This window comes from Duffyella sp. Ts4, assembly GCF_051851875.1.
GTDB lineage: Bacteria > Pseudomonadota > Gammaproteobacteria > Enterobacterales > Enterobacteriaceae > Duffyella > Duffyella gerundensis.
This window is the reverse complement of the sequence record NZ_JBLYPN010000024.1, coordinates 1-41,414: the sequence shown is the minus strand read 5'-3', so window position 1 is coordinate 41,414 and position 41,414 is coordinate 1. Positions and strand designations below refer to the sequence as shown.

Here is a 41,414-nt window from a genome sequence, read left to right as displayed (position 1 = left end):
AATACCTGCCTGTCACGCAGGGGGTCGCGGGTTCGAGCCCCGTCCGTTCCGCCACTAAATAGAGAGGCCCTGACAATGATGTCAGGGCTTTTTTTTTATTTGTTTTTTTGAAGAGATCACACTGCTCCGCCTCATTTTTAACCAGCCTCATCAAACAGCGTTTTACTATAAAATCTGCTGACCCGCCAATTTAAGCTGTTTCTCAGCGATAAAATCCTGTAATCGTCAACAAAAGCAGCGAGCAGAAACATTTACTTGCGCGATTGCTCTGCTAATTGAACCTCATAGATTGAAAGTAAAGATTAAAGCCCCTATAACTGATCATCAGTAAGTTAATTTAAGGTTCAGTGGGTCACGTGCGAAAGAAAACCTATGCCATGCGCTATGTAGCAGGACAGCCAGTCGAGAGAATTTTTCCTCCTGGTGCGATGCTACACGTCGGGCAAGCACTGCCGCCAGGTGAGCCTCTTCCTGCTGAAGACACGCTAAAAGTACTGGTCTGGAATATTTTTAAGCAGCAACGCGCTGAATGGCTGTCGGTTCTGCAAAATTTTGGCAAAGATGCTCACCTGGTTTTACTTCAGGAGGCGCAAACTACGCCAGAACTAATAGATTTTGCGACTTCCAACTATTTGGCCGCCGATCAGGTGCCTGCTTTTGTATTGCCGCAGCATCCCTCTGGTGTGATGACGCTTGCTTCCGCGCATCCTGTTTACTGCTGCCCTTTACGTGAACGTGAGCCCCTGCTGCGTCTGGCCAAATCAGCTCTGGTTACTGCGTATCCGTTGCCGACCAAACAAATGTTAATGGTGGTCAATATCCACGCGGTCAACTTTAGTCTTGGCATCGACGTTTACAGTAAGCAGCTAGGACCGATAGGCGAGCAGATAATCCATCACACAGGGCCGGTGATTATGGCTGGCGATTTCAATGCCTGGAGCCGCCAGCGCATTAATGCGTTGTATCAGTTTGCCCGGGAGATGGGGCTGGATGAAGTCATGTTCACCGACGATCACCGCCGTAAAGCGTTTGGCAGGCCGCTGGATTTCATTTTTTATCGGGGTATGGAGGTGAAAGCAGCATCCGTTCTGGTCACTCGTGCCTCCGATCACAATCCCTTGCTGGTTGAGTTCCATCCCAACCGCACTGCTATCTTGTAAACCGCCGTTATTCCACTAAGGCGATCGCTCTGACCGGGGATGCCGATCCGCCAGCGATCCTCAAGGGCAGGGCGATAAAGGTAAAGATCGGCGGTAGTCGAGCAAGATTAGCAAGATTCTCTATAATCAGACTATCCGAACCCAGCAAGGCCTGATGTACCGGATAGTGATGATTCGACCATGCATCTATCGACATCGCATCGGTCCCTACTACTTTCACCTTTTTCTCTCCCAGCCAGCGCGCGCCAGCTGCCGATAAGCCAGGCCAGTCCGCAAGGAACGGAGCATGGTCGGGCCTGAGCCGCCATTTGTTATGATAGCCGGTGCGAAAAATCACAATGTCGCCTGCCGCAACTTCACCATGGCTCTGCTCCCATGCCTGCATCTCACTGATACCAAATTCAGCTGCTGCTGGCGTAGAAGACACATCAATGCAAATACCGCGCCCCAGCAACTGGCGCACGTCGATCTCCTCAATGGTTTTACCATCAGGAATAAAATGCGCAGGGGAATCAACATGGGTACCACAATGGTCGCCCATAAGGAGTTGGTTGTTGTAGTTGCCGTCTCCCGCCGCATAGCTTTCAGCGGTGGCACGAATGAATTTTGGATGTGACGGCCAGACCGGCATATTCTCTTCGTAGAGATGGCTCAATTCAACGATCTGACTGTTGCGCAGAAGTAATGGCAGATTCATTTTACCTCCTCTTTAAGGTGAACGGTTTCTCTGATAAAGCAAAGTGGGATGCAGGAGAGCAGCAGTACGCCGACAACTACCGCATAATGGACGTTAAAGCCCCAGCTGTGAATTATCCATCCGCTAACTGGCGCAACCAGAATGCCTGCGATGCCAACGGCAAGGCCAATCATTAAACCCATACTTGATGCAGCCGCCTGAGGCGCAGAATCGATCAGTAGCGCATAGGCTACCGGATAAGGCGAGTTGCGGAACAGGCCCCAAAAGATCAGAATGATCCAGCCCAGCATTGCCGTATGGATAAAGGCGCACAAAGCACTGGCCACTATCCAGCCTGCGATAATAATGCCGAGCGATGATTTACGCCCCCTGACATCAGAAAAGCCACCCCAGACAATCTGTCCTATCCAGCCTGTCAGCCCAGAAGCACCTGAAATGATCGCCGCGGTAGAGAGATCTAAATGCACTTCGCGAGTCAGTTGCAGGGTCAGAAAATTAGCGATGCCCATTTCTGCCCAGGTAAAGCCAAAAACCAGCGCAATCGCTAACAGGCAATTACGGTTTTTAAGGCAGCTAAAAGATGACGCGATGCTCATCTTCTTTGGCTGAGCGGCAATCGGGCGCGTCAGGTTATTTTCATCTATCCAGCTGAAAACCTTTTGATGGTTCTTTTTGGTGCCAACAATTAATTGCAGAACCACAATAATCAGGCCAATAAGTGGAATAAACAGGAAAGCCTGGCGCCAGCTGCCAAAGCTAAGAATGGCAGCGATGAGCAGTGGACCCACGAACTGGCCAAGCGGAAAGCCGGTATGGTGAACGCCAATGGCGAATCCCCGGTTCTCTTTTTGCCACCATTCGCCCAGTAGCGCGACATTAATCGGCTCAGAGCCACCTGTGCCCATTCCCATCAACACACGCAGCGCCTGAAAGGCGATCAGCGTCTTGCAGAAGGCCGTCGCGACGCCGGATACAATCTCTACGAGAACCGCCAGGCACCAGCTGTAGCAACGCCTGTAACCGGTGCCGATATAGTCGGAGAGGAAACCAAAAAGCACTGCACCGGCAAGCGTGCCGAAGAAGCTGAGAGAATTTATCCAGCCAGCCTGCATTTCAGTGAGATTGAAATCCTGCATAATCGCCGGCAGCAGGGTAGGAAGAATAATGCGGTCAATCGAGTTCATGAGAATGGCCAGCGTTGTGATTACCAGCATCCACCAGGAGATCGGATGGGCGCGAGGAATCATGCGGGCACGTGCGGGCTTTGGCGTTTTTTGAGGTTGTTGTATGTGTGACATAGAAGACCCTGCCTTTGAAAACGTCGTATGATGACGTGAAGCGCCTTATTATCAGAGTATTTGGCGCATCCTGTGGCGCTATCGGCTTATATTGTTATCAAGCGACTCTGCCAGTGTTGTTTATCCTGAGCAGAGATGTTCTACCATACAAGTATCAATCGTATGATAAATGATCTGTGTCACGCTATCTTTGGTAACGGCATTGTTACAAAAAATGAAACGGCAGTGGCAGGGCAGGAGGGGAAAATGAAGAAAAAAGAAAAGGCTGACGTTGAGTCAGCCTTTCGCTTTTAGCTATCTGGCGTTGCATTGTTGTCTACAAATAACGTTAGCTTATCGCCTGGTTGAATGTTTTTAGCATTGTTAACCACGCCATTCCACCGCAGCACGTCTTTGATATTGACGTTATGACGGCGGGCAATACTGGCAAGAGAATCACCCTTCTGGACCTTGTAGGTGATGCTGTTGCCGTTATCAGCTAACTCAGCACTGTCTGTCGCGCTGGTGTTCAACGTCTGGCCCGGACGAATATCAGCTCCGCGCAGACTGTTCATCTGCTTGAGATCCTGTACCGTCACGCCCAGCTTACTGGCTATACCAGAAAGGGTATCGCCCGTACGGACTTTATAGCCGCCAGCACTGGTGGCTTTCGCCAACTCAGTGGGTTGTACCGCAGCAATATCGCCGGAAGCCAGCGAGTTGCGTAGCTTAGCGACATTCGATTTTGGCACCATAATATAGTGCGGACCGTTTGGCGCTGTTTTACCACGCGTATAACCCGTGTTAAAACTTTTCAGCTTGGTCAAGGACATGCCGGCCATTTCTGCCGCCTGAGTCAACTCGATCTGCTGTCCTACTTCAACCCGCGCCAGCGCACGACTTTCGTTAGACGTTGGCAGTCGAATACCATATCGCTTGTTGTTTTTCAGAAGCTCGCCTAACGCCAGCATCTTCGGTACATAAACCGTGGTTTCACGCGGTAGCGACAGATGCCAGAAGTCGGTAGGTTTACCCTGAGCCTTGTTCTGTTTCATCGCTTTCAGCACGCGTCCTTCACCGCTGTTATAGGCCGCTACGGTAAGTAGCCAGTCGCCATCAAACATGCCGTTAAGGCGCTGCATCATATCCAGCGCAACCTTGGTCGAGGCGACAATATCGCGTCGGCCGTCATACCATTTGGTCTGCTTAAGACCATAATTACGCCCCGTGCTCGGGACAATCTGCCAGATGCCTGCGGCATTTGCGGCGGATGTCGCGTGGGGGTCAAAAGCGCTCTCCACTATGGGTAGCAGTACCAGTTCCATCGGCATTTTGCGTTGCTTAATCTGCTCGACAATCCAGTACATATACGGCTCTGCCCGTAATGTTACATCGTGGAGATAGCTCTTGTTCTTCAGGTACTTCTGTTTTTGCTCGCGTATCCGGGGATTTTCCGGAATCTGCATCTTCAGCTCGTCAGTAACGAAACTCCACAGATCATTGTTCTGGCCGAGGCGGGTTCCATCATCCTGCCAACGCGGCGACAATAATCGATCTGCGTACTTTTCGTTTTCACTTTGACCAGCTGAGGACAAACTCTGTGCGTGCTGTTCGGGACCGGCGTCATTCCGTGATGCCTGACAACCCACCAGCAAGACAGAGGCGAGAAATATCGCTGTTGCCTTCATATGTGTGTCAATAGTTCGCTTAAAAGACGAGCAACTATACGTGCTCACTCCTGACAACACAACCTTAAAAATCAGGAACGATCCTTCTTCTGCCGTAATAAGGCAAAAACGTCCCATGGATGCTGCGGTGGCACATCGAAGCCAATAGCCCTTTGCAAATCAGCATCTTGCGTTCTCAAAAATAAATTTATTTGCCTTTCGTGCGCCAGTTTTGTGGGTAAACTGCTGCCGTTTTTGGCGCGTAACTCCTTAATTTCCCGGTAATAGGCATTAATTACGCTATCTTCAGGCAAAATTGTGCGTGCAAAGTTTAAGTTAGATAACGTGTATTCATGAGCAGCGCAAATGATTGTGTCAGCCGGTAAATCATTAAGTTTCTGAAAAGACTCATACATTTGTTCTGCTGTGCCTTCGAAAAGACGACCGCAACCGGCAGAAAATATCGTATCGCCGCTAAAAAGATAAGGCGAGCTGTAATATGAGATATGTCCTAAAGTATGTCCGGGGGTGAAGATAACACTAAATTCGCAGCCCAAAATAGCGACCTTATCGCCTTCACTGACGATGGTCGTTGCACCCTTATCTTGTGTTTCTTGCGGGCCATAGACCACCAGATCGGGGAAGGTCGCGCAGAGTTTTTTTACGCCATCAACATGGTCGCCATGATGGTGCGTCAGCAGGATGGCATGGGGTTGCCAGCCATGCTGCTCGATGGCGGCCAGTACCGGATCGGCTTCGCCCGGATCGACAATCAGACAGCGATTCTGCTCGTCGTGCAAAATCCAGATGTAATTATCTTGTAGGGCGGGAATACTGATAAGATTCATAAATACCTCTTGCAGGCTCAGGAAAACAACGATGGTAAAGCATGAAGCCGGCTAAAACACAGCAAATTCTCACCGCGCCGCACGCATGGCGTGATATGCCCTGGGGCGAATTCTTTCGTGATGCGCTGAACCAACATCTGCAGCCTTGCTTTGCAAAACTCTACGGTTTTCATATGCTTAAAATCGGTGATCTGAGCGCGGAGATTGATACCCGCTCCTGCGCCATTTCCCATCAGGTTAATGTGGGCAGCGCAGCAAGCTCACTACATGTGCAAGCGAGTCCGTTACAGTTACCGTTTGAAGCGAAATCCATTGATGCCTGTTTGTTAGCCCATACGCTTACCTGGAGTCAGGATCCCCATCGTATTCTGCGTGAGGCCGATCGCGTATTAATTGATGATGGCTGGCTGGTGATCAGCGGCTTCAATCCGTTCAGCCTGTTAGGCATGGGGAAGGCGGTGCCCGGTTTGCGTAGTCGTGCGCCCTGCAGCGGCAGAATGTTCAGCCAGATGCGGCTGCTCGACTGGCTGGGCGTGCTCAATTATGAAGTGATTTATCGCACGCGCTTTCAGGTGGTGCCGTGGAATCGTCAGGGCGGGAAGATGATCAGTGCGCATTTGCCGGCGCTGGGCTGCCTGAATATTGCGGTTGCCCGCAAGCGCACCTTCCCGCTGACCTTAACGCCAGCGAAAAAAGCGCGCTCTGCTGCGCCTATCCGGCAGACCGCCAGCGCGACGCGGCAGTTTCGGCAGCGTAACGATCAGAACGCTGGTTGATAGCCAATATCCTCAAACGCCGGATTTTCCGCTGCGGAACGCGCCAGCTCATCACAGCGTTCGTTTTCAGGATGACCGGCGTGGCCTTTTACCCATTCCCAGCGAATTTCATGATGGCTTAGCGCCGTATCCAGCCGTTTCCACAGGTCAACGTTTTTCACCGGCTTTTTATCGGCGGTTTTCCAGCCGCGTTTTTTCCAGTTATGAATCCAACTGGTAATGCCCTGACGGACATACTGGCTGTCAGTGCTCAGCACCACTTCACACGGCTGCGTCAGCGCTTCCAGCGCTACAATCGCCGCCATCAGCTCCATCCGGTTGTTAGTGGTCAGATGGTAGCCCGCGCTAAAGGTTTTTTCGTGCTGCTGATAGCGCACAATCGCGCCATACCCGCCGGGACCGGGATTACCGAGGCAGGAACCGTCGGTGAAAATTTCTACCTGTTTGCGCATCTCTGGTAGACTTCCTTCAGAAAAAACGCCAAGTCTGACATAAAACAGGTCCTATGAGCACTGCAAATAACCGCCAGATAATTCTCGATACAGAAACCACCGGTATGAACATGATCGGCGTGCACTATGAAGGGCACCGCATCATTGAGATCGGTGCGGTTGAAGTGATCAATCGCCGGTTAACCGGCAACAACTTTCATATGTATCTGAAGCCCGATCGGCTGGTGGATCCGGAAGCATTTGGCGTCCACGGTATCGCCGATGAGTTTCTCGCCGATAAGCCGATGTTCGGCGACATTGTTGATGAATTTCTCGATTACATTCGCGGTGCCGAGTTGGTGATTCATAACGCGTCGTTTGATATCGGCTTTATGGATTACGAGTTCGGCATGCTGAACCGCGGCATCGGTAAAACGGAAACCTTCTGCAAGATCACCGATAGCCTGGCGATGGCGCGCAAAATGTTTCCAGGCAAGCGCAACAGCCTTGATGCGCTCTGCTCGCGCTATGAGATTGATAACAGCAAGCGTACGCTGCACGGCGCACTGCTCGATGCCGAGATCCTGTCTGACGTTTTTCTGATGATGACCGGCGGGCAAACCTCGCTGGCATTTGCCCATGAAAGCGACCGCCAGGGAAGCAACGGCGAGACCATTCAGCGCATTGCGCGTCCAGCGTCGGCACTCAGGGTTATCCACGCATCCGATGAAGAGACGATGGCACATGAGCAGCGTCTTGATCTGGTGCAGAAGAAGGGCGGCAGTTGCCTGTGGCGCGGCTAAGCACGCGCTTTTTGGACGGGTTATCTGCGTTGCGCTGAAAAAAGAAGCAAACGCGTCTTTGGCTAATAAAAAGCGTTGACGATATCGCTGACTGCCCTTAATATGCGCCTCGTTCCCGACGGGGAACACAGCGCGGAGCGGTAGTTCAGTTGGTTAGAATACCTGCCTGTCACGCAGGGGGTCGCGGGTTCGAGCCCCGTCCGTTCCGCCAAGCTTTAAGAGAGGCCGATTCAGTAATGAATCGGCCTTTTGTCGTTTTAGTCCTTCTGCAATACTGGCTGCGTGTTATAGCCCGCCGCTGGCAACGCTTCCCGCTCATCACGCGCTATCCAGCGATAGCATCCGGCACCCAGCGCCGCGCCGATAAACCAGCTGAAATTAGCCAAACCATGCAGTGACGGAATAAAGCTGATGATCAGGCAAATCCCTACCGACGGCAGCAGTACGGCAATCGCTTTTGGATTAAACCCACCGCGATACCAGTAACGACCCTGCGGCGTATCATTGAACAACTCATCGACGTAGATCCGGCCGCGCTTAATCAGATAAAAATCCGCCAGCAGAATGCCAAACAGCGGTCCAATAAACGATCCGAGCACATCAAGCGTGTAATGGATCAGCTCAGGCGACTGAAACAGGTTCCACGGCGTTAGCAGCACCGATCCTACCGCGGCGATCATGCCGCCGGTGCGGAAGCTGATTTTTTGCGGTGAGCAGTTTGAGAAATCAAACGCAGGCGACACAAAGTTGGCGACGATATTGATACCGATGGTCGCGATGATCATCGTTAGCAGCCCCAGCGCCACCGCCACATCGTTGCCGACCATGCTTACCGTTTCAATCGGATCGGTAATCATGCGGCCAAACAGCGACTGGCTACCGGAGACGATCACCACGGTCACGATAGAAAACAGCAGGAAGTTAAACGGCAAGCCCCAGCGGTTGCCACGACGAATTTCGCCCATGCTTTTGCCATAGCGCGAAAAATCGCCAAAGTTAAGCAGCGGGCCAGAGAAGTAGGAGACCACCAGCGCGGTTGCGGTGATCATCTGCCAGGTCTGTTCACCGGTGGTCAGCGATTTGCTGGCGAGGGTAAACGAAATGCCGTCGAAGCCGGTTTTGTATACAATCCATCCGGCCAGCGCCACCATCACCACATATACCGCCGGTCCTGCTACATCGATAAAGCGTTTGATCGCATTCATGCCGTGCCAGAACACCATCGCCTGCAGCAACCACATCACGCCAAAGCAGATCCAACCCAGCGGGGAGAGGCCCAGCCAGCCGCCCAGCGTCAAACTGTGCAGCGCAGGCCAGAATTTCAGCATCACCAGCATCAATGCGTTGGCCGCCAGATAGGTCTGAATGCCGTACCAGGCAAAGGCGATCAGCCCGCGGATCACCGCCGGAATATTGGCACCGAACACGCCAAACGCCTGACGACAAATCACCGCATAGGGCACGCCTGCCATCTGGCTCGGCTTCGCCACCAGGTTAGCGCACACCTGCACAATACAGATACCAATCAGCAAACAGAGCAGCACCTGCCAGCTGGCCAGTCCCAGCGTAAAGAAGCTGGCGGCAACCACATAACCGCCCATGCTGTGTACATCGGACATCCAGAAAGAAAAGATGTTGTACCAGTTCCAGGTTTGATTACGGGTAGGCGCCAGGTCCTCATTGCAGAGGCGCGGGCTGTAATGTGCATCACTATTTACGACTTTTATGCGGTCAGAGGAATGATGTGGCATGAAAACTGCTCCTTACACTCATTGGATAATAACGATATGCAACGGTATTGCAGGATCCAGGCCAACCTTCTGGTTTTGTATACCGATTATCCTCTCCTTGTATACGATGGATGACAAAACCTTACTTTATGGAGCAGGTCATGAAGAGTGAAGTTAGCCTCAGAACCGCGTCCGATCTGGCTGATAAAGATGAACCTATCTATCAGGCTTTGATGAACGCCATTGTTGAGCACCAGCTGCCGCCGGGAAGCAAACTGCCGGAAGAGGCGTTGTCAGCGGTTTTTGGTATTAGCCGGACCGGCATTCGCAAAGTGCTGCAGCGCCTTGCCGCAGTGCAAATGGTGACGCTGACGCCCAAACGTGGTGCACAGGTCGCCACCCCGGCGGTGGATGAAGCCAGAGAGATCTTTGCCACCCGCAGTCTGCTGGAGTGCGCCAATCTGCCTGCGGTGCTGGCACATTTGCAGCCGCCGCATCTGGTGGCGCTGGACAAGCTGATCCGTCAGGAACAGCGCGCCCATGATGCGCACGATGGTGCCGCAGCCATTCGCTGCTCAGCCGCCTTTCATATCCAGCTGCAGGCCATCGCGGGGAATCAGGTATTGACCGACCTGGTCACCCGTTTGAGCCAGCGCTCGTCGCTGGTGATTGCTGCCTGGGGCGCGCCATGGCAGCAGGGCTGTCGCTGCCACGATCATGAACAGCTCCTGACGTTGCTGCGTAAAAAGGCGCTACCGGCGCTGACTGACACCTTGCAGCAACACTTTTCGCATATCGTGGCCAGTCTACGCTTTGAACGCGATGGCGATACGCTGCCCGATTTTGATCGTATTTTTGCCTCACAAGGAGCCGCGAAATGAGCGTGATTCAAGTCATTAATCCCAATACCAGCGACGCGATGACCGCCACCATCGCCACCGCCGCGCGCGCCGTAGCGGCACCCGGCACCGAGATTATCGCGGTGTCTGCCGCACAGGGCGTGCCGTCGATCGAAGGCCATTTTGATGAGGCGATCGCCGCGGTGGGTGTGCTGGAGCAGATTAATCGTGGCAAAGCACAGGGCGTCGATGGTCATGTCATTGCCTGCTTTGGCGATCCGGGTCTGCTGGCGGCACGCGAGCTGGCGCGTGGGCCGGTGATTGGCATCGCCGAAGCAGCAATGCACATGGCAACGCTGGTGGCGACGCGTTTTACCGTGGTGACCACCTTGCCGCGCACGCTGGTCATCGCGCGCCATCTGCTGCGGCAATACGGTTTTGAGCACCACTGCGCGGCGCTGCATGCTATCGATCTGCCGGTGCTGGCGCTGGAAGATGGCAGTGGCATTGCACAGGAAAAAGTGCGGCAGCGTTGTATACAGGCGCTGCGTGAAGATGGCTGCGGCGCAATCGTGCTGGGTTGCGGCGGCATGGCCTCGCTGGCGCGCGATCTGACGCAGGAGCTTGGCGTGCCGATCATCGATGGCGTTAGCGCAGCGGTAAAAATGGTGGAGGCGCTGATCGGCCTCGGATTATCCACCAGCAAGCAGGGCGATTTAGCCTGGCCGCTGAGAAAAACCATGACCGGCGCCTTTGAGCACCTAAACTAACAGGCATGTCCCGGCGTGCAGACAGGAAAATTGATATGAGCGACAGTCAGGAAAAACGTGAGTACAGCTTCAACAAAAACTATCCGCGCGATCTGCGTGGCTATGCAGGCAATCCGCCACACGCTGCCTGGCCAAATCAGGCGAAAATTGCCGTTCAGTTTGTACTGAATTACGAAGAGGGTGCGGAAAACAACGTGCTGCACGGCGACGCCGGTTCCGAGCAGTTCCTGTCCGATATTATCGGCGCGGCGAGCTATCCCGATCGGCACATGTCGATGGAGTCGCTTTATGAATACGGTTCCCGCGCAGGTTTCTGGCGCATTCACAACGAGTTTCAGGCGCGCGGCCTGCCGCTGAGCGTCTTTGGCGTGGCGATGGCACTGGCACGTCATCCCGATATCGTTGCGGCGATCAAGGCGGCCGATTACGACGTGGTCAGCCATGGCTGGCGCTGGATCCATTATCAGGCGATGGATGCCAAAACTGAACGTCAGCACATGCAGCAGGCGGTTGACGTATTGCAGGATCTGTTTGGCAAGGCGCCGACCGGCTGGTACACCGGCCGCGACAGCCCCAATACGCGGCGGCTGGTGGTGGAGCAGGGCGGTTTCAGCTATGACAGCGACTACTATGGCGACGATCTGCCGTTCTGGTCGCAGGTTACCTGCCAGGATGGCACGGTGAAACCGCATCTGATCATTCCGTACACGCTGGAATGCAATGACATGCGCTTTGCCACACCACAGGGCTTTAACACCGCCGAACAGTTTTATACCTACCTGAAAGACAGCTTTGACGTGCTCTATGCCGAAGGGGATACCGCACCGAAAATGATGTCAGTGGGCATGCACTGTCGGCTGCTGGGCCGTCCGGGGCGCTTTCGTGCACTGCAACGTTTCCTCGATTATATCCAGCAGCACGACAACGTCTGGATCTGCAGCCGCCAGCAGATTGCCGATCACTGGTTGCAGCATCATCCTGCGCCAACCAGCGAATAAGACGGTCCAATCCTGAGCGCCTGCTCAGGATTGTTTTCTCTGCTTCTCCTGAGCGCGGCTATGCTCAGGACATCAGGCTGACCTGTGCGGCCACAATGCGCCAGCCATCCGCCATTCGCACCCAGCTCTGCTGCTGGCGACCAATGCGATCGCTGCCTGCGCGGGTAAACTCCGTGCTACAGACCGCAAAATCATCACCGAAAGTGGTAATCACCGTATTGCGCAGCGTGCGTGCCAGACCGGCCGCGGGGCGAGCCTGACGAAAAGCACGGATTTCTTCGATGCCGTAGAGATTCTCTCCGGCCCCCAGCCGCACCGTGCGAGCATCGTGCCAGAACAGCTCATCCAGCACCGCCACATCATTGCTGACCAGCGCCTGCTCGTAGCGCTGAAAGGCCGCGGTCACCGCCGCCAGCACCTCGGGTTGATTGATTGTTGGCATATCAGACTCCTTCTGCAGTGAGTTGCGGCATAACCAGCCCGCGTTGTTCCAGTACGCGCGCCACGCGCAGGCCCATCTCCTCTTTAAACGGCGCGGAGATAAGCTGCAGGCCGATCGGCAAGCCGCTGGCAGTTTGTAGCGGCACGGTGGTTACCGGCAGCCCTAAAAATGAGATCGGCTGAGTCAGCATGCCCATATTGGCGCGCGTCGGCAGATCGGTGCCGTTAATGCGTATCGTCTCCTGGCCAATCAGCGTCGCGCTGCAGGGCGTGGCGGGCGCAATCAGCACGTCGACCTGCTGAAACAGCGCCTGCATCTGCTGCTGGGCGTGACGACGAAAACGCTGCGCCTGCACGTACCAGGCCGCAGGCAGCATGGCACCGGCCAGCAGCCGTTCACGCGACAGCGGCTCAAACTGCTCGGGTGAACGACGCAGGGCAGGCAGATAATGATTGCCGCCTTCTGATGCGGTAATGATAAACGCCGAGGATCGTGACAGTTCGGCATCGGCCAGCAGCACGGTTTCGCTCGCTTCCAGCACCTGGGCGGCCCGTGTTACCGCATTGCGTGCATCGTCATCACACCAGGTTTGAAAATAGCCGCCCAGCACGCCGCAACGTATTCCCGCCAGCCCATTCTCCAGCGAGGCACTCACCGGCGCGCCTGGCGCATCAGCCTGGAACACATCCTGCGCGTCACGGCCTTGCAGCGCATCATAGACCAGTGCCAGATCGCTGGCGTTGCGGGCAAAGGGGCCAATATGGTCGAGGCTGGCAACAAAGGGGTGCGATCCGCTGCGCGACAGGCGGCCAAAGGTCGGCTTCAGGCCAAAAATGCCGCACAGTGAAGCGGGCACGCGAATGGAACCGTTGGTATCACTGCCGAGTGAGAAATGTACCAGGCCTGCGGCCACCGCTGCGGCCGATCCGCCTGACGACCCCCCGGCGATGCGCGTCACGTCACGCGGATTGCGGGTCGCGCCATAATGGCTGTTTTCTGTGGTAAACCCATAGGCGTAGGCGTCCATGTTCAGCATGCCAGTAAGCAGCGCGCCGCTGGCATGCAGCTGGCGAACCGCCCAGGCATCCTGCGTTGCCGCCGCCCGATCGCGGAACAGGCTGGCTCCGGCCAGCGTGCTGTGGCCCGCCACATCAAACAGGTTTTTTACCGCATAGGGAATACCGGCCAGCGGCCCGAGCGGTGCCCCGGCGCGACGCTGCCGATCAACGGCATCCGCTTCCTGCAGCAGCCTTTCTCCGGTAACGGTGGTCCAGGCGTTGATCTGCGGATTGTGCATGTCGATAGCGCGTAGCGTGTGCTCAGCGATATCACGGGCGCTCAACTCGCCGCGGCTCTGCGCCGACTGCAGTTGAGCAAGAGTTAGCGCGGCGAGATTCATGCCTGATAAACCCCCGCAACTTCCAGTCTATCGTCCAGCGGAAAGGCCATCAGCGGCTCGGCCATGGCAGCGATGCGGGTAAACTGCGTCAGCAGTTCGGCCCGTCGCGCCTCATCCAGCGGTACCGCAAGGATCTGTTCCATTTGCGCCACGTAGGTGGCCCAGTCAACATTGTGTTGCATGATAACTCCTCTCAGAAACCGGCGGCGCTGCCGTTACTGCGCGGATCGTAAGCGCCTTCCAGCATGCCGTTGTTGTGACGAACGATGGCGCCGGCATGGCCCACCGCTTCGCTGTAATCGGTCAACATTTCCACTTCATGGCCGCGGTCACGCAGTCGCTGAGCCACCACTGGATCGAAGCGGTTTTCCAGCTTCAGGGAGTCAGATGCCTGACCCCAGGTCCGCCCCAGCAGCCAGCGCGGCGCGCTCACTGCCTGTTGCAGCGGCATGTGCTGGATAACGTGGCGGGTAAAAATCGCCGCCTGGGTTTGCGGCTGGCCGTCACCGCCCATCGAGCCGTATACCATGGTGCGGCCATCGTGCAGGCGGGCTGCCGCCGGGTTGAGGGTGTGAAAAGGCTGCTTACCCGGCGCCAGCGTCAGCAGGTGATCCGGCTGCAGGCTAAAAGCCGCGCCGCGGTTTTGCCAGGTGATACCGCTTTCCGGCAGCACCACGCCGCTACCAAACTCGTGATACAGGCTCTGAATAAAAGAGACCGCCAGGCCGCTGCTATCCATCACACCCATCCACACCGTGTCGCCCGGCCCACGCCCGGTGCCCCAGGGCGCGGCCTGATGTTCATTTACGCCGCTGGCCAGCGCTGCCAGCCGCTCTGGCTCCAGCAGCGTCTGCATATCTTCCTGCATATGCCGCGGATCGGTGATATAGCGATCGCGCAGGCCAAAGGCGATTTTGGTTGCCTCAACGATACGGTGCACGGTTTCGGCATCATCTGCATCCGCCATCGCCAGATGATCGGTGATGCCTAAAATCGCCAGCGACACCAGCCCCTGTGTCGGCGGTGCCATATTAAAAATCTCGCCGCTGCTGTGAGTTACCCGTAGTGGCGTCCGGCGCTGAGCCTGATGATGGTGTAAATCATCCAGGGTGATCGGCATGCCGAGCTGCGACATCTCGCGCGCCAGCTGACGCGCAAGGTTGCCGCGATAAAAACTTTCCAGTCCCTCTTCACAGAGCTGGCTTAGCGTGGCCGCCAGCGCAGGCTGCATAAACCGGCTGCCAGCGCGCGGCGCATGACCATCCGGTAAATAGGTAGCAGCAAAGCCGGGCTGATCGCTCAGCTCAGCCAGCTTGCTGGCCGTGGCACTGGCCTGTGACTGCGTCACCGGAATGCCGTCAGCGGCGTATCGAATGGCATCGCGCAGCAGGCGAGTCAGCGGCAAAGCCTGTCCGCCCAGCTCAGCAGAAAATTGCAGCGCCTCTGACCAGCCGCTGACCGTACCGGCAACCGTCAGTGCGGCCTTTGGCCCGCGATGCGGGATAGCGGTTTCGCCGTGATAAAAATCGGGGTGCGCCAGCGATCCCGCTGCGCCGCTGGCATCAATCGCCAGCGGTTCACCGCCGGGCGGCAGGATCATCCAGAAGCCGTCGCCACCCAGCCCATTCATGTGCGGATAGACCACCGCAATGGTTGCCGCCGCCGCGACCATCGCCTCAATCGCATTGCCGCCTTCACGCAGCACCGCCAGCGCACTTTCGCTGGCCAGATGATGAGGCGTTACCGCCATTCCCAGCGGCGCCATGTTACTTTGCATCATTATTTACTCTTGCAGATTAGGGTGCAGGGTAAAAAACGGTGCAAGAGCCGTTCCAGTTTTTCGTTTACCTGTCAGTCGAATACGTCAGGGCAAAACCTGGAACAAATTATGCTAACTTTTCCTGAAACAAAAGTTACAGGACGTCTTAATGAAGCAACTCGACGAGCGATTAAAACAGCATTACGCCCAGCTCTCGCCGCAGGAACAGCGCATCGCTGATTTTATCTTTGACCACTTCAACGATCTGATCAGCTACAACAGCGCTGAGCTGGCGCGGCTGAGTGGCGTGTCCAAGGCAACGGTCAGCCGCCTGTTCCGGCGTCTCGGCTATGAAAAATATAAAGATATGCGCGATGAGCTGCGCACCCTGCGTCAGAGCGGCATGCCGTTAACCGATAACCGTGATGCGGTGCAGGGCAACACGCTGCTCTCGCGTCATTACAAGCAGGAGATGGCCAACCTGACGCAGTGGGTTAATAGCATTGATGCACAGCAGTTTAATGAGGTGATCGGCGCGCTGGCTGGCGCACGGCGGATAATGATTATCGGCCTGCGCAACGCCTATCCGGTGGCGCTGCATCTGCGTCAGCAGCTGCAACAGGCGCGCGAACAGGTGTGGCTGCTGCCGCAGCCGGGACAGACGCTGGCCGAGGAGCTGGTGGATATTACGCCGCAGGATGTGGTGGTAGTGATGGCTTTTCGCCGTCGGCCGCGCATCATCCGCCCGCTGTTACAGCAGCTGCAACAGGACAACATTCCGGTGGTGGCGCTGTGTGAGTCGCAGGCGCAGAGCATTATTAGCCTGGCGCGCTGGCCGCTCTGCGCACCGCTGGACAGCGTCTCCGCCTTCGACAGCTACGCTTCCGCCATGAGCCTGATTAACCTGCTGGCTAACGCCGTGCTGCACGAATTATTGTCGCAGGGACGCCAGCGTATTCATCGCATTGCCGATCTTTACCAGCAGCTGGATGAGCTGGAACAACGCTGATTGGGCACCATAATGGTGCCTTGCCTCATTTTGGTTCACTCAAACTCACCGGCTAACCCGGTTTTTTGCTGCCGCCTGCGCCACTGAATCAGCCACGGCGGCTTTTTTTTCTCCTCCTCCGCGCCTGGCACATTAGTTGCAAAATGCACTGATAAGAATCTTTAGTTTCATCAACCTTACCGGGGAAGCACAATGAAAAAGATGATGATGGCACTGTTTGGCGCGGCATTAGTGGTCGCGCAGGTGGGCACGGCCATGGCCGATCAGCTGCAGGATATTCAGAAGCGTGGCGTCATTCGTGTTGCGGTACCGCAGGATTTCCCGCCCTTTGGTTCAGTGGGTACCGACCTTCAGCCGCAGGGCTATGATATCGATATGGCAAAATACCTCGCCAAACAGATGAAACTTAAGTTACAGCTGGTGCCGGTGACCAGCGCGAACCGCGTGCCCTATCTGCAAACCAACAAGGTAGATCTGGTGATCTCCAGCATGGGCAAAAACGCCGAGCGCGAAAAAGTGATCGACTTTAGCCGGGCCTATGCGCCGTTTTTCCTCGGGGTATTTGGGCCTAAAGATGTTGCGCTGACCGATGCCGCCGCACTGAGCGATAAGTCGATCGGCGTAACCCGCGGCGCGGTGGAAGATATGGTGCTGAGCGACGTTGCGCCGAAGGCGGCACAGGTGAAACGTTACGAAGATAACAACACTACGCTCTCTGCCTATCTGTCGGGTCAGGTGGAGTTTGTCGCCACCGGTAACCTGGTGGTCGCGGCTATTGCTCGCCAAAACGCGGCGAAGGCGCCGGTCGCCAAATTTATGCTGAAAGATTCTCCCTGTTTTATCGGCCTGAAGAAAAACGAACCGGCGTTGAAAGCGCAGGTGGACGCGCTGATTGAGCAGGGCATCAAAGATGGCACGCTGAACAAACTGTCGGAAACCTGGCTGAAAGCGCCGCTGCCCGCCAACCTCGGTAGCTGAGGCCACGCGCATGATCGGGCAACTCAACTTCTCTGAACTCTGGCCGCACTGGCCGGAACTGCTGGCGGGTCTGTGGGTCACCGTGCAGCTCACGGTGCTGGCGACCGTCGGCGGTGTGGCGCTGGGCATTTTCGGCGCGGCGCTGCGCAGCGGCAAAGCCAGCGTGCTGAGCCGCCTGTGGGGCTGCTACGTTGAGGTGATCCGCAACACGCCGTTTGTGGTGCAGCTCTTTTTTATTGTCTTCGGCCTGCCGAATCTCGGGCTGAAGCTGACGGCGGGCGAGGCGGCGCTGCTGGCGATGCTGATCAACCTTGGCGCCTACAGCACCGAAATTATTCGCGCAGGTATTCAGGTGACGCCAAAAGGACAGTGGGAAGCGGGGCGCGTACTGGGCCTGACGCGAACGCAAACCTTCCTGCGCGTGGTGTTGCCGCCGTCGCTGCAGCGCATTTATCCGGCGCTGGTCAGCCAGTGCATTATCGTGATGCTGGGTTCGTCGGTGGTGTCACAGGTCTCTTATGAAGAGCTGACCTTTGCCGCCAACCTGATTCAGTCACGCACTTTTCTCAGCTTTGAGGTCTACCTGGTGACCACGCTGATCTACCTCATGCTCTCTGTGCTGATGCGTCAGCTGCTGCTGGCCATTGGCCGTAAATGGTTGGGAGTACGCGCATGATGACCACTTTTACCGACTGGGACATTCTGCGCAACCTGCTGCTGGCGGCGCGCTGGACACTGCTGCTGTCGCTGACCGCGTTTGTCGGCGGCACGCTGGTCACCGTGCCGTTGCTGCTGCTGCGCCTGCTGCATCGTCCGTGGCTGCGTCGGCTGATTCGCGGCTACGTCGAACTGTTCCAGGGCACGCCGTTGCTGATGCAGCTGTTTCTGGCCTTTTTTGGCGTGGCGCTGTTTGGCATCGACGTTTCGCCGTGGACCGCCGCCGCGCTGGCGCTGACTTTCTACACCAGTGCGTTTCTGGTTGATATCTGGTTTGGCAGCATTAACGCGTTGCCAAAAGGCCAGTGGGAAGCGTCGCGCTGCCTCGGGCTCAGCTTTGGCCAGACGCTGTTTCGGGTGATTGCACCACAGGCGCTGCGTATCGGCATCGCGCCCACCGTGGGCTTTGTGGTGCAGGTGATCAAAGGCACCGCGCTCGCCTCAATTATCGGCTTCATTGAGCTCACCAAGGCGGGCACCATTTTGAATAACGTCACCTATCAACCGTTCAAGGTGTTTGGTCTGGTCGCGCTGGGCTATTTCCTGATGTGTTATCCGCTGTCCCGTTACAGCCAGTACCTGGAGAAAAAATTCAATGCCGCTCATCACCATTAATCAGGTGCAAAAATACTATGGCGATAACCACGTGCTGAAAGGCGTGGATCTCGATATCGACATGGGCGAAGTGATCTCCATCATCGGCCGCAGCGGCTCTGGTAAAAGTACTCTGCTGCGCTGTATGAATGGTCTGGAAGGCTATCAGGAAGGCAGCATCAAGCTCGGCGGCATGACGGTTACCGACCGCGACTCGCAGGCGCGAGAAATCAGCCGCTCGGTGGGCATGGTGTTTCAGAGTTTTAATCTCTTTCCGCACATGACCGCGCTGGAGAATGTCATGCTGGCTCCACGTCGCGTGCTGAAAAAGGGCAACGCTGAATGCCGCCAGCTGGCGCTGCAAATGCTGGAGAAAGTCGGCCTCGGCGACCGCGTCGATTACTATCCGGCCAATCTCTCTGGCGGCCAGCAGCAGCGCGTCGCCATTGCCCGCGCGCTGGCGATGTCGCCCAAAGTCTTGCTGTGCGATGAGATCACCTCGGCGCTGGATCCTGAACTGGTAGGCGAAGTACTGAAAGTGCTGGAACAGCTGGCAAAAGAGGGCATGACGCTGATTCTGGTGACGCACGAAATGAATTTTGCCCGCGAAGTCGGCGACCGCGTGGTGTTTATGCACCAGGGACGCGTCTGGGAACAGGGCAACAGTAAAACGGTGTTTGCCGATCCGCAAACCGCCGAGCTTAAACAATTTATCTCTTCTGTCCGCGGCCTGAACTGAGCCGCACCTGGAAAGGAAACGACCATGGATATTCACGATTACGCCCAAATTAATCCGCCACAGCGCCTGCTGATGGGACCGGGACCGATCAACGCCGATCCGCGCGTGCTGCGTGCGATGTCGAGCCAGCTGGTGGGTCAGTACGATCCGGCGATGACCCATTACATGAACGAGGTCATGGCGCTCTACCGCGCGCTGTTCCGCACTGAAAACCGCTGGACGATGCTGATTGACGGCACCTCCCGCGCCGGTATCGAAGCGGTGCTGGTCTCATCGATTCGTCCGGGCGATAAAGTGCTGGTGCCGGTCTATGGCCGTTTCGGTCATCTGCTGTGTGAAATCGCCCGTCGCTGCCGCGCCGAGGTACACACCATCGAAGTGCCGTGGGGCGAGGTATTTACCCCGGATCAGATCGAAGATGCGATCAAACGCGTGCGTCCGCGCCTGCTGCTGACGGTACAGGGGGATACCTCCACCACCATGCTGCAGCCGCTGGAGCAGCTTGGTGCCCTCTGCAAACAGTACGGCGTGCTGTTTTACACCGACGCTACCGCCTCTTTTGCCGGTAATCCGCTGGAAACCGATGCCTGGGGGCTGGATGCGGTCTCGGTGGGCATGCAGAAGTGCCTTGGCGGCCCGTCCGGCACCTCGCCGATCACGCTTAGCCCACAAATGGAAGCGGTGATCCGTCGGCGTAAATGCGTGGAAGCGGGGATCCGCACCGAAGCGCACCAGGATGGCGAGGATGAGATGATCTGGTCCAACTATTTTGATCTCGGCATGATCATGGATTACTGGGGCCCCGAGCGGCTGAATCACCATACCGAAGCGACCTCGGCGCTGTTTGGTGCCCGCGAGTGCGCCCGTTTAATTCTGCAGGAAGGGCTGGATAACACCATTGCGCGTCATCAGCTGCACGGTGAGGCGATGCTGCACGGCATCCAGGCCATGGGGCTGGAGATCTTCGGCGATGTGAAAAACAAAATGAGCAACGTGCTGGGCGTGATCATTCCGGACGGCATCAACGGCGATCGGGTACGTAAATTGATGCTGGACGATTTTGGCATTGAAATTGGCACTTCGTTTGGCCCGCTGCACGGCAAGGTCTGGCGCATTGGCACCATGGGCTACAACGCGCGGAAAGATTGCGTGATGCAGACCTTAACGGCGCTGGAAGCGGTGCTGCACCATCTGGGTTTCCGTTCGCCGCAGGGCGCGGCGCTGCAGGCCGCCTGGGATCGCTACGGCAACGGGAGTCACTGATGGAGAGAGGCCTGATGAACGCCGATGACGCCGCGCGTTCTGCCGCGCGCGTGATGGCGCGTTGCGATGCGCTGGCTGAGATCAGCGAAACCGCGGGTCAGCTGACGCGGGTTTATCTGTCACCAGAACACATGCGCGCCAATGCACGCGTCGGTGAATGGATGCGGGCTGCGGGCATGCAGGTCTGGCAGGACGAAGTGGGCAATATCTGCGGCCGCTATGAAGCTGCGCGGCCCGGCGCACCGGCAATCCTGCTGGGTTCGCATCTCGATACCGTGCGCAACGCCGGCCGCTACGACGGCATGCTCGGCGTGCTGACGGCGATCGAAGTGGTGCAGTGGCTGCATCAGCAGCAGCGTCGTCTGCCGCTGGCGGTGGAAATCGTCGGCTTCGGCGATGAAGAGGGCACCCGGTTTGGAATCACGCTGCTGGGTAGCCGCGGCATTACCGGTCAGTGGCCGGAGAGCTGGCCGAGCCATCCTGATGGCAACAGCATTACGGTTGCGCAGGCGATGCAGGATGTCGGGCTGGATGCGGCGCTGATCGGCCTGGCAGCCCGTCAGCAGGAGGCGATTGTGGCCTATCTGGAATTGCACATTGAACAGGGTCCGTGCCTGGAGCAGGCGAATCTGCCGCTGGGTGTGGTGACCGCCATTAATGGCGCCCGCCGCCTGAGCTGTGTTTTTACCGGCGAGGCGGGCCACGCGGGCACCGTACCAATGACCCAGCGCAAGGATGCGCTGGCAGCCGCGGCCGAATGGATGGTTTACATCGAGCAGCGCACCCAACAGCTGGATCCGCAGCTGGTGGCTACCGTCGGCACGCTGAGCTGCGCGCCGGGAGCGGTCAATGTCATTCCCGGCGAGGTCAATTTAACTCTGGATGTTCGGGGTCCGCAGGATCAGCCGCTGGCGGCGCTGCTCTCGGATTTGCTGACGCAGGCGGAAGCGATCGCGCTGCGCCGCGGCATCAGCTTCAGCGCCGACGAATATTACCGTATCGCCGCCACCGCCTGCGATCCGCGGCTGCAGCAGGCGTTTAGCGCGGCGGTGACGCAGGTGCAGGGTGTCAGCATGCTGCTGCCCAGTGGCGCCGGGCATGATGCGATTGCCATCGCCGAACGCTGGCCGGTGGGCATGCTGTTTGTGCGCTGCGATCGCGGTATCAGCCATCATCCGGCGGAGTCGGTGCGCGAGACGGACGTCGCCAGCGCCATTCAGGCCTATTTGCATACCGTACAACAGCTGGCAACCGTGCCGTAGCACAGGGAGAACACCATGAATCTCACCACCTTTAATCAGCTGGATGCCGACGCCGCGCAGGCGGCCATCGCCCATTGCGTGGCGATTGGCAACTGGCAACAGGCGCTGGTGGCGCAGCGGCCTTTTGCCTCGCTGACGGCGTTGATGCAGTGCGCGGAACAGCTGGCGTTAAGCTGGCAGCAGGCTGAGCTTAATCAGGCGCTGGCGGCCCATCCGCGCATCGGTGAGCGCGCCGCCGGAGCGGATAAAGAGGCAGCGTTGTCACGTCGGGAGCAGGGTGCCATGCAGCAGGCGGACAGCGATGTACAGCAGGCGATGCGCGCAGGCAACCAGGCGTACGAGGCGCGTTTTGGTCGGGTGTTTCTGATCCGCGCTAAAGGGCGCAGCGGCGAGCAGATGCTGGCTGAGCTGCAACGTCGGCTGGAGAACAGCCCGGAACAGGAAGTGCAGGAGGCGTTGGGCCAACTGCGTGAGATTACCCTTTTGCGTTTACAGGAGAGCCTGCAATGAGTACCATTTCTACCCACGTTCTTGATACGGCGCTGGGCCGTCCCGCGGCTGACGTCGCTATCGCGCTGGAACAGCAAACCGCAGAAGGCTGGCTACCGGTGGCAAAAGGCATCACCAACGCCGATGGCCGGATTACCGATTTCACGCCCGAGGTGCTCACGCCGGGCCACTATCGTCTCACCGCAGAGATTGGCGACTACTTTGCCGCCAGCGGGCGCGAAACGCTCTACGTCAGCGCGCAGATCGACTTTCGCATTCCCGGCACCGGCAGCCACTATCATCTGCCGTTTCTGATTTCGCCCTGGTCATGGTCAACCTATCGCGGCAGCTGATCGCCGATGCCACGTGGCGTCATAGCGGCGCCGCTTTAACAAGGAGACTCTGATGACTCACTCTCGCATCAGCCCGGAAGACAAACGTTATCCGGCAGGGAAAACCTTTGCCTGGGGTTTGCAGCATGTACTGACCATGTACGGTGGCATTATCGCGCCGCCGCTGATCATTGGCTCAGCCGCCGGCTTGTCGGCGGCACAGATTGGTATGCTGGTCACCGCCGCGCTGTTCGTCAGCGGCTGCGCCACGCTGTTGCAGTCACTGGGCATGCCGGGTTTTGGTTCGCGGCTGCCGCTGGTACAGGGCGTCTCGTTTGCCAGCGTGGCGACCTTAACCGGTATTGCCAGCGGTGACGGCGGCCTGCCGATGGTGTTTGGCGCGGTGATCGCCTCGGCGCTGATCGGCCTGCTGATTGCGCCGTACTTTGCCCAGATCATCCGTTTTTTCCCACCGGTGGTGACCGGTACGGTGATCACCGCTATTGGCCTGTCGCTGATGCCGGTGGCCGCCCGCTGGGCGATGGGCGGCAATGCCCATGCCGCTGACTGGGGCGCACCGGGAAATATCGGGCTGGCGGCGCTGACGCTGGCGGCGATTCTGCTGCTGAATAAAGTGGGCAACGCCAGCCTGAAGCGGCTGTCGGTGCTGTTGGCGATTGTTATCGGTACGCTGTTTGCGGTAATGAGCGGACGAGCGGATTTTTCTGGCGTGCTGCAGGGCGATTATCTCGCCTTGCCGGGATTGTTCAGTTTTGGCCTGCCGACTTTCGATCTGGCGGCTATTTTATCGATGCTGTTGATAGTGTTGGTGCTGCTGACCGAAACCACCGCCGGGCTGATCGCCATCGGCGAGATCGTGGAAACTGAGGTCGACAGCAAACGCATCGCCCGTGGTTTACGTGCTGACATGCTGACCAGCGCGCTGGCGCCGCTGTTTAACTCCTTTCCGCAGAGCGCCTTTGCGCAAAATATCGGTCTGGTCGCCATGACCGGCATTCGCAGTCGCTTTGTGGTGGCGGCAGGTGGAGCCATTCTTATCGTGCTTGGCCTGCTGCCGATCATGGGCCGCATCGTCGCCAGCATTCCGGTGCCGGTGCCGGTGCTGGGCGGCGCGGGCGTGGTGCTGTTTGGCACCGTGGCCGCCAGCGGCATTCGCACGCTGGCTAAGGTCGATTACAAAGAGAACATGAATCTGGTGATTGTTGCCACCTCGCTGGCCTTCGGCATGATCCCGCTGGTCATGCCGGGCTTTTACGATCAATTCCCCGGCTGGGTGCAGACGCTGTTTCATTCGGGGATCAGCGCGGCCTGCCTGGTGTCGGTCAGCCTCAACGCGCTGTTTAATCCGCTCAAGCCAAAAGTCGCGGCCGTCCGTCAGCCGTAACGGCTAGAGCTGAAAGGCGTCAGCATCGCGCCAGGCAGGGAAGCGCTCGCGATATGCCCGTAACGCGTCCAGCGACAGCGTGGCATCCAGCCGCGCAGGCTGATGCGGTGCGGCGGCGGCCAGAATCTCGCCCTGCGGAGAGATAATCTGGCTGTCGCCGCTGTAGTGATGCTGATTGCCATCGACGCCCACGCGATTACAGCCCGCCACATACGCCTGATTCTCAATCGCCCGCGCCAGCAGCAGCGCCTGCCAGTGCAGCGCGCGCGGCGCGGGCCAGTTGGCGACCCAAATTGCCAGGTCATAATCGTTCTGATTGCGCGAGAACACCGGAAAGCGCAGGTCGTAACAGACCTGCGGCAGAATACGCCAGCCGCGCCAGTTCAGCACCGCGCGCTGTTCACCCGCCAGATAGTGATGATGCTCGTCCGCCATACGAAACAGATGGCGTTTATCGTACCGATGCACCGTGCCATCGGGCTCCACCAGCAGGAAACGATTAACCGCGCCCTGTGCGGTCTGGATCGCTGCGCTGCCGCCGACTAACGCATCGCAATGCTGCGCGTGGCCATGCAGCCAGGCGATAACCCGATCCTCAGGCAGCGAGCTTTTGGCTGCCTCCATGGCGAAACCGGTGGTGAACATCTCCGGCAGAATGATCAAATCGCGATCCTGAAGATCACGCAGCAGCGGATCAAAATGGCGCAGGTTCGCTTCGCCATCCATCCAGGCTAAAGGTTCCTGCAATAAGGTAATCGTTAAAGCTGACATAAGCGCTCCGCGGCAGCGTCGAGCGTCGCCGGTTGTTTAGCGAAACAGAGACGGATCAGTTTATGCGGAAATGCGCCATCGCAAAACACCGACAGCGGAATCGCGGCCACGCCAACTTCCGTGGTGAGCCATTCGCAAAAGCTGACGTCATCCCGATCGGAGATGGCACTGTAATCCAGCAGCAGAAAATAGGTACCTTCACACGGCAGCACGCGGAAGCGACTGTTGGCTAACGCGGCAATCAGACGATCGCGTCGTTCGCGATAGAAGGCCGACAGCTCGCGGTAGTGCGCCGGTTGCTGGCGCAGCATATCGGCAATCGCCAGCTGAGCCGGCGTATTCACCGAGAACGTCAGATACTGATGCACCTTGCGAATCTCAGCGCTTAGCGCCGGTGGCGCCACGCAGTAACCTACTTTCCAGCCGGTGACATGAAAGGTTTTGCCGAAGGAGGAGACGGCGATGGCGCGCTGCCGTAAATCCGCATGGGTCAGCACGCTGGCGTGGCCCGCCTCGGTGAAACAGATGTGCTCATACACTTCATCACTCAGCACACCGATCGGCCGATCGGCAATTGCCTGCCACAGCGCATCGTAATCGCTGTTGCGCCAGACCGTAGCGGAAGGATTGTGCGGCGTGTTGACGATCACCAGCCTGGTGTTATCGGTAATCAGGCTGGCAAAGGCTGCCCAGTCGACGCGAAAAGCGGGTGGCTGAAGCGCGATGCGTTTTAACACCCCGCCCGCCAGCGCCACTGCCGGTGCATAGCTGTCATAGCTCGGATCGAAACAGATCACTTCGTCGCCTGGCCGCACCAGCGCGGTGATTGCGGCGTACAGCGCCTCGGTCGCACCGGCGGTGACGGTGACTTCCAAATCGGCATCGGGACGGTAGTCATACAACTCGGCGGTTTTGTCGGCGATCGCCTCACGCAGCGCCGCCACGCCCGTCATCGGCGCATATTGATTTGCGCCCTGGCTAACGTGCCAGGCGAGGCGCTCCTGTAGATAACGCGGGCCGTCAAAATCGGGAAAACCCTGCGACAGATTAATGGCGTTGTGCTGCTGAGCGAGGGCGCTCATGCGGCTGAAAATTGTGGTGCCGAGCGCGGGCAACTTGCTCTCGGGCTGATAGAGGACGTGGCTCATGCGTTAACCTTCGGTTCTGTAGACCAGGAGACGTGTTGCTGTCACTATAAACAGGATGCTAGTATTTGGCAATCAAGACGCTTAGACGGCTAAATGCAGCCGCCGCACCGTTAACGAGGAAACCTATGTCAGCGACTTCGCAGCTCGAACAACTGGTCGCCGCCTGCCACTGGATCGGCAGTCGCGGCTGGGCACCGGCCACTGGCGGCAATATGTCGGTGCGCCGCGATGCCACATCCTGCCTGCTCAGCGAATCGGGCAAAGACAAAGGCAGCCTGACCGCCGACGATTTTATTGTGGTTGATATCGCCAACAATCGTGCCGCTTCAGGCCGTCGCCCCTCGGCTGAAACGGGCCTGCATACCTTGCTCTATCGACTGTTTCCTGACGCCGGTGCGGTGCTGCATACGCATACCGTTAACGCGACCGTGCTATCGCGCGTGGAGCAGGGCGAGGTGCTGCGGCTGCACGGCTACGAGATGCAGAAAAGCCTTAGCGGTCAGCAGAGCCATCTCGACAGTGTGGAGATCGCGCTGTTTGATAACGATCAGGATATTCCCGCGCTGGCGGCGCGTATCGAAGCGTTCGCCCGCACCTCACCGCTGCGTTACGGCTTTCTGCTGCGCGGCCACGGTTTAACCTGCTGGGGAAAAGATGTCAGCGAGGCGCGCCGCCATCTTGAAGGCCTGGAATTTTTATTTGAGTGCGAGCGGCAGCGCCGCCTGTTGGAGAGATCATGATCCGCGCCATTGTTACCGATATAGAAGGCACCACCAGCGATATCCGTTTTGTGCACGAGGTGCTGTTCCCATACGCGCGCACGCATCTGGCGGAATTTGTCCAGCGGGAACAGCAGCAGCCCACGGTTGCCGAGGCGCTTAACCGCGTGCGTGAAGAGATTGCTCAGCCACAGGCCGATGTGCAGACGCTGATTGCTGCGCTGTTTGGCTTTATGGATGAGGATAAGAAGTCCACCGGCCTCAAGGCGTTGCAGGGCATGATCTGGCGTGACGGCTATCTCAGCGGCCGATTTACCGGCCATCTTTACGCCGATGTGCTGCCCGCGCTGCAGGCCTGGCGCGCACAGGGCGTAGCGCTTTATGTTTATTCATCCGGCTCGGTAGCTGCGCAGAAATTGTTATTTGGCTACAGCGATGAAGGTGATATCACAGCGTTGTTCAGCGGTTATTTTGATACGCATGTCGGTGCCAAACGCGACGTCGCCTCTTATCAGAACATCGCCCGGCAGATCGATCTGCCCGCCGAACAGTTGCTGTTTTTATCCGATATTCATCAGGAGCTGGATGCCGCCGCTGCCGCCGGATGGCAGACCATTCAGCTTATTCGCGGCGAGGCGGACAGCAGCAGCCAGCATCGCCAGGTCGCATCCTTTGATCAGATAACCGCGGAGTTAACATGAGCGCATTAACCATTTTTACCGATACCGAAGCGACCCAGCCGGTCTGGCACAGCACCGAGGCGGAAGCGATTCGTGAAAAGCTGCAGGCGAAAAATGTGCGCTTTGAGCGCTGGCAGGCGGATCGCGATCTGGGTGAGAATCCCGATGCTGAAACGGTGATTAATGCCTATCAGCACGCTATCGATCGGCTGGTGGCTGAAAAAGGCTATCAAAGCTGGGATGTGATCAGCATGCGCGCCGACAATCCGCAGAAGGACGCGCTGCGCGGTAAGTTTCTTAATGAGCACACGCATGGCGAAGATGAGGTGCGTTTCTTTGTGGAAGGCGCCGGGCTGTTTTGCCTGCATCTCGACGGCAGTGTCTATCAAATTCTCTGCGAGAAGAACGACTTAATCTCGGTGCCTGCCGGTACGCCGCACTGGTTTGATATGGGGTCGTCGCCGCATTTTACCGCGATTCGCATTTTCGATAATCAGGAAGGCTGGGTGGCGCGTTTTACCGGCGACAGCATCGCCGATGCCTATCCACGGCTGCCGTAATAATCACGGCGGCTTTCATCTCAGCAGGAAAGCCGCCCGCGTTTATCGCGGTAAGAAGATCCCGGCATTCACCTGTTCCGGTGTGATCACACCGGTATCCAGCACCCAACCGCTGATCAGCGCGGCAGGCGTCACATCAAACGCTGGATTGTGTACCCGCGCCTGTTCTGGCGCCCACTGCACGCTGCCAAAACTGCCCGCCACGCCGGTGACTTCACTGGCGGCACGCTGTTCGATAGGAATTGCCGCGCCGTTTGGACAGTGGGGATCCAGCGTGGTGTGCGGCGCCGCCACATAGAAAGGAATCTGATGATAGTGTGCCAGTACCGCCAGGCTGTAGGTGCCGATTTTATTGGCGACGTCGCCGTTAGCAGCGATGCGATCGGCACCAACCCAGACCGCATCAACCTGCTTCTGCGCCATCAGGCTGGCGGCCATTGAGTCGCAGATCAGCTGATAAGGAATCCCCAGCTCGCCCAGTTCCCAGGCGGTTAAACGTCCACCCTGCAACAGCGGACGGGTTTCATCCACCCATACGTTGGCAACCTTTTGCTGACTGAACGCCCGGCTGATCACGCCGAGGGCGGTGCCGACGCCCGCAGTGGCCAGGCCGCCGGTATTGCAGTGGGTGAGCAAACGGCTGCCGGGAGTCACCAGCGCCGCGCCAGCATCAGCAATGGCATCGCACAGCTTTTTATCTTCATCGATCAGGTTCAGCGCCTCCATGCGCAGCGCGGCAACGTAGTTCTCCTGCGCCAGCGCCAGCCGCATGCGGTCGAGATTGTTCATCAGATTCACCGCCGTTGGCCGCGCGGCGCGCAGCACCTCAAGCGCGTCAGCCAGCGCCGTGCGGGTAAAACCTTGCTCCGCCAGCAGGGCCAGCAGCAGGCTGGCGGAAAGGCCAATCAGCGGCGCACCGCGCACGCGCAGGGCGTGAATATGCGCCACCAGTTCTGCCACGTCGGCGGCGGGCAGCCAGTTTTTCTGCTGCGGCAGCGCCTGCTGATCGAGGATCCAAAGCTGATTGTCACGAACCTGTAAGCTGGTGGTACTGAGAGTTTTCATCGGGCTTAAATCCTGGTTGCGTTGATACAAGGTATTGTGCCAACATGCTTCGTAGATGTATAGACGTCTGAACGGCTTATAACGGCAGAATAATGAGGATGACGTATGTCGCAATATCGTACCTTCACCGCAGATGATGCGGTCGCTTATGCGCAGCAGTTTGGCGGTCTCGCCGATCCGGCAGAGTTAGTGCGCGCCGAAGAGATAGGCGACGGTAACCTCAATCTGGTGTTTAAAATTTATGATCGTGCCGATCGCAGCCGCGTGGTGGTCAAGCAGGCGCTGCCCTATGTGCGCTGCGTGGGCGAATCCTGGCCGCTGACGCTGGATCGGGCGCGCCTTGAAGCGCAGACGCTGGTAGAACATTATCGCCACTGCCCCCAGCATACCGTGAATGTGATCCATTACGATGCCGAGCTTGCGGTGATGGTGATGGAAGATCTCTCCAGCCATCAGATCTGGCGCGGCGAGCTGGTGAAAAATATCCACTATCCGCAGGCCGCCAGCCAGCTGGGTTATTATCTGGCGCAGACGCTGTTTCACACCTCCGATTTTTTCCTGCATCCGCACAAGAAAAAAGAGGAAGTGGCGCGTTTTATTAACCCGCAAATGTGTGAAATCACCGAAGACCTGTTCTTCAACGAACCCTATATTGTGCACGAGCACAACGCCTATCCAACACAGCTGGAAGAGGATGTGCTGGCGCTGCGTCACGATGATGAACTGCGCATTGCCGTCGCCAGCCTCAAGCACCGTTTCTTTGCTCATGCCGAAGCGCTGCTGCACGGTGACATTCACAGCGGTTCGGTGTTTGTCGCCGAAAACAGCCTGAAGGCGATTGACGCCGAGTTTGGCTATTTTGGGCCGATTGGCTTTGACGTCGGTACGGCGCTGGGCAATCTGCTGCTGAACTACTGTGCGCTGCCCGGTCTGCTGGCACCGCGGGAGGCGGCAGCAGGGCGCGAACAGCGCCTGCTGGATGTGAAAGTGCTCTGGCTCGCCTTTGTCGAACGTTTTCAGGCGCTGGCGGTGGAGAAAACCCGTGATGTGGCGCTGGCTTTTCCCGGCTACGCATCGGCGTTTTTGCACAAGGTGTGGCAGGACTGCGTGGGCTACTGCGGCACCGAACTGATCCGCCGTACCGTGGGCATGTCGCAGATAGCCGATATGAAAACCATCAGTGATGAGGCGATGCGCGTGGAGTGCATCCGTCATGCGATCAGCCTTGGCAAGACGCTGATTCTGGCGGCGCCGCACGTGGAAGATATCGATGCGCTGCTGGCGCGTATCCGGCAGAACGGCTGAAGAGAAAAGGGCGGCTGGCTGGCCGCCCTTTTCTGTCACATCAGCTGAGTAGTGACACCCAGTTCCACCAGCAGCTCAGCCTCGCTGAGTTCGTGCCGCCAAACCTGATACTCAACGCCTGCCGAGGTCACAGTGCCTTCTTCAAGATGCCAGGCCGCATAATCCTCACCCTGCAACACATTGTCCAGATTGACTACGTCACCGGCGTTACCTCTGACCTGAATTTGTATGCTGTTATGATCGACGAACAGCGCATTTTCGCCCATTCTGAGAATATCCTCCAGGTTGATATTGAGCGTATTATCACCGCTGCCGGTGAGATCAATGGTATTCACTGAGCCGAGGCGCGAGGAAAAATCGGCCAGCGAAACCTGCTGATTGCTGCCTTCAACGGTCAGCACTGGCATCGCTTCGCCCGGAGCGGTGGCGTGAGTGTCCAGCGGCAATTTATCAGCAGGATCGCTTAACGCCGGGTCAGTGCCGACGATTTCTGCCTGGCTATCGAGGTTGTCAGGCTGGCCAGTGGGCGCAGGAATCACTGGCATCATGCTGATATTATCGATATAAAAGTCGTTGCCCATCCCGCTGGCATAGTCGTTGTAGAACATCACTTTTATCACGCCGTCCCGGTCTGCCGTATAGCTGCCGCTATAGCGTAATGGGGAGGTTGAGGTCAGTGCCGACGCGGGAATAATGGTCTGGCCGTCCACCATCAGGCCCAAAACGGCAGGTGCGGCATTGTTGGTTTTTGCCGCGTCGAACGAGAGCAGGTAGCTCACGCCTGCAAAGACCGGCATCTCGATATACATTACGCCGCCACTAAAATCGCCATTTGGCGTACCAAACTGTACTCTGCCTGGAATAGTAACTTGCCCGACCTTCGCATAGTCACCGATGAGCGCCCATCCCTGCAGCGTATTATTATTGAAATCCCAGTGCGTTGCCGGCGGTAAAATCAGCACCGGCCAGGCAGTGGAGCCGGCCTTGTTGCCGGCAATATCCACCGCTTCAACATGAAAATCGTGACGGCCAGTTTCCAGCGGATAGGCGGGCGTCAGCGTCCACTCACCGTTGGGTTGCGTTCTGGCGCTGCCCAGCAGCACGTTACCGTCATAAAGATAAACCAGGCTGTTGGCTTCTGCACTGCCGTGCAGCGTCGGGTCTTTATCAAAGGTTTGTGCATTGCGGGTTGGCCCGGCAAGCCGTGAACCATCATCCTCCTCAATACGCAGGATCACCGGCGCAGGCGTTGAGGTATCCGTTGTTAAGGTAAAGTCGCTGCTCCAGTTGCCCAGATTACCGGCGATGTCCTGCGTACGGACCTGAAAGTCCCAGCGGTCGTCGGCAAAAGCGTGCGTCGCCTGCCATTGCCACTCGCCGTGACTGTTTGCCTGAATGGGGCCAACTTCAATCCAGCTGTTGCTCTGATCGACGCTGTAGCGTAGCCAGACCATGCCGTTTGGTTCAGCGCTGCCGTGCAGACGCGGACGATTGTCATCGGTGATCCCCTGGTGGAGCACGTTATTGCGGATGCTGCCGATGTCATCTGCTGCATAGTCAATGCGCGCGTCTGGTGGCGTGACGTCGAGCGTGACTAACTGCGTGGCTTCGGGTCCGCGCACGCCCTGCTGATCAACCACGCGTGCTTTGTATTCCCAGCTGGCGCTATGCGTCAGGTTATCGATCCAGCGCCACTCCTTGCCGGTGCTGGCAACATCCCACCACCGCTGGCCATCCCAGATTTGCAAGGTTTCATTGGCGGCCAGCGGCGCCGAAAGGGTGCCTTTGAGTTCACGGCCTGCGCTGCCGTCGTTGGTGATAAAATCGCTGGCGGATACGCCGCTGTCTTTTGACATAAGATCAATTGTCACCGTCAGCGGCATATATTCCATGCCTGCCCAGCTGATATTATCAATATTAAACCCCGTGTCGCCGACGCCAGGTTCATCCGCCACCACCAGCACGACGCGACCAATTTTTACGCCGGGCGGCGCGGTATAATCGAGTGTATTAATAACAAATTCTTTGCGGCTGGGGGTGCCGGTTTTATCCAGAGTAACAGAGGTTATCAGTTCGCCGTAAACATCGTAGAACTTCACCTGAGTATTGGTGCTGTGCAACGCAAAATAATCAAAGCTAAAACTTTTGAAGCTTTCATTATTAAATGAGAATTCATAGCTGCTCTTTTCTTTAACAAAAAGCACCTTAGAGGTGTAGCCAAACCAGTAATAATCAATGACTTCAGCATTGCCGGAAAGCGGCGTCAGAATTAGCCCGCTTTCTGCCACAAAAGGCTGACTGTTGCTGTATTTACCATATTCCTGTTGATCAAGGTTCTCGCTGCCGCCGCGCGAAGAGAAGGGCACTGGCGCAGCAGCGGGCAGCAGGCCCGGTTGCGAGGGCAAGGCCCGGCTAATGCTGTTTTTCGCCTCAGTCAGCGGTGAGTAAGGCGCGAATGGACTGTTTTCCGCTGGCTGCTGCACCTCAACAGGCTGCTCCTGGACGGGCATACTGGTTTCAGGTTGCGTTGTCATGCGAACATATTCTGCTGAATCAATCGCGCTGGCTGAGAATTCATCGTGCAGACAGTGAAACGCCGGGACGCTTTTATCAGTGACGGTCTCTGCGGGCAAACGGTAAACCGCACGTCGCAGGGTTATTTCATTTTTTGTAGACATAATTTTTCCAGGTACAGGTTATCTTGCCGGTGATTGTTTAATGAAATGCCGGCGCGCAAGATAAGATGCGTCTGGTAATTTTTATTATTATTTTTTCTTAAGAAAATGCTGTGCTGGGTCGCCTCTATTCAGGTTAAACCAGAGAAAAATAATACAGTTAATTTTTTCCCACATTGCGTCGCCTTATAGACCGAACTCATATTATCAGGGGAAAGAAAATGGGTATGTCGATATTTACTTCGTCGTCAGGCATGGCCTCGTTGCGCGCGATGAATGATTCATCAAAAAAACTTACCACCGCGATGAATCGGTTAGGCACCGGATTGCGTATCAACAGTGCGGGGGATGATGCCGCGGGACTGCAAATCGCGACGCGCCTGCAAGGGCAATCGTCAGGCATGGAAGTGGCGAAAAACAACATTGGTAAAGCCAGCGCGATGCTGCAAACCGGCGAAGGTGCATTTGAAGAATTAACCAACATCCTTTATCGCATGAAAGATCTCACCACTCAGGCCGCCGATGACAGTCACAATATTGACGATCGTAGCGCACTGCAGCTGGAATACGATCAGCTTATTGGTGAAGCCGCCAGCATTATGAGCAACACCTCTTATGGTTCGGAGCCACTGTTTCAAAGCATCATACCGCCGATGCTGCAGGGAAAGTTCGCTGCTGATGTGCAGTTCCAGATCGGCGCGACAAAACAGGAAACGCTGATATTTAATGCCGCCGATGAGCTTGATAAGGTCGTCGTCGCACTGCAGGATTTGATGACCATTCCCGGTAGCCCGGGCAATCTGGAAGATGCTGAGATGGCAAATGCCAACCTCGATCTGGTAAACGATGCGCTGGATCAGGTTGGCGGATTTCGTTCGCATCTGGGAGCCACCATTAATCGCCTGAGCCACACCGCAGCAAATCTGGAGAATATGCAGAGTAACGTCTCACTAAATATTGGCGCCATTCGTGACGCAGACTTTGCGAAGGAAGCGTCAGAAATGAGCCGTTATTCAATGCTGCAGCAGAGCAGTCAGTCGATGTTAAAGCAGTCGAATGCGATGTTGGGTAACGTGATGGCGCTGCTTGGATAAAGAAAAAGGCGGCCATTGCGCCGCCCGTGTTTGTGGGTTGATGGTTTATTTCTGCGCTCAGGCGGCCGCATTCTCTCTGGCTGGCAGCGTCTCTTTCACCGGCTGGGTCGCCAGCGCATCGGGTTCAAATTCCTCAACGTTGATCGAGCGCAGACGGCTGACCTCGGCGCGCTGAAAAATGGCCGCTTCCTGGTCAGTAATCCAACCCTCTTTCAGGGCGCGTTTTGCCAGTTCATCAAGCCGGGTAAACGGTAGGTTTTTCTTCAGCTGTTTGCACAGGCGATCGTGAATCGGCTCCGCCGCCATCACATCGTGCAGCGCCTGTTCCAGCTGGCCAGCGGGATTGTGCTCGCTCGGTGCCAGATATTGCCCGCGGCCCAGTCGCGTACGGGTAGCTGAAGGGATCTGCAGAATTTTTGCCAGCTTGTGTTCCAGTCGATCGGACGGCGCGCGGCAGTGGCGGCCCGCCGGGAAAATGGTCAGGCGCAGCGCAGCGGCCACCAGGCGATTAGGGAAGTTGCGCAGCAAATCGTCAATCGCATCTTCTGCCTGATTCAGCGCATCCTGCACGCCCCACAGCACCAGCGGTAAATCCGCTTCCTGCCGACCTTCATCCTCATAACGCTTCAGGGTTGCCGACGCCAGATAGAGCTGACTGAGCAGATCGCCAAGGCGTGCTGAAATGCGTTCACGGCGTTTCAGGCTGCCGCCCAGCACCGACATCGCTACGTCAGAGAGCAGGGCAAGGTTGGCGCTGATGCGGTTGAGATGCTGATAATAGCGGCGTGTGGCATCGCGCGTCGGTGAGGTACTGGTGCGCCCGGCGGTCAGCCCCAGCCAGAAACTGCGCATGGCATTGCTGCCAACGTGGCCAACGTGGCTGAACAGCGCTTTATCAAACGCATTCACATCACCGGTCGCCGCGGCGGCCATCTCCGACAGAATATAAGGATGGCAGCGTATTGCGCCCTGACCAAAGATAATCATGCTGCGCGTCAGGATATTAGCGCCTTCCACGGTGATAGCGATCGGCGCACCCTGATAGGCGCGGGCAAGGAAATTGCTCGAACCCAGCATGATGCCTTTGCCACCGGCAATGTCCATCGCATCGATAATGGCGCGCTGACCGCGATGGGTGCAGTGATATTTTACGATAGCGGAGAGCACCGCGGGCTTTTCACCGAGCATGATGCCGCTGGTGATCAGCGTCGACGCCGCATCCATTACGTACGTATTACCCGCAATGCGCGCCAGCGGCTCTTCAATCCCTTCCATTTTACCGATCGATACGCGGAACTGGCGACGAATATGGGCGTAGGCACCGATCGCCAGCGCGATGGTTTTCAGGCTGCCGGTGGAGTTAGACGGCAGCGTAATGCCGCGTCCAACCGACAGGCATTCAACCAGCATACGCCAGCCCTGACCGGCCATTTCCGGGCCGCCAATAATGAAATCCAGCGGCACGAAAATGTTTTCGCCACGGGTTGGACCGTTCTGGAACGGCACGTTCAGCGGAAAATGGCGCTTACCAATTTCGACGCCGGGCGTCTTAACCGGGATCAGCGCACAGGTGATGCCCAGCTCTTCCTTATCGCTGAGTAAATGCTGCGGATCGGAGAGTTTAAAGGCCAGACCAAGCACGGTGGCAATCGGTGCCAGCGTAATGTAACGCTTGTTCCAGGTCAGCCGCATGCCCAGCACCTGCTCACCCTGCCATTCACCCATACAGACCACGCCGACATCAGGGATGGCACCGGCATCCGAACCCGCTTCCGGGCTGGTCAGGGCAAAGCAGGGAATTTCATCGCCACGCGCCAGGCGTGGCAGATAGTGATCTTTCTGTTTTTGCGTGCCGTAATGTTGCAACAGTTCACCCGGACCCAGTGAATTGGGCACGCCCACGGTGATCGCCAGAATGCCGGAGACGCCGGAGAGTTTTTGCAGCACGCAGGATTGTGCGTAGGCGGAAAACGCCAGGCCGCCATACTCTTTTTTGATAATCATGGCGAAAAAACGGTGCTTCTTCAGATAGGCCCACAGTTCAGGCGGCAGGTCAGCCATCTCATGGGTGATCTGGAAATCGTTGGCCATGCGACACGCTTCTTCTACCGGTCCATCAAGAAACGCCTGTTCCGCTTCGGTCAGGCGCGGTTGCGGATAGGCGTGCAGGGTTTGCCAGTCAGGCTTGCCGCGAAACAGCTCGCCTTCCCACCAGGTGGTGCCCGCGTCAATCGCCTCTTTTTCCGTGCGTGACATCGGCGGCATCACTTTTTGAAACGTGCGCAGCATCGGTTTGGAAAACAGTGCGCGCCGTATCGACAGAATGTTCAGCGGAATCAGCACCAGCGCCAGAATCACCAGCGGCCATGCCGACCAGAAGGAGGCCAGCGCGAGGGCGCCGAACCAGATAATTAGCAGCATGCTGCTCACCGCCAGTGATACGCGATGATAAAAAAGCGCGCCGATGAGCATCAGCGTTGCGATGATACTGAGAACCATCATAGTGAACCGCTCCGGTTGTGGGGAAGATGTAAGAGGTCTGACCTGTTGTTATTATCCTGGTGTAGTGCAGAGCGGCATGGCGATCAATCGGTTTACATAATAATTACAACTTGCCTCACAGAATCTTTTTCGCGGCAGCATGGCGACGCTATTTTTTGCGGTTGTCAGGCAAATGAAACAACAAAAACGGCTGGCGGTACGTCACGTTATTTTCGCACCGCTATAATGTGACCCGTGCCACGGCGGGCGCTTTCCGCTCTCTCGCCATTCCGGTAAACTCGGTGTGACCTCTCTTATTCCAAGGACCCCAACATGTACCAGGATATTATTCGTTCAGAACTCAACGAAGCAGCAGAAACGCTGACTAAATTTCTGAGCGACGATGCCAATATTCATGTCATTCAACGGGCGGCGGTGCTGCTGGCTGACGCCTTCAAAGCGGGTGGGAAAGTGCTCTCCTGCGGTAACGGCGGTTCGCATTGTGACGCCATGCATTTTGCCGAGGAGCTGACCGGTCGCTATCGCGAAGATCGCCCGGGTTATCCGGCCATCGCCATTTCTGACGTGAGCCATCTCTCCTGCGTTAGCAATGATTTTGGCTATGAGTATGTTTTCTCGCGTTATGTTGAAGCGGTAGGGCGGCCTGGCGATGTGCTACTAGGGTTATCGACCTCGGGCAACTCTGCCAACATTATCAGAGCGATCGACGCTGCCCGCGCGCAGGGCATGAAAGTGATCACCCTGACCGGCAAAGATGGCGGCAAAATGGCCGGCACGGCGGATATCGAAATCCGCGTACCGCATTTTGGCTATGCCGATCGTATTCAGGAGATTCACATTAAAGTGATTCATATTCTGATGCTGCTGATCGAAAAAGAGATGGCGAAATAATTCGCTCCTGCTGCTGATCACTACGATGTGAGGCCTTTATGTGTGAACTGCTCGGGATGAGCGCCAATGTCCCCACGGATATCTGTTTCAGTTTTACCGGTCTGGTGCAGCGCGGTGGCGGCACCGGCCCGCATAAGGATGGCTGGGGAATCACATTTTACGAAGGCAAAGGCTGCCGGACCTTCAAGGATCCGCAGCCCAGCTATAACTCGCCGATCGCGCGGCTGGTGCAGGATTATCCGATCAAATCCTGTTCGGTGGTGGCCCACATTCGCCAGGCTAATCGCGGCGAAGTCTCGCTGGAAAACACCCATCCGTTTACCCGTGAACTGTGGGGCAAACACTGGACCTATGCGCATAACGGCCAGTTAAAGGGCTATCGCGGGCTGGAAACCGGTAATTTTCGGCCAGTGGGTGAAACCGACAGTGAAAAGGCGTTTTGCTGGATTCTGCATCAACTGGCAACGCGCTATCCGCGCACGCCGGGAAACTGGCGGGCGGTATTTCGCTATGTTGCTGAGCTGGCAGGCGAACTGCGGCAGAAGGGCGTGTTTAATATGCTGCTGTCGGATGGCCGTTATTTAATGGCGTTCTGTTCGACCAACCTTTACTGGATTACGCGACGGGCGCCGTTTGGTAAGGCGAAGCTGCTGGATCAGGATGTGGAAATCGACTTTCAGAAGCAGACCACGCCCAATGACGTGGTCACAGTGATTGCAACCCAGCCGTTAACCGGCAATGAAACCTGGCACCGCATCGCGCCAGGTGAATGGCAGCTATTTTGTCTGGGTGAGCGCGAGGAATGAGCGGGAAGCCGCCTCGCTGTCCGGCAGGAAAGTGCCGCTGCTGTTGCTGTTGTTCATCACATATTGTCCGGCATTGACGGCGACATGCGGCGGCTGGCGGTACTTCACAAACCAGGCGTAACCCGGCTGTAACTGCTTCCAGAACGCGGCGTATACCGAATTGCGATGGCGCTGCAGGTTGCTGTCGGTCATGCGAAACGGATAGATGCTTACGGCAACCTCCGGCTGACCGTTGCGCAGGGCAGCATCCACAAAGCTGAAAATCTCATCCATTTTGGCATCGGTCATAGCGTAACAGCCCACTGACACACAGTTACCATGAATCATCAGATAGCTGCCGTTGTAACCCTGCTCGCGATCGTACTGGTTAGGAAAACCAATATTGATTGCGCGGTAAAAGCGGCTGTCTGGTTTCAGCTGGTTGAGCTTAACGCTGTAAAATCCTTCCGGGCTTTTAAAATCGCCCTGGCGACGTTTCGGCCCTAATCCGCCGGAAAAGTTACAGATGCGATAGCTGTCGAGCAGGCGAAACTCATTGCCGATCTTGCCATACAGTTCCAGCGTGCGTTCTTCTTTAAAAATCTGGATATAAACCGGGGTGCCCAAAAGTTGTTTCTTTAATTCTTTGCTGACCGGGGCCAGAGGTTGAACCAGTTCAGGTGTCATTGCCCAGCTGAGCGCTGGCAAAAGAATCATCGCAAACAGTAATGCGATTTTGCCCATCGTATTGCCTTTGAAAAAGAGGGTTGAACTGCAACGCCGAAAGGCGTCTGTCACTTGCATTCTCGGAAATATCCGCTATCGCTGCGCCACATTATCATCGTTTGTTTTTTTAGCAAGATGGCGACCTGGGTATTAATCAATTAAAAATGTTTTAAAGGTGAGACCGGGTCTCACCGGTAACACAGCGGCCCTTGTGCCAGTTGCGATGAAAATTCCTGACTGTATACTTGTCCAGTATTCGCGGAGGGGCTATGCGCAAAATCATTCATGTCGATATGGACTGCTTTTATGCTGCGGTGGAGATGCGTGACGATCCCAGCCTGCGTGATATTCCTATTGCCATTGGCGGTAGTCGGGTACAGCGCGGCGTGATCAGCACCGCCAACTATCCGGCACGAAAATATGGCGTGCGCAGCGCAATGCCGACCATGACGGCGTTGAAACTCTGTCCGCATCTGCGCCTGCTGCCTGGCCGCTTCGACGCCTATAAAGAAGCGTCGGCCGCTATCCGCGAAATTTTTTCACGCTACACCACCTTTATTGAACCGCTGTCGCTGGATGAAGCCTATCTCGATGTGACCGACAGCCCGTACTGCCACGGCTCCGCGACGCTGATCGCGCGTGAGATCCGCCAGACGATCGAACGCGAGTTGAATCTCACCGCCTCGGCAGGCATCGCTCCGATTAAGTTTCTCGCCAAGATCGCCTCCGATCTCAACAAGCCTGACGGCCAGTTCGTGATCACGCCGGATCAAATGCACCCGTTTTTACTGACGCTGCCGCTGGAAAAGATTCCGGGCGTGGGCAAAGTCACCGCCAAAAAGTTGCAGGAACTGGGGCTAATCACCTGTGGCGACGTGCAAAAGGCGGATGTGGCGCTGCTGCTCAAGCGGTTTGGTAAATTTGGCCGCGTGTTGTGGGAGCGCAGCCACGGTATCGATGAACGTGGCGTTATCGTTGAGCGAGAGCGCAAATCGGTGGGCGTTGAGCGCACGCTGTCGGAAGATATTCACAGCTGGGAAGCGTGCCTGGAGATCATCGATTTTCTTTATCAGGAGCTGGAACGTCGTCTGACGCAAATCCGTCCCGATGGCCATATCGCCCGGCAGGGCGTGAAGCTGAAGTTCAACGATTTCCAGCAGACCACGCAGGAGCACGTATGGCCGGTGTTAAACAAAGAGGATTTGATCGCCGTGGCGCAGGAAGCCTGGAATGAACGCCGCGCCGGTCGCGGCGTTCGGCTGGTGGGGCTGCACGTGACGCTGATGGATCCGCAGCTGGAGCGACAACTGTTATTAGAGATTTGATTCCAGGCCGGGAACGTGGCGGCTTCCTGTGGCCGGAAAGGCCAGGCGATTTTGCCTGGCGGCAGGCTTTAAGGTCAACGGCCATTTTGTTCTGCCTTGCAGGCTGGCTGATTAAATGCCAGGTCAACGGCGAGTTCGTTCTGCCTTGCAGGCTGGCTGCTTAAATGCCAGGTCAACGGCGAGTTCGTTCTGCCTTGCAGGCTGGCTGCTTAAAGGCCAGGTCAACGGCGAGTTTGTTCTGCCTTGCAGGCTGGCTGTTTAAAGGCCAGGTCAACGGCGAGTTTGTTCTGCCTTGCAGGCTGGCTGTTTAAAGGCCAGGTCAACGGCGATTTCGTTCTGCCTTGCAGGCTGGCTGTTTAAAGGCCAGGTCAACGGCGATTTCGTTCTGCCTGAAGGCAGCCCGAGCAGGGCCGGCAGTCGCCCCGGCCCTGCACCCGCGCTATCCGGCAAACACAACCGCCCGCTGCGCGGGTGCCCTCAGCAAAAGCGTTTTCCTGACGGACCGGACGCGATTCGCTCCTGCTCAGCGCGCCCTCTCGCCGCATCCCTGCGGCTCGTCCTGGAAAACGCTTTCGCCTCGGCGGTAGTGATGCCTCCTAAAGGTCAAAACCCAGGTCAAAACCCAACAGATTAAAAGCAAAGTCTGAAATAAACCCCAAACCCCAAACCCCAAACCCCAAACCCCAAACCCCAAACCCCAAACCCCAAACCCCAAACCCCAAACCCCAAACCCCAAACCCCAAACCCCAAACCCCAAACCCCAAACCCCAAACCCCAAACCCCA

The 41,414-nt window shown here is 56.9% G+C and carries 41 protein-coding genes and 1 tRNA gene; 25 read left to right on the top strand and 17 right to left on the bottom strand.

Annotated features, from left to right (window positions below; all coding sequences use genetic code 11):
• Window positions 1-356: 356 nt before the first annotated feature.
• Complete coding sequence (locus tag ACJY2L_RS19710; RefSeq protein ID WP_067428153.1) at window positions 357-1,160, top strand: endonuclease/exonuclease/phosphatase family protein; 804 nt, start codon at window positions 357-359, stop codon at window positions 1,158-1,160.
• A 7-nt stretch (window positions 1,161-1,167) separates the two neighbouring features.
• Here the strand turns inward: ACJY2L_RS19710 and ACJY2L_RS19705 are convergent, their stop codons facing one another.
• The 4 genes from ACJY2L_RS19705 to gloB all read right to left on the bottom strand — a co-directional run bounded on the left by ACJY2L_RS19705 (window position 1,168) and on the right by gloB (window position 5,649).
• The gene (locus ACJY2L_RS19705; RefSeq protein WP_439214561.1) at window positions 1,168-1,857 is read right to left on the bottom strand and encodes a cyclase family protein; all 690 of its coding nucleotides are present in this window, start codon (window positions 1,855-1,857) and stop codon (window positions 1,168-1,170) included.
• Entirely contained in the window at window positions 1,854-3,155 is a 1,302-nt protein-coding gene (locus ACJY2L_RS19700) for an MFS transporter (RefSeq protein WP_439214559.1), read from the bottom strand. Before ACJY2L_RS19700 ends, ACJY2L_RS19705 begins: the two co-directional genes overlap by 4 nt.
• A 290-nt stretch (window positions 3,156-3,445) precedes the next feature.
• The gene (gene mltD / locus ACJY2L_RS19695; protein WP_067428159.1) at window positions 3,446-4,822 is read right to left on the bottom strand and encodes a murein transglycosylase D; all 1,377 of its coding nucleotides are present in this window, start codon (window positions 4,820-4,822) and stop codon (window positions 3,446-3,448) included.
• Window positions 4,823-4,893: 71 nt separating this feature from the next.
• Window positions 4,894-5,649 carry a hydroxyacylglutathione hydrolase gene (gloB, locus tag ACJY2L_RS19690; RefSeq protein ID WP_187487801.1) on the bottom strand — a complete coding sequence of 252 codons (756 nt, stop codon included), beginning with the start codon at window positions 5,647-5,649 and terminating at the stop codon, window positions 4,894-4,896.
• Between the two features lie 41 nt (window positions 5,650-5,690).
• On the opposite strand from gloB, the gene ACJY2L_RS19685 reads away from it, so the two are divergent.
• The gene (locus ACJY2L_RS19685) at window positions 5,691-6,425 is read left to right on the top strand and encodes a class I SAM-dependent methyltransferase (protein ID WP_439214557.1); all 735 of its coding nucleotides are present in this window, start codon (window positions 5,691-5,693) and stop codon (window positions 6,423-6,425) included.
• On the opposite strand, the gene rnhA is transcribed toward ACJY2L_RS19685, so the two are convergent.
• Window positions 6,410-6,877 carry a ribonuclease HI gene (gene rnhA, locus ACJY2L_RS19680; protein WP_439214555.1) on the bottom strand — a complete coding sequence of 156 codons (468 nt, stop codon included), beginning with the start codon at window positions 6,875-6,877 and terminating at the stop codon, window positions 6,410-6,412. The two genes, ACJY2L_RS19685 and rnhA, sit on opposite strands and share 16 nt — an antisense overlap.
• Window positions 6,878-6,930: 53 nt before the next feature.
• On the opposite strand from rnhA, the gene dnaQ reads away from it, so the two are divergent.
• Together dnaQ and ACJY2L_RS19670 are read left to right on the top strand one after the other, a co-directional pair.
• Window positions 6,931-7,659 (top strand): DNA polymerase III subunit epsilon, encoded by a 729-nt coding sequence (dnaQ, locus tag ACJY2L_RS19675; protein WP_067428168.1) that lies wholly within the window; start codon window positions 6,931-6,933, stop codon window positions 7,657-7,659.
• 134 nt (window positions 7,660-7,793) lie between these two features.
• A tRNA-Asp gene (locus tag ACJY2L_RS19670) sits at window positions 7,794-7,870 on the top strand.
• Window positions 7,871-7,916: 46 nt separating this feature from the next.
• Here the strand turns inward: ACJY2L_RS19670 and ACJY2L_RS19665 are convergent.
• Window positions 7,917-9,410 carry an NCS1 family nucleobase:cation symporter-1 gene (locus ACJY2L_RS19665; RefSeq protein ID WP_439214553.1) on the bottom strand — a complete coding sequence of 498 codons (1,494 nt, stop codon included), beginning with the start codon at window positions 9,408-9,410 and terminating at the stop codon, window positions 7,917-7,919.
• Window positions 9,411-9,550: 140 nt separating this feature from the next.
• On the opposite strand from ACJY2L_RS19665, the gene ACJY2L_RS19660 reads away from it, so the two are divergent.
• The 3 genes from ACJY2L_RS19660 to puuE are packed head-to-tail and all read left to right on the top strand — an operon-like array spanning window position 9,551 to window position 11,996.
• Window positions 9,551-10,270, top strand: a complete 720-nt coding sequence (locus ACJY2L_RS19660) for a GntR family transcriptional regulator (protein ID WP_187487804.1) — start codon at window positions 9,551-9,553, stop codon at window positions 10,268-10,270.
• Complete coding sequence (hpxA, locus tag ACJY2L_RS19655; protein ID WP_439214551.1) at window positions 10,267-10,998, top strand: allantoin racemase; 732 nt, start codon at window positions 10,267-10,269, stop codon at window positions 10,996-10,998. The genes ACJY2L_RS19660 and hpxA overlap by 4 nt, the downstream gene beginning before the upstream one ends.
• 35 nt (window positions 10,999-11,033) lie before the next feature.
• Complete coding sequence (gene puuE / locus ACJY2L_RS19650; protein ID WP_209500501.1) at window positions 11,034-11,996, top strand: allantoinase PuuE; 963 nt, start codon at window positions 11,034-11,036, stop codon at window positions 11,994-11,996.
• A 64-nt stretch (window positions 11,997-12,060) separates the two neighbouring features.
• Here the strand turns inward: puuE and hpxZ are convergent, their stop codons facing one another.
• Genes hpxZ through ACJY2L_RS19630 form a run of 4 tightly spaced genes read right to left on the bottom strand, consistent with a single transcriptional unit; the run spans window position 12,061 to window position 15,617 of the window.
• Complete coding sequence (gene hpxZ, locus ACJY2L_RS19645; protein WP_439214549.1) at window positions 12,061-12,438, bottom strand: oxalurate catabolism protein HpxZ; 378 nt, start codon at window positions 12,436-12,438, stop codon at window positions 12,061-12,063.
• Window position 12,439: 1 nt separating this feature from the next.
• Entirely contained in the window at window positions 12,440-13,837 is a 1,398-nt protein-coding gene (locus ACJY2L_RS19640; RefSeq protein ID WP_439214547.1) for an AtzE family amidohydrolase, read from the bottom strand.
• Window positions 13,834-14,019, bottom strand: coding sequence for an oxalurate catabolism protein HpxX (hpxX, locus tag ACJY2L_RS19635; protein WP_067428184.1), 186 nt, complete (start codon window positions 14,017-14,019; stop codon window positions 13,834-13,836). The genes ACJY2L_RS19640 and hpxX overlap by 4 nt, the downstream gene beginning before the upstream one ends.
• 11 nt (window positions 14,020-14,030) lie before the next feature.
• Window positions 14,031-15,617, bottom strand: coding sequence for a gamma-glutamyltransferase family protein (locus tag ACJY2L_RS19630; protein ID WP_439214545.1), 1,587 nt, complete (start codon window positions 15,615-15,617; stop codon window positions 14,031-14,033).
• Between the two features lie 148 nt (window positions 15,618-15,765).
• Between ACJY2L_RS19630 and hpxU the strand changes: the two genes are divergently transcribed.
• From hpxU to ACJY2L_RS19580, 10 genes are all read left to right on the top strand, one after another.
• On the top strand, window positions 15,766-16,605 hold the full coding sequence (gene hpxU, locus ACJY2L_RS19625; RefSeq protein ID WP_439214544.1) for a MurR/RpiR family transcriptional regulator HpxU: 840 nt from the start codon (window positions 15,766-15,768) through the stop codon (window positions 16,603-16,605).
• Between the two features lie 192 nt (window positions 16,606-16,797).
• Window positions 16,798-17,583 carry a transporter substrate-binding domain-containing protein gene (locus ACJY2L_RS19620; protein WP_439214542.1) on the top strand — a complete coding sequence of 262 codons (786 nt, stop codon included), beginning with the start codon at window positions 16,798-16,800 and terminating at the stop codon, window positions 17,581-17,583.
• Window positions 17,584-17,593: 10 nt separating this feature from the next.
• Window positions 17,594-18,259, top strand: coding sequence for an amino acid ABC transporter permease (locus tag ACJY2L_RS19615; RefSeq protein ID WP_067428192.1), 666 nt, complete (start codon window positions 17,594-17,596; stop codon window positions 18,257-18,259).
• Window positions 18,259-18,915, top strand: coding sequence for an amino acid ABC transporter permease (locus tag ACJY2L_RS19610; RefSeq protein ID WP_439214563.1), 657 nt, complete (start codon window positions 18,259-18,261; stop codon window positions 18,913-18,915). The genes ACJY2L_RS19615 and ACJY2L_RS19610 overlap by 1 nt, the downstream gene beginning before the upstream one ends.
• The gene (locus ACJY2L_RS19605; RefSeq protein WP_067428194.1) at window positions 18,896-19,633 is read left to right on the top strand and encodes an amino acid ABC transporter ATP-binding protein; all 738 of its coding nucleotides are present in this window, start codon (window positions 18,896-18,898) and stop codon (window positions 19,631-19,633) included. The genes ACJY2L_RS19610 and ACJY2L_RS19605 overlap by 20 nt, the downstream gene beginning before the upstream one ends.
• A gap of 24 nt (window positions 19,634-19,657) precedes the next feature.
• Entirely contained in the window at window positions 19,658-20,896 is a 1,239-nt protein-coding gene (locus tag ACJY2L_RS19600) for a pyridoxal-phosphate-dependent aminotransferase family protein (protein WP_209500489.1), read from the top strand.
• Complete coding sequence (hpxK, locus tag ACJY2L_RS19595; RefSeq protein ID WP_439214540.1) at window positions 20,896-22,158, top strand: allantoate amidohydrolase; 1,263 nt, start codon at window positions 20,896-20,898, stop codon at window positions 22,156-22,158. Before ACJY2L_RS19600 ends, hpxK begins: the two co-directional genes overlap by 1 nt.
• Before the next feature lie 15 nt (window positions 22,159-22,173).
• Window positions 22,174-22,668 carry a 2-oxo-4-hydroxy-4-carboxy-5-ureidoimidazoline decarboxylase gene (gene uraD / locus ACJY2L_RS19590; RefSeq protein ID WP_187487815.1) on the top strand — a complete coding sequence of 165 codons (495 nt, stop codon included), beginning with the start codon at window positions 22,174-22,176 and terminating at the stop codon, window positions 22,666-22,668.
• Window positions 22,665-23,000 carry a hydroxyisourate hydrolase gene (gene uraH, locus ACJY2L_RS19585; protein WP_439214538.1) on the top strand — a complete coding sequence of 112 codons (336 nt, stop codon included), beginning with the start codon at window positions 22,665-22,667 and terminating at the stop codon, window positions 22,998-23,000. The genes uraD and uraH overlap by 4 nt, the downstream gene beginning before the upstream one ends.
• A gap of 52 nt (window positions 23,001-23,052) precedes the next feature.
• The gene (locus ACJY2L_RS19580; RefSeq protein WP_439214537.1) at window positions 23,053-24,384 is read left to right on the top strand and encodes a nucleobase:cation symporter-2 family protein; all 1,332 of its coding nucleotides are present in this window, start codon (window positions 23,053-23,055) and stop codon (window positions 24,382-24,384) included.
• 3 nt (window positions 24,385-24,387) lie between these two features.
• Here the strand turns inward: ACJY2L_RS19580 and ACJY2L_RS19575 are convergent, their stop codons facing one another.
• Window positions 24,388-25,155 (bottom strand): amidohydrolase, encoded by a 768-nt coding sequence (locus ACJY2L_RS19575; RefSeq protein WP_439214535.1) that lies wholly within the window; start codon window positions 25,153-25,155, stop codon window positions 24,388-24,390.
• Window positions 25,143-26,303, bottom strand: a complete 1,161-nt coding sequence (locus ACJY2L_RS19570) for a pyridoxal phosphate-dependent aminotransferase (protein ID WP_187486249.1) — start codon at window positions 26,301-26,303, stop codon at window positions 25,143-25,145. The genes ACJY2L_RS19575 and ACJY2L_RS19570 overlap by 13 nt, the downstream gene beginning before the upstream one ends.
• A 125-nt stretch (window positions 26,304-26,428) precedes the next feature.
• On the opposite strand from ACJY2L_RS19570, the gene ACJY2L_RS19565 reads away from it, so the two are divergent.
• Genes ACJY2L_RS19565 through ACJY2L_RS19555 form a run of 3 tightly spaced genes read left to right on the top strand, consistent with a single transcriptional unit; the run spans window position 26,429 to window position 28,262 of the window.
• Window positions 26,429-27,043: a methylthioribulose 1-phosphate dehydratase gene (locus ACJY2L_RS19565; RefSeq protein WP_439214533.1), complete on the top strand. Its 615-nt coding sequence runs from the start codon at window positions 26,429-26,431 to the stop codon at window positions 27,041-27,043.
• The gene (gene mtnC / locus ACJY2L_RS19560; protein ID WP_439214532.1) at window positions 27,040-27,723 is read left to right on the top strand and encodes an acireductone synthase; all 684 of its coding nucleotides are present in this window, start codon (window positions 27,040-27,042) and stop codon (window positions 27,721-27,723) included. The genes ACJY2L_RS19565 and mtnC overlap by 4 nt, the downstream gene beginning before the upstream one ends.
• A complete protein-coding gene (locus ACJY2L_RS19555) occupies window positions 27,720-28,262 on the top strand; it encodes a 1,2-dihydroxy-3-keto-5-methylthiopentene dioxygenase (protein ID WP_067428213.1) in 543 nt (180 codons plus the stop codon). Before mtnC ends, ACJY2L_RS19555 begins: the two co-directional genes overlap by 4 nt.
• 42 nt (window positions 28,263-28,304) lie before the next feature.
• Here the strand turns inward: ACJY2L_RS19555 and mtnA are convergent, their stop codons facing one another.
• Window positions 28,305-29,327 (bottom strand): S-methyl-5-thioribose-1-phosphate isomerase, encoded by a 1,023-nt coding sequence (gene mtnA, locus ACJY2L_RS19550; protein WP_264272573.1) that lies wholly within the window; start codon window positions 29,325-29,327, stop codon window positions 28,305-28,307.
• A 105-nt stretch (window positions 29,328-29,432) separates the two neighbouring features.
• Between mtnA and mtnK the strand changes: the two genes are divergently transcribed.
• Window positions 29,433-30,632 (top strand): S-methyl-5-thioribose kinase, encoded by a 1,200-nt coding sequence (gene mtnK, locus ACJY2L_RS19545; RefSeq protein WP_439214530.1) that lies wholly within the window; start codon window positions 29,433-29,435, stop codon window positions 30,630-30,632.
• A gap of 35 nt (window positions 30,633-30,667) precedes the next feature.
• On the opposite strand, the gene ACJY2L_RS19540 is transcribed toward mtnK, so the two are convergent.
• Window positions 30,668-33,310: an Ig-like domain-containing protein gene (locus ACJY2L_RS19540; protein ID WP_439214528.1), complete on the bottom strand. Its 2,643-nt coding sequence runs from the start codon at window positions 33,308-33,310 to the stop codon at window positions 30,668-30,670.
• A gap of 224 nt (window positions 33,311-33,534) precedes the next feature.
• Here ACJY2L_RS19540 and ACJY2L_RS19535 point away from each other — a divergent pair, with 224 nt between their 5' ends.
• Entirely contained in the window at window positions 33,535-34,401 is an 867-nt protein-coding gene (locus tag ACJY2L_RS19535; protein ID WP_439214526.1) for a flagellin N-terminal helical domain-containing protein, read from the top strand.
• Window positions 34,402-34,458: 57 nt separating this feature from the next.
• Here ACJY2L_RS19535 and fadE read toward each other — a convergent pair whose 3' ends face one another.
• Window positions 34,459-36,903 (bottom strand): acyl-CoA dehydrogenase FadE, encoded by a 2,445-nt coding sequence (gene fadE / locus ACJY2L_RS19530; protein WP_209500469.1) that lies wholly within the window; start codon window positions 36,901-36,903, stop codon window positions 34,459-34,461.
• A gap of 312 nt (window positions 36,904-37,215) precedes the next feature.
• On the opposite strand from fadE, the gene lpcA reads away from it, so the two are divergent.
• Window positions 37,216-37,794, top strand: coding sequence for a D-sedoheptulose 7-phosphate isomerase (gene lpcA, locus ACJY2L_RS19525; protein WP_067428220.1), 579 nt, complete (start codon window positions 37,216-37,218; stop codon window positions 37,792-37,794).
• A 38-nt stretch (window positions 37,795-37,832) separates the two neighbouring features.
• A complete protein-coding gene (locus tag ACJY2L_RS19520) occupies window positions 37,833-38,600 on the top strand; it encodes a class II glutamine amidotransferase (RefSeq protein ID WP_067428222.1) in 768 nt (255 codons plus the stop codon).
• Here the strand turns inward: ACJY2L_RS19520 and dpaA are convergent.
• Window positions 38,571-39,323: a peptidoglycan meso-diaminopimelic acid protein amidase gene (gene dpaA, locus ACJY2L_RS19515; RefSeq protein ID WP_439214523.1), complete on the bottom strand. Its 753-nt coding sequence runs from the start codon at window positions 39,321-39,323 to the stop codon at window positions 38,571-38,573. The genes ACJY2L_RS19520 and dpaA overlap by 30 nt on opposite strands.
• 251 nt (window positions 39,324-39,574) lie before the next feature.
• Between dpaA and dinB the strand changes: the two genes are divergently transcribed.
• Window positions 39,575-40,630, top strand: a complete 1,056-nt coding sequence (dinB, locus tag ACJY2L_RS19510) for a DNA polymerase IV (protein ID WP_439214521.1) — start codon at window positions 39,575-39,577, stop codon at window positions 40,628-40,630.
• Window positions 40,631-41,226: 596 nt separating this feature from the next.
• Here the strand turns inward: dinB and ACJY2L_RS19505 are convergent.
• On the bottom strand, window positions 41,227-41,414 hold a 188-nt coding region (locus ACJY2L_RS19505; protein ID WP_439351306.1), incomplete at its 5' end, for a hypothetical protein.

Coding starts and splice junctions, on each gene's coding strand:
- ACJY2L_RS19705 (WP_439214561.1), bottom strand. CDS start 1,857: ATGAATCTGCCATTACTTCTGCGCAACAGTCAGATCGTTGAATTGAGC.
- ACJY2L_RS19700 (WP_439214559.1), bottom strand. CDS start 3,155: ATGTCACACATACAACAACCTCAAAAAACGCCAAAGCCCGCACGTGCC.
- mltD (WP_067428159.1), bottom strand. CDS start 4,822: ATGAAGGCAACAGCGATATTTCTCGCCTCTGTCTTGCTGGTGGGTTGT.
- gloB (WP_187487801.1), bottom strand. CDS start 5,649: ATGAATCTTATCAGTATTCCCGCCCTACAAGATAATTACATCTGGATT.
- ACJY2L_RS19685 (WP_439214557.1), top strand. CDS start 5,691: ATGAAGCCGGCTAAAACACAGCAAATTCTCACCGCGCCGCACGCATGG.
- rnhA (WP_439214555.1), bottom strand. CDS start 6,877: ATGCGCAAACAGGTAGAAATTTTCACCGACGGTTCCTGCCTCGGTAAT.
- dnaQ (WP_067428168.1), top strand. CDS start 6,931: ATGAGCACTGCAAATAACCGCCAGATAATTCTCGATACAGAAACCACC.
- ACJY2L_RS19665 (WP_439214553.1), bottom strand. CDS start 9,410: ATGCCACATCATTCCTCTGACCGCATAAAAGTCGTAAATAGTGATGCA.
- ACJY2L_RS19660 (WP_187487804.1), top strand. CDS start 9,551: ATGAAGAGTGAAGTTAGCCTCAGAACCGCGTCCGATCTGGCTGATAAA.
- hpxA (WP_439214551.1), top strand. CDS start 10,267: ATGAGCGTGATTCAAGTCATTAATCCCAATACCAGCGACGCGATGACC.
- puuE (WP_209500501.1), top strand. CDS start 11,034: ATGAGCGACAGTCAGGAAAAACGTGAGTACAGCTTCAACAAAAACTAT.
- hpxZ (WP_439214549.1), bottom strand. CDS start 12,438: ATGCCAACAATCAATCAACCCGAGGTGCTGGCGGCGGTGACCGCGGCC.
- ACJY2L_RS19640 (WP_439214547.1), bottom strand. CDS start 13,837: ATGAATCTCGCCGCGCTAACTCTTGCTCAACTGCAGTCGGCGCAGAGC.
- hpxX (WP_067428184.1), bottom strand. CDS start 14,019: ATGCAACACAATGTTGACTGGGCCACCTACGTGGCGCAAATGGAACAG.
- ACJY2L_RS19630 (WP_439214545.1), bottom strand. CDS start 15,617: ATGATGCAAAGTAACATGGCGCCGCTGGGAATGGCGGTAACGCCTCAT.
- hpxU (WP_439214544.1), top strand. CDS start 15,766: ATGAAGCAACTCGACGAGCGATTAAAACAGCATTACGCCCAGCTCTCG.
- ACJY2L_RS19620 (WP_439214542.1), top strand. CDS start 16,798: ATGAAAAAGATGATGATGGCACTGTTTGGCGCGGCATTAGTGGTCGCG.
- ACJY2L_RS19615 (WP_067428192.1), top strand. CDS start 17,594: ATGATCGGGCAACTCAACTTCTCTGAACTCTGGCCGCACTGGCCGGAA.
- ACJY2L_RS19610 (WP_439214563.1), top strand. CDS start 18,259: ATGACCACTTTTACCGACTGGGACATTCTGCGCAACCTGCTGCTGGCG.
- ACJY2L_RS19605 (WP_067428194.1), top strand. CDS start 18,896: ATGCCGCTCATCACCATTAATCAGGTGCAAAAATACTATGGCGATAAC.
- ACJY2L_RS19600 (WP_209500489.1), top strand. CDS start 19,658: ATGGATATTCACGATTACGCCCAAATTAATCCGCCACAGCGCCTGCTG.
- hpxK (WP_439214540.1), top strand. CDS start 20,896: ATGGAGAGAGGCCTGATGAACGCCGATGACGCCGCGCGTTCTGCCGCG.
- uraD (WP_187487815.1), top strand. CDS start 22,174: ATGAATCTCACCACCTTTAATCAGCTGGATGCCGACGCCGCGCAGGCG.
- uraH (WP_439214538.1), top strand. CDS start 22,665: ATGAGTACCATTTCTACCCACGTTCTTGATACGGCGCTGGGCCGTCCC.
- ACJY2L_RS19580 (WP_439214537.1), top strand. CDS start 23,053: ATGACTCACTCTCGCATCAGCCCGGAAGACAAACGTTATCCGGCAGGG.
- ACJY2L_RS19575 (WP_439214535.1), bottom strand. CDS start 25,155: ATGTCAGCTTTAACGATTACCTTATTGCAGGAACCTTTAGCCTGGATG.
- ACJY2L_RS19570 (WP_187486249.1), bottom strand. CDS start 26,303: ATGAGCCACGTCCTCTATCAGCCCGAGAGCAAGTTGCCCGCGCTCGGC.
- ACJY2L_RS19565 (WP_439214533.1), top strand. CDS start 26,429: ATGTCAGCGACTTCGCAGCTCGAACAACTGGTCGCCGCCTGCCACTGG.
- mtnC (WP_439214532.1), top strand. CDS start 27,040: ATGATCCGCGCCATTGTTACCGATATAGAAGGCACCACCAGCGATATC.
- ACJY2L_RS19555 (WP_067428213.1), top strand. CDS start 27,720: ATGAGCGCATTAACCATTTTTACCGATACCGAAGCGACCCAGCCGGTC.
- mtnA (WP_264272573.1), bottom strand. CDS start 29,327: ATGAAAACTCTCAGTACCACCAGCTTACAGGTTCGTGACAATCAGCTT.
- mtnK (WP_439214530.1), top strand. CDS start 29,433: ATGTCGCAATATCGTACCTTCACCGCAGATGATGCGGTCGCTTATGCG.
- ACJY2L_RS19540 (WP_439214528.1), bottom strand. CDS start 33,310: ATGTCTACAAAAAATGAAATAACCCTGCGACGTGCGGTTTACCGTTTG.
- ACJY2L_RS19535 (WP_439214526.1), top strand. CDS start 33,535: ATGTCGATATTTACTTCGTCGTCAGGCATGGCCTCGTTGCGCGCGATG.
- fadE (WP_209500469.1), bottom strand. CDS start 36,903: ATGATGGTTCTCAGTATCATCGCAACGCTGATGCTCATCGGCGCGCTT.
- lpcA (WP_067428220.1), top strand. CDS start 37,216: ATGTACCAGGATATTATTCGTTCAGAACTCAACGAAGCAGCAGAAACG.
- ACJY2L_RS19520 (WP_067428222.1), top strand. CDS start 37,833: ATGTGTGAACTGCTCGGGATGAGCGCCAATGTCCCCACGGATATCTGT.
- dpaA (WP_439214523.1), bottom strand. CDS start 39,323: ATGGGCAAAATCGCATTACTGTTTGCGATGATTCTTTTGCCAGCGCTC.
- dinB (WP_439214521.1), top strand. CDS start 39,575: ATGCGCAAAATCATTCATGTCGATATGGACTGCTTTTATGCTGCGGTG.